We start from the raw sequence: 57,671 nt of genomic DNA on the forward strand, positions 1-57,671 counted from the left end.
CAATCCGTATTGGCGGTGCCCTTGTCGCAAACGTCGAGGACGGTTTTGGAGCTGAAGGTGGAAGTACAATTACACAGCAAGTTGTGAAAAACACTCTACTTAACAATCAAAAAACGTTAAAACGTAAAGTACAGGAAGTATGGCTCTCGATTCAGCTTGAGCAAAAGTACTCTAAAGATGAAATTTTAGAAATGTATTTAAACCGCATTTTCTTCTCACCTTATGCTTACGGTGTTGGGAAAGCGGCTGAACAATTTTTCGGCGTGACAGATTTAAATAAACTAACGGTTGCACAGGCTGCCACACTTGCAGGTATGCCGCAGAGTCCTTCTGCTTATAACCCAGTGAAAAATCCTGAGGCAGCGGAAAAACGCCGCAATATCGTGCTAGGGCTCATGAAAAAACAAGGCTACATTTCAGAGAAAGACTATGAAGTTGCAAAAGCAACCCCTGTCAGCAAAACTGTCATCCCTGCTGATAAATATAAGAACCAAAACTCAAGTAAGTATTCTGCTTACATTGAAGAAGTCATGGAAGAAGTACAGAAAAAAGCCAAAGTGGATGTATCAACAGATGGACTAAAAATCTATACTTCACTCGATCGAAAAGCACAGGATCACCTAGATGATATTATCAATGGAGATTCAGTTGGATTTACGAAAGGTATGCAGGCAGGTGTTACTCTGCTTGATACGAAAAATGGTGAAATTCGCGCTATTGGCGGTGGACGTGATGTACCAGCCGGCGGCTTTAACTATGCGACTGATGCAAAACGTCAGCCAGGTTCAACGATCAAACCAATTTTAGATTACGGTCCAGTCATTGAAAACAAAAAATGGTCAACGTACCAGCAAATTGATGATGCACCGTATACGTACTCAAACGGTACACCAATTAATAACTTTGACAGAAGACATTTAGGGAAAATGTCGATGAGAAGTGCTTTGGCACAATCACGAAACATCCCTGCCCTAAAAGCTTTCCAAGAAGCTGGGACAGACAATGCCGTTCAATTCGCCAATAATTTAGGTATGGACTTACCGTCTGACATTCCAGAATCTTACTCAATCGGTGGATTTGACGATGGCGTGTCCTCTCTAAAAATGGCTGGGGCCTTTAGTGCATTCGGTAATAATGGATATTATAACGAACCGCATGCTGTCAAGTCTGTTGAATTTAATGACGGTACAAAGCTTGACCTAACGCCAGATTCCAAAGCGGCTATGAGTGATTACACAGCCTTTATGGTCACAGATATGCTGAAAACTGCTGTCCAATCTGGAACTGGGACACTTGCACAAGTACCGAACGTTCAAGTGGCTGGTAAAACAGGTACAACGAACTTTACACAAGATGATATCAATAAATACAATATTCCTTCTGGCGGTGCGAAAGATTCGTGGTTTGTTGGTTATACGCCGCAATATACAGCAGCCGTTTGGACTGGGATCGGTAACTCAAAAGATGCGGACGGCAAAATGTGGCTCACAGATTATGAGCAGCGTGTTGCCAAACTCGTCTTCCAGCGATTAATTTCTCAAATTGATGATGGAAGCGGCTCATTTGAAAAACCAGACAGTGTCGTAGAAGCTACGGTTGAAAAAGGATCGGATCCAGCGAAATTGGCCGGACCAAATACACCTAGTGAGAAGAAGACAACAGAATACTTTGTAAAAGGTACGGTTCCGACAAAAGTGTCTGACACATATGAGAAAAAAGAAGCTGATAAACCTTCTGATCTAAAAGCAGTGTATGATGAAGAGAAAAAATCCATCACACTGACTTGGGGCTATGATAACGACGCAGATGCTACATTTAATGTAAAACAAGCGGTAGATAACGGCGGCTATAAAGAGATTCAAAACAGTTCTGCTAAAGAAGCGGTCATCTCTGATGTAAAGCCTGGCTCTACTTATAAATTCCAAGTGACAGCCACTGTAGAGGATGTCACAAGTAAAGCAGCTTCTACCTTCCTCACCATCAAAGATGATGAAGATAAGGAAGAAAAAGCAGATGATGAGAACAAAGAAGAAGAAGAACCGCAGCAGCCTGACGACGAGCAGACAGACCAGACTGACGATAACAAAAATCAACCCCCAGGCACTGATGAGCAAAAGCCAGATGATAAAAAAGATCCAGACAAAGATAAGGATCAGGATCAAGGCGGAAATACGGAAAACGGAAATAATGGTTCTTCCGATGATGGTTCAGACAGTACAAATGGGAACGGCAATTCACAAACTGACAATAAAGATAAAAAGAAAGATGATGCGAAAACGAACTCTCAAAACTCAAGTTCGCAATCAACTTCTCCTAATCGAAAAGAAAATGAATAATGAAAAAGCACTTGCCTATATGGCAAGTGCTTATATTGTTGACAAAGTGCTAAAATGATGTTTATTTTAGCACTTTGTCTTCTTTTCAGCGTGATAGAAAACCTTTGAAGTCTAGGAAGGGCGAGCACTGGCGCGGAGCGAATTGAACATTCGTGAGCACTAGCGCGCAGACCTGACAACGAATGCGAGGGTTTGTCTACACGCTGAGCACTTGCCTATATGGCAAGTGCTTTTTTTAACGGTTTTGTCTGATTTTTTTAAGTGCTTCATATTTTCCATACTGCTTTTTTAGTTCTGTGTATAGCTCGTCTAGTTGAATGAAGCAGTGATATTGAGTCGGTTTTACCAATATGAACTCTAAACGTTCTGTCCAATTAATAGGAGCAACAGGAAATGTCTCTTGCTTAATATGTTCCCAATCAAGCGTTTGCAGTCTCTCCCCTTTGATCCAGTAAAACATCGCAATCATACTGACAATCCCTTGAAGCATATCATCTTCTTCACACCGGGACTTTCTTGTTTGAAAACGAGGAAGCATTTTTTCTTTTAATTCATTCCACAGTTCGAACATCACAGGAACAAATTCTTCTGTTTTCTGCCATGGAAGTTCATCTCTTAAAGGTTCTGAAGATAGATCATATGCGAGTGGATGCTCTCTAAGGATGTCTACTCGATCGCCTTTCATCTCTACCTTTTTCCCTTTTAGTTTTTCGACATATGAGGAAAAAACAACTGCCCCGCTCATGCCAGCTTCACCAATCCTTTTTTCAGCCTCTTCTGCCCTTCTCTACACATATCAAGAAGCGGACAAGATTCGCACTGCGGACGTTGCGCCTTGCAGTGATATCTGCCAAAAAAGATCAGGCGGTGATGCGTCACAGACCAATCTTCTTCTGGCACTTTTTTCATTAAGGTTTGTTCTACTTCGAGAACAGAATCCTTCCAGCGGCAGATTCCAAGTCGCTTGCTGACACGTTCTACATGTGTATCCACTGCAATTGCCGGCACCCCAAAAGCGACCGAAACGACGACATTTGCTGTTTTCCGGCCCACCCCAGGAAGCTTCACAAGCTCGTCCCGATCCTTTGGCACTTCGCCGTCATATTCTTCAATCAGCATTTTGCTCAACTTTTGAATGTTTTTGGCTTTATTTCGATAAAGGCCAATCGAACGAATATCTTGCTGCAATTCTTCAAGCGGTACACTTAAATAGTCTTCTGGTGTTTTATATTTTTGAAATAACGTTTTGGTCACTTTGTTGACAAGCACGTCTGTACACTGCGCAGAGAGTGCTACAGCGATCACAAGTTCAAATGGATTCGAATGAACAAGCTCACACTCGGCCTCTGGAAACATATCTCCTATAATATCTAAACATTCATTGATTTGTTTTTTTGATAACATGACTTCTCCTTTATTGGTTATTGTTCCAGCCAATTATAAAAAGGAACTTGTCGCTTATATGTTGACGTCTCTTCTTTTGATGGTGGCGCTTTTTGCTGAGAACGGAAATGCTGGCTATGCTCTTTTGCTTCTTCCGCTGTTTTTAGCCCTTTCTTTTTCCACTCAAACAGAATTCGGTCGATATAACGGAAATTTAATTTTCCTGATAAAACCGCTTCTCTTAATGCTAGGCGAATCATTTCAGCATCATGATGGTCTTGATCCATCCAGATCGAGAGTGTTTCTCCTTCAAGAGGAGAGAGCGGTCTGCCAAATTCATCTTCAAATAAAGCATATAAAGACTTTTCAGCCTGTACGTGAAGTTTTTGACCTTCCTTCGCTTGTTTTGCCTCTAAAAAGTCATAGAGCACGCCCCATAAAGGCTCAACTGAGTAACGGTCATGCTGAATACCAGACCCGTCTTCAAACGGCTGAATCGAAATAAATCCTTTTTGAATTAAATGCTGAACCATATACGCACACTCTTCAGCTGAAATGGTCATGCCATTGGATAGCTCTTCAAATGTTTGAAAGAACACACCTTGTTCTTCATTCATTTTAATCTTAAGCATCACCATCATTTGTGATTCATTCAGTCCTAACTGCTCATAATGAGCAATCAGCAAATTAGGCAAACTGGTCGAACCCATTTGCTGCATATTAATAAATTGCTGCCTATTCATCGGATACACCTCTTCACTTTAAGTATATCACGTTTTATTTCACGTGCCCCTTCAAAAAACGTTTGAAAAAGCCTCCATATGTTGGAGGCTTTCACGTCTTAAGGATATAAACGGTTTAATAATCTTGGGAAAGGAATGGTTTCACGCACATGCGGCGCTCCACTAATCCAAGCAACAGTACGTTCAAGTCCAAGACCAAAACCTGAATGCGGTACAGAACCATATTGTCTTAATTCTGTGTACCATTTGTATGTTTCTTGATCTAGCCCATGTTCTTTCAATCTTGCTTCAAGCAGCTCTAGATCATGGACACGCTCAGAACCGCCAATGATCTCTCCGTAGCCTTCTGGTGCAATCAAGTCTGCACAAAGAACAACATCATCACGATCTGGTGCAGGCTGCATGTAAAATGGTTTTAATGATGTTGGATAATGAGTGATAAACACTGGTTTATCGTAGCTTTCAGCGATCGCTGTTTCGTGAGGTGCGCCGAAGTCATCTCCCCATTCAATATCGTCAAAGCCTTTTTCTTGCAAGAATTTAATTGCTTCATCGTAAGTGATGCGTGGGAATGGTGTTTTGATATTTTCTAATTTTGCTGTATCACGGCCAAGTGTATGCAGTTCCACTTTACAGTTTTCAAGTACACTTTGAACCACATGAGTCACATAATTTTCTTGGTACTCAAGGTTTTCATTAAATTCGACAAAAGCCATCTCAGGCTCGATCATCCAAAACTCAATTAAATGACGTTTAGTTTTAGATTTTTCAGCTCTAAATGTTGGACCGAATGAGAATACTTTTCCGAGTGCCATTGCCGCAGCTTCCATGTAAAGCTGTCCACTTTGAGAAAGGTACGCATCTTCATCAAAATATTTCGTCGCAAACAGCTCCGTTGTGCCCTCAGGTGCACTTCCAGTTAAAATTGGCGGATCTACTTTCACGAAGCCTTCTTGATGGAAGAACTCATATGTAGCACGAATGATTTCGTTACGAATTTTCATAATGGCATGCTGCTTTTTAGAACGAAGCCATAAATGACGGTGATCCATTAAGAATTCTGTTCCATGCTCTTTTGGTGTAATTGGGTAGTCAGTTGCTTCGTGAATCACTTCAATGGATTTCACTTGCAATTCAAAACCAAGAGGTGAACGCTCGTCTTTTGTTACTTGTCCTGTCACATAGACAGATGTTTCTTGAGTGACCGATTTCGCAAGCTTAAAGACTTCCTCTTCCACTTCTGCTTTTACTACGACTCCTTGAATAAAGCCTGTCCCGTCACGCAGCTGCAAGAATGCAATTTTACCGCTTGAACGTTTATTGGCAATCCATGCGCCGATGGTTACATCTTCATCGACATGTTTGAACACTTGATTAATCGTTGTTTTCAACATAATTCCCTCCAAAGCCAGAAAGAAGCTCACCTTTTCGATAGGTGTGATTCTTTTTTCATACATTTTATTATAACCGTTCTAAATCAGCATGGTCAACGCAAGACAGGAGAAACTATGGTGTTACATTTTTTTCCACATGTCCTGTTGAGAAGTCGACATAGCTAAAGCTGTATTGATTGTTTTCATTTAAGTACGTCACTTCCCAAAGGAGTACGTCACCTTCTCTTGCTAATTGAACGTCCTTTAGCTTAGAGACTGTGTTCTCCTTTTGAACAGCTTGTACTGCTTGATTTGAGGTCATACCGTCTTTTGCTTTTTTTGCAATCACTTTTTCTTTTTTGCTGGCAGGTACCCAAACATAGGTTGTTTCGTTTTGTTTGTTTTTCCCTTCAACAATAAATTGTTTTTCTTTTCCGACAAAGGTTTCTACTTGCTCCACTTGTACGATGTTTGCTTGTTTTTTTGCTCGTTCAATCGCCGCCTCATGACCTTGTTCCTTTTGCCCCATGGCAATCTGATAAATCCACGTAAAGCTGATGATGCCAATGAGCAAAACGAGAGCCACAACGGATGAAATGATCCAAACTATTTTTTCATGTCAAGCTTCCCCTATGTGCGATATATTGTAAATATCGCTTGATTTTGATCTTCTTGATCTAATGCCAATCCAAACATGAGATCTTCTCTTTTAAGCGTTCTGTTCAATAAGTCAACAATTTTATACAGGTCCTCTGAATGCTTAATGTGAACAGTTGAAAGTACCTCTATTTTACTTTCCACTTCTAATTCCTCCTCGGTACGTAAATATTGTTAGTCATACTTTTCGGCGCAGGAACCGATACTATTTTTACAACGGAACACAAAAAGCCGTTACGATAAATTAACTCCAAACCCACACCAGCTAAAGGCCGCTTATGACAGCGGCTTTTCGTTGTTGAGTTTCTCTATATACGCCTCAAGTGATTCTTTTGACATCTCGTGGACCGGCGCATGAGGGAGTGATTCTAAAAATAGTTTTCCATATGACGCGGTTTTCACACGGCGGTCTAAAATGAGCAATGTCCCTATGTCTTTTTCAGAGCGCAGCAAGCGTCCTGCACCTTGTTTAAAGGTTAACACAGCTTCTGGGAGAGCAACGGCTTTAAACGGGTTCTTTCCCTGTTTTTTAGCGGCATCACATTTTGCTTCAATGAGCGGTGAATCAGGCGGCCGAAACGGGAGGCGTGCCATAATGACTGTTGTCAGCTCTGATCCAGGAAAATCGACACCTTCCCAAAAACTACCCGTACCAAGTAAAATCGCATGTTTTGCTAATTTGAACATCTTCGTTAATTTAACAGGGCTACCGCCCGTCAGACCTTGAGCAAAAAGGGCGGCTTGCATCCCTTCTGTTTTCAGTTCATCATACACTGCTTTTAACATCTCATGTGAATTAAATAACACCAATATTTTCGCTTGATGCTGCTTTTCCATCATCTTAATGTACCGTACTGATTGCTTTACATAGTCGCGCTCATCACGGTTCGTAATCGGCGGCATATCAGCTGGTACGATAACCTTGAGCTGTTTTTCAAGTTCAAACGGTGACTCAATCTGTACAAGATGCGGATAAAAATCCTGCAGACCAAATCGTTCTAAGCAATAATCAAAGCGACCATTGATTGTGAGTGTCCCTGATGTGAGGACAACACTTTTTTTGTTCATAAAAAATCGATCCGCTAAAAGCTCTCCAGTATCTAGCGGCTGTGCATGCATAAAGACAGCATTTTTGGCACCTTTTGCATCAATCTCAATCCAAACCGTTTCATCGTTTTTCGGTTCAAAAATGAATCGGTACAGCGTACTGCAAAATGTGTGCATAAACGACATCACTTGATCGTATTCCTCTGCTTCAAACGCAAAGTGCTCTGTCAACTGATCACTTTTTTGAAGAAGCTCGCTTTTTTGCTGCTCATACAGCTTTTCACAAGCAATTAACAAAGAACAAAGCTTACTTGCCGTCTCTTTAATCCGTTTCCACTGCGCATGCTTCGAATGATGACGGACTCTATGAATGAGACGATTGATGTCTGCTTTTGGTTTTGTCCTTTTGACAAAAGAATGAACGGTACTAAAGAAGGCGTCACTTTCCATTTGAAGCTGATTGAGATACTCATCCATTTCGATAAAGGTGTCCGTCTGTAAGCCGGCACCGTGAAATCTCTTTTTGAGCTTCTTTAACAGACCGCCCTGCATGGAGCCAAGCTGCGTTAATTTCGCATGAAGCTGAATATACGACGCACTATCCCCTAGCGTTTCATTGGCTGTTTTCTCAAATTGGTGAGCCTCGTCAATCACATATACGTCAGCATGCTGAAAGATAGATGATGCTTCCGTTTGTGATAAGAGCAGGCGATGATTCGTTAAAATTAAATCAGCTGTTTTGGCCCTTCTTTTCGCACGCTCATAAAAGCAGTATTCCTTAAAGCGGCGCTTTTTCGATGTAAACGGCATGTGCACACACGAAATCCGGTCTTTTATATTGGCAGCTCCCGACGGTAAATTTAGTTCAGATAAATCACCCGTTTCTGTCACAAGGAGCCACATTAATATTTGCGCCTTCGTTAAGACCACATCATAATTATCATCTTCCTCATGCAGCACATGCTCAAACTTATCTAAGCAAATATAATGCGCCCGACCTTTGAATACACAGGCTGCTGGCTCAAATGGAAGCAATTGATTTAAAATCGGCACATCACGCTGAAGCATTTGCTGCTGCAAAAGAATGGAATATGTACTAATAATGACAGGTTTTCCTGATTTCTTTGCTTCTAATGCAGCTGGTATGAGGTATGCAAGCGTTTTTCCAATACCTGGTGCCGCTTCAATTAAAGCATAAGCTCTTTCATGAAACACATCTCTCACTTTATTCATCATCTTGAGCTGGCCTTCTCTTACTTCATAGCCTTCCACTGTGTGGGGAAGCTTCTTTTTGATCTCCTCAAATAGCTGTTCATCGTCTTCCCCTACTGAATCTGTCGTATCCTTTTCAGAATTGGTGACATCTTTAACAGCAAAAGAGCCGACTTCTACAAAAGATTCTTCGCGGCTAGCATCACTCGTTTCAAGCTGCTGGATTAAAAATCCAATATCACTTAAGAGATAAGAGGATAATCTGCGCAGCTGCTTAAGCACATTTGGCGGTGTATGTGTTAATTGATGGAGTAAGGTTAAAAATAACATGGCAGTAACTTCCGCATCACTATCCGCCCTGTGCGGGTGGTCATGTGGAAGCATGAGCTCTTCACTTAATTCAGTGAGCTTATAGCCTTCAAGCTCTGGATAAAGAATTCTAGAAATTTCAACTGTATCAATCGCTAGCACATCCAGCTCATTTTTCCCGCATGCTTTTAGTTCATCATTTAAAAAATTCAAGTCAAAATGAACATTGTGCGCAACAAAATAAGCGCCTTGAATGAGATCATACACCTCTTGGGCAATGTCCTCAAAAAACACTGCATCGTCTACCATATGCTGCTGAATGCCTGTCAGCTGTTCAATAAATCCAGGGATCGCTTTTCCCGGGTTCACATATTTTGAATACCGTTCGACAATTTGTCCATTTTCAATGACCACCGCAGCAATTTGAATGATTTTATCACCCTTTTTAGGTGAATTTCCGGTGGTTTCAATATCAACGACAACAAACCTTTGATCGGCCATAAAATGGACACCTCAATTCCTCGTTCCACTCGAAGTGAAACACGCTCTGGGCAAAAATAGCTGAAACAGAACAGCTCCTTTTCTTAAACTGTTCTGTTTCATTGCAGCATGCGTTATAAAATCGTTCTCGCAGGCTCTTGCCCAATCATTTGTTCAATTTGATTTTCTTTATTTAACACGACCACTTTTGGTGTATGTGTCTTTGCTTCTTCTTCTGAAAGCATCCCATAAGCGATAATGATCACTTCATCACCCGGCTGAACCAATCTTGCTGCTGCGCCATTTAGACAAATGACACCGCTCTTTCTTTCACCGGGAATAATATAAGTTTCAAGTCTCGCGCCATTATGATTATTGACAATCTGTACTTTCTCATTTGCCATCATACCTGCCGCATCAAGTAAATCTTCGTCAATGGTGATGCTTCCTACATAATGTAAGTTTGCTTCTGTTACTGTCGCTTTATGAAGTTTAGAAGTCATAAAGGTTCTATACATGCTTTTCACCGCTTTCAGGAACATGGAATATCACATTATCAATCAGTCTTGCCCGTGAGAATTTCACCGCAATCGCAATGATGACCTGACCTGCTAACTGCTGAAGCGGCTCAAGCTCTGGATAGGAGTAAATCTCAATATAATCAATTTCCCCGCTCGTTTGAAGAATTTCTTCTTCTACCAACTGATAAATGCGACTGACGTCACGTTCACCTTTTTCAACCGCTGACTGTCCTTTTTTCAATGCGCGGTACAAAGCAGGAGCTTCTTGTCTTTCTTTATCAGACAAGTACACATTTCTTGAACTTTTCGCTAAACCGTCTTCTTCCCTAACTGTCGGCACTGAGACAAGATGAAGATCAAAGAAGAAATCCTTGATCATCGCATCGATCACAGCGACTTGCTGCGCATCCTTTAGACCAAAGTATACATTTGTTGGTGCTACAAGATGAAATAGCTTTGTCAGCACAGTCACAACGCCGCCGAAATGTCCTGGGCGTTTTTTCCCGCATAAGACATCAGTCCGCTTTTGAACCGTCATCGTGATCGATGGTTCATTTGGATACATTTCTTTCACATCAGGTGTAAATAAAATATCTACCCCTGCTTCTTCTGCAAGGCGCTGATCTCTTTCCATATCCCTTGGATAGGATTCAAAGTCTTCGTTCGGTCCAAATTGCAAGGGATTGACAAAAATACTCATTACCACAATGTCATTTTGATCTCTTGCTTCTTTCGCAAGCGTCAGATGTCCTTCATGAAGAAAGCCCATCGTTGGGACAAAGCCGATGGAATGCTGTTTTTCTTGATGCAGCTTGATCAATTCCTTCAACTCGTGAATATGGGTGACAACGTTCATTTTTTGATCCCCCCATATAAACCATCAAGGACTTCTTCTTTGATATGAAATGTATGCTTGTCTTCTGGAAATGTGTGTGCTTTTACTTCTTTTGTATATTGAATAAGCGCTTCTTCTAATACAGTATCCATTTGCGCGTATTGTTTCACAAACTTAGGTGTCCTAGACACGCCGTATCCTACCACATCATGGTAAACGAGAACTTGTCCGTCTGCCTCAGCCCCTGCACCAATCCCGATCACAGGAATCTTCAGCATGTCGGTAATTCGTTTTGTCAGTTCACCAGGTACGCATTCAAGCACAAGTGCAATCGCACCAGCTTCCTCACATTTTAAGCTGTCTTCAATCAATTTCTGCGCACTTTCGTGGTCTTTTCCTTGCACTTTATACCCGCCAAGTACTCCAACTGACTGAGGTGTGAGGCCTAAATGACTGACGACAGGAATTCCGCCTCTTGTAAGGGCTTGAATGGATTCAAATACGCCATCTCCACCTTCTAGCTTTAAGGCATCCGCACCGCTTTCTTGCATGATGCGTGCTGCGTTTTTCAATGTTTCTGCTAATGAATAATGGTAAGACATAAATGGCATATCCGTCACAATAAATGTGTCTTTTGCGCCTCTTTTCACTGCTTTTGTATGATGAATCATGTCATCGATCGTGACTTGTACTGTCGAATCGAGTCCAAGTACAACCATCCCAAGTGAATCACCGACTAAGATCATGTCGACTTCCGCTTTTTCTGCTTGCTTTGCAGATGGATAGTCGTATGCTGTCAGCATTACAATTGGTTCATTTTGTTCTTTCATTTTGAAAAAATCTAGCTTTGTCTTCATTTGTTCCTCCTCATTCTGGAGAGGAGATGGCTTGCCTCACATCACATGTTTTGATCTCTCATGCGCGGCGAATCATCCCTCTGTCCAAGTCCCTTAGGATCAAGGCAGAAATTTATCAAATTTTTGTTTCTAACAGGTACAGCTCTTTTCAGATACTGCCCACACGAAGTATATCAAAAATGTGCCGGGTGTTCCACTTAAGTTGACTTGATCTCGATGTCTGCGGAGTAGATTTTTTGGATCCCTTCCTCCGTTTCAAGCAATAAAACACCTTCTTCATTGATTCCGAGCGCTTTTCCAGTGTATTGCCCATTGACGGTGCGGGCCACAATATGCTGCCCGATCGTCATCGCAAACGATTCCCATAATTGTTTAATGGGCGCAAATCCTTGCTTCATATAATCAGCATACCTTTTTTCAAAGGTGGACATGATCTGTTGGATGAGCGCAGCACGGTCCACTTTTTCATTCAATTCCATTCGCAGGCTCGTGGCGACATCCTTTAGTTCATCCGGAAAGTCATCAGCCGTTTGGTTCACATTAATTCCCGGGCCAATAATCACCGCATGAACCTGGTCCGCCTCTGCTTTTAATTCAGTCAGAATGCCAACGACTTTTTTCCCGTTTAACAAAATATCATTTGGCCATTTAATAGATGGACTGAGTCCTGTTTGCTCTGCAATGGCTTCTGCGATGGCTACAGATGCTAAAAGCGTCATCTGCGGCGCTTTGTGCAGCGGAATTTCAGGTCTTAGAATGAGACTCATCCAGATGCCTGTCCCATTTGGTGAATGCCACATTCTTTGAAGGCGGCCTTTCCCGTTTGTCTGATGATCACTGACAACGAGCGTGCCGTGGGGCGCACCTTCATTTACAAGATCATGGGCAATCAGCTGGGTGGAGGCGACTTCTTTCTGAAAATAAATGTGCCTGCCAAAGCTCTCTGTGTCGAGACCAAACAGAATTTCGTCCTCACTAATTTTGTCCGGTTTACGTAGCAGGCGATATCCCTTTCTTCTGACGGCTTCTACCTCATACCCCTCTTTTCTGAGGTCCTCTATATGCTTCCAGACAGCCGTTCGAGAACAGCCAAGCTCATCACATATTTGCTGACTTGAGACAAAATCCTGGCTAGATGCTGTAAATAGTTCGATTAATCGTTTTCTAATTGCTGATCGCATGCTGTAAGCCACTCCTCTATGGCTTCTTTTCGGTTTTCTAAATGATTGTGCAGAACGGCCTTTTTCACCAAATCAAGCTCTTCTGCGATCCATTTTCCTGATGTCTTTTGCCGAAAGGCCATTAAATCTTTTCCTGAAACAGCGAGGTCTTGAAGCGTTTTAATCGGCAGTGCATCATAAGAACGCTTCGCTGCCTCCAGCTCGTCAAAGAAAATGCGGCGCTCGTGTTTTAGCTGTGAGATCTTCAAGCTAGATAAGAGCACGTGTTCACCAGCCTCAAACATCTTCTCCGCATCCCAGTCACAATCGACGTATTGACTAATAGCCACAGCGTCTTTCAAAAGCTTTGTTGACAGCTTCCATTCTTTTAAGAAGAGCACAGCCTCCGCTTCATCTAAGCCAAGCAAATGGATAACAGCCCCCCATACCTCTTCCAGTCCATCCAGTAAGTAATACGGAAATGACTGAAAGGATTCTTGCAGACGATCCTTTTTGAGACCCGGCAATTCTTCATACAATTTGGTAGAAATGAGCACCTTGATCGCCCGCTCACAATAACGACCTTTTAAAAGCTTTTCCATTTCAATCTTTTTGCGTTCAACGGATATGTTGGCAAGGAGGCGCTTATCTTTTTCCATCGCTTCAGCCGTCTCAGGAGCGAGCTCAAAGCCAAGCTGGCTTAAAAAACGGACCGCTCTCATCATACGAAGCGCATCTTCCTGAAAGCGGCACGCAGGATCTCCTACGGTTTGAATTCGTTTCCGCTCAATATCCTTTTTTCCCTCTACATGGTCAATAATCTCCCCATCTATATCCATGGCCATCGCATTGATTGTTAAATCTCTTCTTAAAAGATCTTCCTTCAAGGATGTGATAAACGCCACTTCTTTCGGTCTGCGAAAATCTTCATATTCTGATTCAGTTCGAAACGTCGTCACCTCATAGCTGACCCCATCATGTAACACAATGACAGTGCCATGCTCCTTGCCAACATCAACTGTTTTTTCAAATAAAGACTCGACCGTATCAGGCGTTGCATCGGTTGCTATATCAATATCACCGATTTCCCTGCCTAACAGGACATCTCTCACTGCTCCGCCGACAAAGTAAGCCTGATGCCCATGTTCGTGCAGTGTATGTAAAATAGGGATCGCATGTGTGAATGGTTCATTCATCTTCATCATCACCTTCGATCAATTCTAGGTAAAGCTCTTCATATTCACTCACTATTTTTTCAGAAGAGAAATGGGCTTGAACGCTAGACTGGGCCGCCGCTGACACTTGCTCATGAAGCGCTTTGTTTTTGAGTATTGAGACTGCGTGTTTAGCTGCCGCTTCTATATCGCCGAGCGGGACAAGGAAACCTGTCTCTCCATGTCCAATGACCTCTGGTATTCCGCCAACATCTGTTGCAATACAAGGGACACCGCAGGCCATTGCTTCAAGAAGTACAAGCCCAAAGCTCTCCTTCTCAGAAAGCAGCAGCTTCAAATCACTAATTGAATAAAGCTCCTCTACCTTCTCTTGCTTTCCTAAAAACAACACACGATCAGTTAGTTCCAGCTTTTTCACAAGATCGCATACAACCGACTTTTCAGGACCATCACCAATCAGCAGCAGCTTTGCATGCACCTGGTCAGAAATCTTTTTAAAGACATGAATCACGTCATGCACGCGCTTTACCTTTCGGAAGTTCGATACATGGATGATGACCTTTTCGTCCTGCATGAGACCATAATGTTTCTTCAGCACTTCATGATCTTCACGCAAATACACACGCTCATCGACGAAATTATGGATCGTATCAATTTTTTTATCCGGTTTAATCAGATCATACGTCTGTGCAGCTAATGAATGCGACACAGCTGTTACCCGGTCTGATGATTCGATGGCAAACCGAATCACTTCCTTTAAAGATGGATCATAGCCTAAAACCGTAATATCCGTCCCGTGAAGCGTGGTAACGACTTTCACTGTGTGTCCCGTCATTTGCTTCGCTAAGTACGCACAGACGGCGTGAGGCACCGCATAATGTGCGTGAATAATATCAAGCTTCTCTCGTCTTGCGACTTCTGCCAATTTACTTGCTAATGCAAGGTCATAAGGCGGATATTGGAAAACAGCGTATTGATTGACATCCACCTCATGAAAATAAATATTCGGATACACTTTATTGAGCCTAAACGGAATACTTGAGGTAATGAAATGAACATCGTGCCCTTTTTCAGCTAAACGTTTTCCAAGTTCCGTCGCAATAATGCCCGATCCGCCGACACTTGGATAACAAGTGATTCCGACCTTCAGTTTTTTCATAATTCCCCCCCAATTAAGTCGTCATCGATCAAAAGTGGTTTCTTTGTGATAAACCCTTCTGCATAAGCTTTATTGACTTCTCTTCCATACATAGACTCTCTCATTTTCACAAAATCAATATACCCGTTCACAAGAGGTGTCTCAACTGAATGCGCCGATTTCACAAATTGGCTTTGATACGCATGCAAGCTATCAATCTTTTGGTGCATTTCCTCAGAAATATCAATCACAAAATCTGGACGATGATGGCCGTTAATCATGTAATAATACATCTGACTTATTTTATGCGCTGGCTGCTTGTATGAATCTTCAAATTTATGTATACCTGCCGAAAAAGCAGCCTCTTCTACAAGTGAACCCGCATGACCATGATCTGGATGCCGATCTTGGTGATGCGGAGCAAAAATTAGCTTCGGTTTGTATGTACGAATCACGCCCGCAATGTCCTTCATTGCTTCGTCATTTAAATAAAGACCTCTGTCTGGCAGCGTGAGCTGGATTCGCGTTGACACGCCTAAAATGGCGGCAGCCGCTTTCGCTTCCTCTTTACGGCTCACTACTGTTCCATTCGAGGATAATTCAGCCTGGGTCAAGTCGCAAATTCCGACACGCGCCCCTTTTTTTACGTATTTTGCAATCGTTCCGCCCATACCGATCTCTACATCATCGCTATGGGCTCCGAATGCAAGGATATCAAGTCGTTTCATTTGTTCCTCCGTTTTTTGCTACATCTCGAAAATCAAACGTACCTTTATTTAAATTCCTGACTAAAATCTCTGCGGTCCCCATATTGGTGGCAAGTGGAATGGTATACACATCGCATAGCCGAATAAGTGCAGATACATCCGGTTCATGCGGCTGCGCGGTAAGCGGATCTCTAAAAAAGAGCACAAGATCCATTGCATTATCAGCAATTAAAGCACCAATTTGCTGATCTCCTCCAAGTGGTCCTGACTGGAAACGATGAATGGGAAGCCCCGTCGCTTCTTTCACTCTCAAACCTGTTGTCCCTGTTGCGTAAAGTGTATGATTTGCCAATATATCATGGTACGCAATGGCAAATTGGATCATGTCACTTTTTTTCTTATCGTGAGCGATTAAAGCAATGTTCATCAGGAATCCACTCCTTATTAGTCGATGATATTTTCTAAACCATAGACGAGCTGATCAATGTGCATAACCTGTTCAACTGAAAGCTTTACACCTGACATAAATGAGGCACGATTATAAGAATCATGACGAATGGTGAGCGTCTGTCCGTCCATTCCAAACAGTACTTCTTGATGTGCGATCATACCCGGAAGTCTTACGCTGTGCAGACGGATACCGTCATAATCTGCGCCTCGTGCACCTTCGATTAATTCTTTTTCTTTTGGATGTCCTTGCTTTTTGCTTTCTCTGACTTCTGCAATCATTTCAGCTGTTTTAAGCCCAGTACCGCTCGGAGCATCTAGTTTTTTATCATGATGAAGCTCAATGATTTCAACGTCAGGAAAGTAATTCGCTGCCATTTTGGCAAACTTCATCATTAAGACCGCACCGACAGCAAAGTTTGGCGCAATAATACAGCCTATGCCCTTTTCTTCTGTTAATTGCTGTAGCTCTTTCAGGTCAGCTTCAGAAAAACCAGTGGTTCCGACAACTGGGCGCACGCCATGTTCAAGCGCCTTTTTTGTATGTACTTTCCCGATTTCTGGTGTCGTCAAATCAATTAATACATCAGGTGCTGTCTCTGAAAGACACACATCAATATCTGTATAAATCGGCGCCTCAGATGTCGTATGAATCACATCAGATAATTTTTTTCCTTCGTGCGCGTGATCAAGGGCTGCCACAAGCTCAAAATGGCTCGTTTCTTCTGCCAGCTTCACAGCTTCTATCCCCATTCTTCCTCTTGCTCCAGCGATTACTACTTTGATGGTTTGGTTCGTCATCGTCTCTACTTCCCTTCTTTTTTCGTCCAGCGGTCTTTGTCTCTTGTATTGAATTTATGCATCACACGATCATGTGCTTCCTCTAGTGATATATCTAGTGAATTAGCGAGACATGTTAACACAAACAAAACATCGCCAATTTCTTCTTCCATGCTTTTTTCTGTTTCCGTTGTTTTTTTCGGCTTTTCTCCATAGTAATGGTTAACCTCTCTTGCTAGCTCACCTAATTCTTCTGTCAGACGGGCCATCATGGCAAGCGGGCTGAAATAGCCTTCTTTAAATTGTCCTATGTAATCATCTACTTCTTGCTGCACGTGACGCAGCGTTTTTTCATTCGTCATGAAGCTCATCCTCCTATCCATCTCTTACATGTTAGCGAAATCATAAATATTTGACAAATGTTTAAAACTCAGTTTGCTTGTTTCTCTCCCATACCATATAATATTATCGCTGTCTAAGCAAAAAAAGGAGTGGTCTCTTGCTAAAAGAAATTCGTCTTAAAAATATCGTCTTTATTTTAATAGGATCTGCGATTTTTTCTTTCGGTCTTGTTCATTTTAATATGCAGAACAACTTGGCGGAAGGCGGATTTACAGGTATTACACTGCTTTTATATTTTCTATTCCACATTGATCCATCCATTTCAAACCTTGTCTTAAACATTCCGATCTTTTTTATCGGCTGGAAAATGCTCGGCAGAACGATGTTTACTTATACAATTGTAGGTACTGTCAGTCTTTCTGTCTTTCTTGCCATCTTCCAGCGCTTTCAAATACATATGCCTCTCCAGCACGATTTGGCCCTAGCCGCACTCTTTGCAGGTGTGTTTATCGGAACAGGCCTCGGGATCATCTTTAAGTTCGGCGGTACTACCGGCGGTGTGGACATCATCGCAAGACTCATCAACAAGCATTATCAAGTAGCTATGGGACGAACAATGTTCATCTTCGACGCTTGCGTCATTACGATTTCTCTTACTTATTTAAATTACAAAGAAGCCATGTATACACTCGTCGCAGTATTTGTTGCTGCGAAGGTCATTGACTTCATGCAAGAAGGCGCTTACGCAGCCAAAGGTGCCATGATCATATCTGAAAAAGATGACATCATTCAAAAGAAAATCACAGAGGAAATGGAGCGGGGTGTGACCATTTTAAAAGGGGTCGGTTCCTATACAAAACAGGAGCGCAACGTTCTTTATTGCGTCGTCCCAAAAAACGAGCTTGTCCATCTCAAAAGCGTCGTGACCTCAGTCGATCCTCATGCGTTTGTATCCGTCAGCGACGTGCATGATGTGCTTGGTGAAGGCTTCACATTAGATGAACACAAAAAGCCGCTCAATCCGCATTAAAAAAAGAAGCCCAAAAATGGTGCTTCTTTTTTATGATTTCGGATAATCAGCTTGTCGCTTTTGCTTCTTCTCTTTTTCAGCACGGTATTTCCGAAATCCAACATACGTTAACGTTAATAAAATGATGCTTCCCGTTGTTAAAATGACCCATAAAAGCGATGGGTCAGCCTCATCTTGATCAACGTGGGCAAATACACTCGATAAATCCTCTTCAAGCTTCGTGAGGCGCTCAAGCTTTGTCCCACTTGATGCTTTTAAAAATTCACCTTGCTCAATCACTTCCATATGCTGCTTAATCGTTTGCAGCTTTTCAGGCGAAACATCAATGGTTAAACTCGGATAGATCATATCGTATAAAGAAACCAGCTCATTCCAAGTTTCATAAAACGTCGTTGATTCCGGATCCTTCACTTCTTTTTTCAACGTAGGAAAAGACCCCATAATGGGCTTCTCCAGCGAACCCCAAAGTGGCTCAGAGTCTGACTGGATCGCATCGAGCAGCATTCTAAACTGAGAGGCATAACGAAGCTTTTCGCGCTCATTCAATTCTTCCTGCGGCAGCCCTTTTATGATATCTTGATAGCCAACTGTAATTTGCCGAATCTGCGTATTTGTCAGCGTTCCGCGCCAATCCTCAGCTTTAAATGTCTTTTCAACATACAATGCGACCTGTAACGCCTCATCATATTTAGCTTGTCTCGTTAATTGAAAGATTGAATCTGATAGTTCCGTTAATTCTTGCAGCACACTAGCGGCTGTTTCCTCGCCTTTGGCAACAGATGGCTGTAATACGAGAAAAAATAATAGAATCATCGCGATTGGCTTTCGTTTCATGCAAGTCCCTCCTAGCCCTTCTCCATACAGCGTATGAAGAAAAGGACAAGGTTAGACCAATATTGTTAAGGGAGTTCGAGCTTGACCGATTTTTTCGATAGGACGAAATAATACGAAACAAGAAGAACGGCAATGCTTAACCAAAACGTGACGTAGCCGATCTCGTTTGTATAGGCAGACAGCATAGAATAACGCGGCATCATACCAAATACATAATCAATCACATCATTATGTAAAATCCATATGCCAGCTACCACCAAATGACGCATTTTAAAACGATAATAAGGTGCAAACAATACGGCTTGAACCGCCATCGCAAAGTGGGACCCAATCAGCATGTACCCTTCCCACGGAAAATCATCCACAGATAAAAGGACAAAGATATTCATTCCTACAGCCCATAACCCGTACTTCATTAAGGTCACGAGGGCAAGTGCTTCAAAATAAGGAGCGTTTCGTTTCATCAAAAAAGCAAGTAGAACAAATAAAAAGAAAAAGCTTGCCGTTGGACTGTCTGGAACAAAAGCTAAAAAGATAGCCGGCGTCTCTACAAGCTGTGGAATATACCAATAGTAGCCGTACACAGTGCCAAGGAAATTGATTATCAAGACTAGCACAAGCATATAGCGCGTGGCTAGCAGATATTGAATCCATCTCATACGTCTCTTCACTCACGATCTATTAAAATCAGAAAAAAGCTGACAGCGCCAGCTTTTTCTCTTTTGAGTATATCCTTGTACTTGCATTTAAACAACTGAATTATTTAGATTTGACCTCAGATAAATATTTAGACAGCTTTTCAAGTTCTTCATCGCTGCCTTTAAAGATACCCTTAGGCATGTTGCCTTTACCTTCAACAGCGATTTTAGCAATCTCCTCAGGTGCAAGACCATTGTCAACAAGTGACGGTCCGGCTGCTCCGCCCTGCATGTTATCCCCGTGACAGGAGATACATGTCTGCTCCTGATAAATTTTATACTCTTCCGCTGAGGTATCAATCTCTGCTTCTTTCTTAATTTCACCTTGCTTTGCCGCTGCTTCCCAATCATGAGTAGCAACAGACTCCCACGTTAAATATGTTGCTGCGCCGACTGCAAGGATCATCATCCCCACTGCAACCGGTCTTCTATACGGTCTGCGTTCAGGACCAGAATCAAGAAATGGTGCCAGCAACAGTGCACCAAACGCAATCCCAGGCATAATCATCGCACCAACTACCGTATAGCCACCTGCAGCAAATTCATATTTTAATAACTGGTACAAGAATAAGAAATACCAGTCTGGCAGCGGAATATAGCCGGTATCTGTTGGATCAGCCATCCGCTCAAGCGGAGGTGCATGAACCACAGTTAGGACAAGAAATCCAATTAAAAAAACGGCACCTACAAGCCATTCCTTTAAAAGAAAGTTCGGCCAAAAGGCTTCTGTTTTTCCCGGATATTCGGAATAGTCTTTAGGTATGTTAGGTTTTCTTTCTGCCGGAATTCTAGAGTCTCCGACAAACTTCATCCCTTTTCCCCTATGCAAAGTCATCCCCTCCTCATTGAACATTCATCAAACGCAAATTTTTTATAGCGGTCCAGAAATTCCTTGCTTACGAATCATAATAAAGTGAGCAGCCATCAGCCCAAATAATGCCGCTGGCAAGAAAAAGACATGGATAGCGAAAAATCTCGTCAGCGTTTGTGCCCCTACAATGTCAGGATGACCTGCAAGCAGCGTTTTGATCTCTTTACCAATGAAAGGCGTCGCTTCTGCAATTTGAAGACCAACCTTCGTTGCAAATAGCGCCTTCATATCCCATGGCAAGAGATAACCTGTAAAACCAAGTCCAAGCATCACAAAGAAAATGAGCACACCAACAATCCAGTTGAGCTCTCTAGGCTTTTTATACGCCCCTTGGAAAAAGACCCTTAGCGTATGTAAAAACATCATGACAATAACTAAACTCGCACCCCAGTGGTGCATCCCTCTGACAATCTGACCAAATGCCACTTCATTTTGTAAATAATAGACAGATTCCCAGGCGTTTTTAATATCCGGCACGTAATACATCGTTAAAAACATGCCCGAAAGGACTTGAATGACTGTCACAAAAAACGTTAAACCGCCAAAACAGTACACAAAAGCGGAGAAATGATGTGCTGGATTGACATGCTCTGGCACCTCATGATCCGCAATATCTCTCCATATTGGTGTAATGTCTAGCCGCTCATCTACCCAATCATAAATCTTGTTAAGCATCGTTACCCTTCCCCTTTCGGCACAGCTTTTCCAAGATAGAGGTATCCGTCCTTCACTTGCTGCTTATAATGATCAAGCGGTGCAAGTGGCGGAGTTCCGGGTACGTTTGTACCATCCTTGTCGTACAGCCCATAGTGGCATGGACAGAAAAATTTGTTTGGATTTTTCGGATCACTGTTCCAGTTCACTGTACAGCCTAAATGTTTACAGATAGGCGATAAAGCGACAATTTCATCCCCTTCTTTGTACACCCATGCTGACCTAGATTCCTTTGACTCATACCATGCATCTACTTGATCAATTTTAAAGTCAAAGCGCTTCGGTTCCTTCGTCAGTTCATCTACACTGACAACTTGAACCATATCCTGATCCTCTGTTCCTTTTAGCACAGGGTCAAGCGCAAAGCGAACCATAGGCATGAGCATTCCAGCGGCCATAAATCCCCCCACGCCGGTCAACGTGTAATTCAAAAATTGACGCCTGGACACTCCATGTCTCTTCTCGCTCATTTTTTTCTCCCCCCCTCAGGTCGTCAGCTACTTTATAACTGAATTAGAAAAAATTTCATAAAACTAGGACACCCTCATAATATATCAATCTATTCACAAGGTCAACATCCTAAAAAGCTATGTACAATGCAAATGTAAGGGTTTTTATGAAGGGCTCCACTTTTGTAACAAAAAGTTCAAAATTTGTTCTACACTGTCTTGAACAATTTTTTGCTTTAATTCTACCTTTAAATGCTCGAGAGGAACCGGCTTTAACAAAAATAGTGATTCACTAACCGCCGCATGCTCTTTCCATTGGTGATCAGATGAGATCAACACAACATGCTGAAAATGATCTTCTAGCGACTGCTTCATCGTGAAGATGTCTTCTAGTTTTCGGTCATTGGCTTCTTCATATGTATGTGGTGGAAAAAGAAAGACCCGCCCTTTCAGCTGTCTTTCAAGTTCCTCTGTTACAAGAATGGTAAACTCCCCTAAAGATACGGTTTGTTTGATTTGATTCACATCTATTCCAACTAATGGAATGATAGCGGTATCAATGTAATCTCTAGATTGCAAAAAGCGATCTGCATCCTCCGCTTGAAACTTCATCAATTTCCCCTCTTTCATGACATAAGCCCTGCCTGGATAGGGCAAGGCTTATTCGTTCAGTTTATGACAATAGGCTTAATTCTCTTGCTAACTTATTAAATGTTTCTTGATCATGACGGTCAAGTGCTTCATCTATCTCTTTCATAAGCCGTTCTTTTTGGAAAGTTGCGATCGAGTGTTCAAGCACTTTCTCCGCAAGATCCTTATCTTTTTCATTCTCATAAAGATCCTTTGGAATATGAGGATTTGTTTCAAGCACAGCTGCATATTCCGGCGAACGATAAGCAGAACGGAAATTCAATTGAATAAACAAATCTTGCTGTTTATTCAAACGAATATCATGAAATGACTTTTCAGCATCTGTCGTCATGATATTCTCTTTATAAAATCTAAAGGGAACTTCATCCACACAGTGTGTTGACATAATGATTCCCCTTGGGCAAAATTCTGCTTGCTCTACAAAATGAACCTTTTCCATCAAAGAGTCGTGACTCATTAAATAATTTAATATCCAAACGCACTCTCTTCGCTTTAACTGATAATGGTTTAAAAACCACCGGATGAATTCCTTCTTTTCATTGACAGAAACAGGGGTCTGCATGTTATTCCCTCCTCTATCGTAAATTAAATTGCTATACATGAATTATTCAACAAACCAGTTCTTCATTCCTGCAAACTATAAGGAAATTTCGTCTTCAATTCTTAAAATCGTTTCTTCGATTTCTTCATTCGTGCCATCTTTCTGAAGAACTTTACGTAATAGCGGCAATGCTTCTTTTTGTCTGCCTTCTTCTAAAAGGAACGATGCGTATTCATATAAAAAGTCACGTTCCTCATCAAAATCAGGCAGAGCCAGCTTGAAGTACTCAGCTGCTTCTTTGTATTCTTCTCGTCCAACAGATGCAGATGCAGCATACCAATTCCATTTTGGATCATCTTCCCCAAAGCTTTTAACCTCTTTTATGACATCCAGAATTTCATCAAAAAGCTCTTCATTTAAATAGATCGCGAGCAATGTTTGGACCGCTTCAATATATCCCGGATCAAGAGCAAGTGCTTCTTGAAGCAGCTTTTTCGCATCTTCTGAATCCCCATTTTTCAAGTCAATCTTTGCACCATATAAATATAATTCTTTGTTATACTCATCAATTTTAATACCCTCTTTTACTACCTCTAAAGCCTCGTGATATAGTCCTTCTTCCTCATAACTTTTCGCTAAAGGCATATATAGAGACGAATAAGATGGATCAATATCTTTTAGTTCTGAAAGCTGCTGAATGGCTGTTTTCGTTCGTCCAGCCCTCATCGCTGTAAATCCGTAGCCAAAAAGTGTATTCGGATCTGTTTGATCTTTCACTGCCTTTTCGTACCATTCAAGCGCATCTTCGAATTCTCCAGCTGTGCTGAGTGATTCAGCGAGCCTCTGATAAACATTGACGCCGCCAACCTCATGTTGTTGATCTGCGACCTTGTAGAAATAGTCGGCCGCTTTCTTTGAAAGACCTTGCGAAAAATACAATTCACCTAACGCAAAATCAATAATGGCTTCATTTGGAAGCAGCTCTTTTGCTTTTAAGAGCTTTTGTTCACTGACTTCAAATAGTCCTTGCATTTGATACAAATCTGCCATTAACAGTAGGCTCTCTGGATAGGCATCATCATCTTCAGGAATCGTCTCTAATACCGAAATCGCCTTTTCTTCTTCATCAGAGTCAATCAGCAGTTCTGCATAAAAACATGTTAACCCCGTTTCCTCTGGATATAAATCATGTAAATCACTGATGAGATTTCTCGCTTTATCGATATCTCCCCAATCATAATATAACTGAGCTGCCTGCGCCTTTTCTTCATCATGCAAATGCTTTTCTGCCTGAGCAAGTGTTTGAAGTCCTTTTTCAGTCTCACCCGCCTCAACTAATTTTATGGCTTCTTGTAATGAACTATTCAAATCAAACCGTTCCTTTCTGTTTTCCAAAAACCTAAACTATTGTTACTTCATATCATAATCGACAGGTACTCATCCAGCAAATATGTTGCACTTTTAAAATGAACCCATTTTTGTGTTTTAAAGACTGGTTTTCATTTCATCCTTTACGAAACGGAAGTTTTGTAAACTGAAAACACCTGAAATTCATTTTTTGATCAGATAAAATGATTTTTTTCCAGGTTTCATCTTGAGACAAGCTATGCTATATTCCTTACAAATATGCATAAGGAAAGAAAAAGCCTGAGGACATCCTCAGACTGTTTTGGTTAAGTATTCAATGTGTTCAAAGAAATTCGGGTATGAGACGCGTACAGCATCTGTATCTTCAATCTCAACCGCTTGCTTTGTGATGCAAGCAGCAATCCCTAGCATCATACCAATTCGGTGATCTCCGTAGCTTGACACGGTTGCGCCGCCTTGAAGCGTGGTTTTACCATGAATCTTCATACCATCATCTGTTGCTTCAATATCAGCACCGAGTTTTTTAAGTTCTGACACGACTGTATCAATTCGATTGGTCTCTTTTACTTTTAACTCAGCAGCATCTTTAATGATCGTTGTTCCCTCTGCTTGTGTCGCTAGAAGCGCTATAATTGGAATCTCGTCGATAAGTCTTGAAATCATATCACCAGAAATTTCGATGCCTTTTAATGAAGAGGTAGAGATCGTTAAATCTCCATATGGCTCTCCGCCTTTTGCATCTACTTCATTGATCTCAAGATTCGCACCCATTTGTTTCAGAACATCAATAATACCCGTTCTTGTTTTGTTTAGCCCGACATTTTTTAAAACAATTCGGCTGTTAGGAACAATAGATCCAGCAACAAGGAAAAATGCAGCTGAGGAGATGTCTCCAGGAACAAATATATCTGTTGCTTTTAATGTTTGACCACCTTCAATAGAAACACTTTGTTCATCTTCGTCTAGTTTCACACCAAACATAGAGAGCATTCTTTCTGTATGATCTCTTGATTTATGCGGTTCAGTTAATGTTGTTGTTCCTTCTGCTTGAAGACCTGCTAAAAGGACAGCGGACTTAATTTGGGCGCTTGCCACCGGAGACTCATATGAGACACCTTTTAAATGGCCGCCACGAATAGAAAGCGGCGTATACTCGCCGTTTGCTCTGCCATCTATTTTCGCTCCTAGTTGTTTAAGTGGACCTGTTACTCGCTGCATTGGTCTTTTAGCAATACTCTCATCACCGATCAGTGTACTGTGAAACTCACAACCAGCTAATATTCCCATCATTAATCGAATGGTTGTACCAGAATTCCCGACATCGAGGACGTCAGACGGCTCCTTGAGCTCTTTCAGTCCCTTCCCACGGATCACAACATCTGTCCCTTTTTGTTCAATTTCAACGCCCATTTTTCTAAAACAATCAATCGTACTTAAACAATCGGCTCCAGGGAGAAAGTTTTTCACCACTGTCGTCCCATCAGCAATTGCACCAAACATCACTGATCTATGAGAAATGGATTTATCACCTGGAATATGAATGACTCCATTCATAGGAGCATGTTTATGAATTTTCATATTTGTCACCTCAGTCAGCATAAAATGTATCGTAATTCGCTCTATTTTTTATACAGATCTCTGCACGTTTACGGTCGTCTTCTGTTTGAAAACTAATGCGTAAAATCCCATTAATGTCTTCCCGCGTTTCAATAATACGGATATTCGTAATACTGATGCTCTCATTTGCTAAATGTCCTGTAATCTCCGAAATGACCCCAGGGTGATCTGGAACATCCACATAAAGGTCATAAAAAGCAGGAATGGCACCTTTTTTCCTCAGAGGAAGCCCATCACGATATTCCTTTGCCTCTTGAAAATAAGAGAACAAGCCTTCAGCGTCTTCTTGCAGTACAAAGGTCTCAATGCGATCGATCTCTTTTTTCCATTCATGGAACCGGTCTAAAATCTTGTTTTTGTTGTGCAGAAGGATATCTCGCCACATTGCAGGGTTGCTTGACGCAATACGTGTAATGTCACGAAAGCCTCCAGCAGCAAACCGTTTGACAAGTGGGAATTGTTCTTCAAAATGATGTGCTTGATGCACAAGACTGGCTGCAACAATATGAGGGAAATGACTAATCACACTTGTTACTCCATCATGTTCTTCTGGGGTCATCTCAATAAAATGAGCATTTGTACCTTTTAACAAGTCCTTCAAACGATCAACAGCCTCGCGGTTTGTTTCCTTTGCCGGCGTTAAAATGTAGAACGCATTTTCAAATAAAAAGTCTTTCGCTGCTATAACACCTGACTTGTGAGAGCCTGCCATTGGATGTCCACCAATAAATTGATAGTGCTTAGGAAGCGTTTTTTCAGCAAAATGGACAACCTTTTGCTTTGTGCTGCCAACATCGGTAATTGTGAGCTCTCTCTCAATTCCAGAGTTTGCAATATCACGAAGCATCTTGACTGTTTGCTGAACTGGTGTTGCCAAAATAATAGTCGCAGATTCAGCCAAACCTGCCGCAAATGAATCAGCTGCTAAATCAATGATACCCAGCTTTGTTGCTGCAACCATTTGTTCTTTGGACACATCGTATCCAACAATTTTTTTATGAGGATACTCTTTTTTAATCGACAGTGCGATGGAACCTCCAATTAAACCAAGTCCAGCAATTAATATTGTTTCATTTGCATCATTCATGTTCATCACCTGTTTTTTCGCGAAAATTAAAAAAGCCATTTCAACAGCTTATATGTATGAGGTTGGTACAATGAAAGCCATATCCTGTAAAAGGATATGACTTTATGGTTATGCTACGCTCGAATGCCTTGCATTAAATCAGCAAGTGTACTTAGAATTTCTGCATTTTGCTCCATTGTTCCGACCGTAATACGTAAAGACGTTGGAAAACCAAGTGCTTTACCAGAACGAACAATGTAGCCTTTTTTCAATAATGCATTGAATAATTCATCTGCATCTCTTTTAAAATCAATCAGCACGAAGTTTGTTTGAGACGGATAAATAAATAGTCCAAAACGGTCAGCAAATTCTTGATATTGCTTGAGACCTGCTTCATTTTTTTGTCTGCATGATTGAATGAAGTCCTGATCTTTTATCGCTGCACGAGCTGCTGCCTGAGCGATACGACTCGTATTAAACGGCTCTCTCGCTGGTTCAATCGCAGTAATCAACTCTTCTGATGCAATGCCATAGCCTACTCGAAGCGCGGCCAGTCCATACGCTTTAGAAAACGTACGGAGTACGATAACATTTTGATAGTTGTGTAATAAAGATAAGCTGTTCGGAAAGTCTTCCGCACGAACGTATTCGACATATGCTTCATCTAGTACTACAAGCACATGAGCTGGTACTTGATCTAAAAACGCCACAAGCTCAGATTCTGACAAATGATTTCCCGTCGGGTTATTCGGGTTGCATACCCAGACGACCTTCGTGTTCTCATCAATCGCATCCAGCATGCCCTTCAGATCGTGAGCTCCTCCGTCTAAAAGCGGCACCTCTCGAATCTCTGCCCGCTCAATGATCGCATTGTGACGATATTGCGGAAAAGACGGAGCTGGGATGACGGTATTTGTATGTTGGTCAAGGAATGCCCTAGCAATAATTTGCACAAGTTCATCTGAGCCATTCCCGAAAATTAATTGTTTTTCATTTACTTGAAGAAACTCAGCGAGCTCTGTTCTTAAACTTGCGCTGTATCCATCTGGATAGATCGCTAAATGTTCAAGCTCAGCTTGTATCGCCTCTCTTGCATGAGCGGAACATCCAAAAGGGTTTTCATTTGAAGCCAATTTCACAATTTTGTCTAATTGATATTCTTTTTTGACCTCTTCAATTGGTTTCCCAGGTTGATACGGTTTTAGTTGTTTTAATTGATCTTTGATTTGCAAAAGTTTCACCTCATTTGAATGAATAGAGGGGACTAAATGTTTTTGCATAGGTTTCAAACTCTCTTAAAGCGTCTTGACGAGTATCACTTGCTAACAATTGATCCTGAAGTTCTTCAATTTTTTTTACAAGTGCACTGCCTACAACGACGCCGTCACTCAGTTTATTCATTGCGTCTACCTGCTCTCTTGTTGAGATACCAAAACCGACCGCAACCGGTATGTGACTCAGCTGTTTCACTTGTTGAATAAAATCAGTAATCGATTCGTCAAAGGTTTGTCTGACACCTGTTACACCAAGAGATGAAACACAATACACAAAACCTTCTGCCTGCTCTACTATATTTACTAATCGTTCCTTACTGGTTGGTGCAACGAGCGAAATATATGAAATGTCATATGTTTGACAGTTCTTTTGCAGCTCACTGCTTTCTTCAAAAGGCAAGTCGGGTGTTAAGAGTCCCGAAATATGATTTTTGCGCAGTAAAGCGAAAAAGTATTCTGTGTCTAATTGTAACACAGGATTATAATACGTAAATAGAATTACAGGAATTTTTACACCGTTTTTTTTCATCTTCCCTGCTAATTCTATCGCTTTTACGATATTCATGCCATGATTTAGAGCTCTTTTGGAGGCTCTTTGAATGACAGGACCGTCTGCTAGCGGATCGGAATAAGGAACACCTAGCTCAATCGCATGTGCACCGGCTACTTGAAGGGACAAAGCTAAATCGATCGTGATTTCTTCTGACGGATCCCCTGCTGTAATAAATGGGATGAATAATTTCTCGTCTTGCTCTAATTGAAATGTGATCATTTGGTTTTGCCCTCACTTTCAAGCACATTCATTAATGTATGCACATCCTTATCTCCTCTTCCTGACAGGCAGACAAGGATGATTTCATCTTCACTCATCGTCCTGCTCATCTCAAACGCCTTGGCTAAAGCGTGTGCTGATTCAATCGCTGGCAGAATTCCTTCCTTTTCTGTCAGCAGTTTTAGTGCATCCAGTGCTTCTTGATCTGTAGCACTCACATATTGAACGCGTCCGCTCGCATGTAAATATGCGTGCTCTGGTCCGATCCCGGGATAATCTAGACCAGCTGAAATGGAATAGGGCTCAATAATCTGGCCAAATTCGTCTTGGATTAAATAGGTCAAAGATCCATGAATGACCCCTTTTGTCCCCTTCGTAATGGTTGCTGCATGAAGCGGCGTATCGATTCCTTTTCCAGCCGCTTCTACACCAATCAAATCAATCTCATCATCCAAAAACGCTCGGTACATTCCAATAGCATTACTTCCGCCGCCGACACAAGCAATGACTTTATGAGGGAGCCTGCCTTCTTTTTTCAGCATCTGCTCTTTTGCTTCATCACCAATCATCCGCTGGAACTCACTGACGATTTGGGGATATGGATGAGGTCCTACAACTGAACCAATCATATAGAAATGATCACTACAGTGCTGGACCCAGTAACGAATCGCTTCGTTCGTTGCATCTTTTAATGTGCCGTTTCCGCTTGTGACAGGTATGACTTCAGCGCCAAGGAGCTTCATTCGGAATACATTGAGAGATTGTCTCTCCACATCCTCTTTTCCCATAAATACCGTGCACGATAATCCAAACTTGGCGGCCACCGTTGCAGCTGCTACTCCGTGCTGTCCAGCGCCTGTTTCTGCGATGATGTTTGATTTCCCCATTTTTTTTGCAAGCAGTGCCTGACCAAGTGCATTGTTGATCTTATGAGCACCTGTATGGTTTAAATCTTCTCTTTTTAAATAGATTTTTGCGCCGCCGAGGTATGCAGATAATTGATCAGCATATGTCAGCGCAGTCGGTCTGCCTGAATAGTTTTGCAATAGAGAAAGATATTCTTGCTTAAAGGCTGGGTCTTCTTTTAATTCGTTAAATGCTTGTTCTATTTCTTTGAGTGGCTGCATGAGCGTCTCGGGAACAAATTTCCCTCCGAATTCTCCATATCTGCCAAGCTCATTTGGATATGCGTACATCGTTTAACATCCTTTCTTCGAGCGCTTTGATCTTAGCGCTGCTTTTCTTCCCGTTTTCTTCTATGCCGCTTGAAAGATCGATCGCTTTTGGGCTATAGGCAAGAAGCTCTGGCAGTGTTTCTGGTGTTATTCCGCCGGCAATGATGCATGCTTTCTTCAGTCGTTTTGCTTGCTGATTGTATACAGGTACCGCTTCCCATGTAAAAGCTGTGCCAGAACCGCCTCTCATCCCTTTTACTTTCGCATCAATGAGAAAACCATCGACAAACGGCGCAAATGCCGTCATTTGATCAAGTGTTTCTTTTATATCGGGATCGTGATGAAAGACTTTCCACACTACCGCCCCTGTTTGTTGTTTTATTTCTTTTGCATCCTTTCTTGTTTCATCTCCATGCAGCTGCACGATATCTAAAGGAATATGCTTTGTGATGTCACACACTTTTTGGATTTTTTCATTTACAAATACACCAGTAATCTTTTTCCTGCACTGCGAATCGGTGAGCCATTGTTTCACTTGATCTGGATCGACTTGCCTTTTACTTGGAGCAAAAATAAATCCGATCGCATCTGCTTGAGATTGCGCAATGCATTCTACATCTTCTAGTGAGACCGCCCCGCAATATTTTAAAAAAGGCTTCATCGTGGTCATTCTCCAAATAACGTCTGAACGGCTTTTTCTTGTGAGGGTTCTCTCATTAATGATTCACCTACAAGGACAGCACTCGCTCCATGTTTTTTGACAAAGGTCAGATCATCAAATGTCTGAATACCGCTTTCACTTACTAGCAAGACATCCTTTGGAACAAGTGGTGCAATCTCTTTAGTTTGCTCAACTGTTGTTTTAAATGTCTTTAAATTTCGGTTATTCACGCCAATGATTTCGGGGGTGAATAGGTTTAAGATATGTTCCAGTGTATCTGCTGCATGAACTTCGACAAGAATATCTAGTCCTTTTTCCTTCGCTTCAGCATAGAATTCATGAAGCTGTTGCGGTTCAAGTACTTCTCCAATTAATAAAATGGCATCTGCACCGATACGTCTTGACTCTTCTATTTGTATGGAATCGATGATAAAGTCTTTTCTTAAAATTGGACGTGCGACTTTTTCTTTAATTAAGGAAAGATACTCGTTCTTCCCTTGAAAAAATGGTTCATCTGTTAAGACTGATAAGCAATCAGCATTCGATTTTTCGTAGGCTTTTGCTGTTTGCAGAGGATCAAAATTTGGCTGAATGATTCCTTTGGAAGGAGAAGCCTTTTTCACCTCAGCAATCAGCCCAATCGAGCGGTGAGGGTTCATGAGTGCTTCTTTAAATGATCGTCTTTCAAAGTGTCCATCCGCAGGTAACTGCAACGTTTGGATATGTTCTTTTTTGCGTGCAATGATTTGATTAAGCATAGATCTCTTCCTCTTTCGTTTTTTGTTTTAAACGAGCCAATTGTTCTTTGGCTGCTCCGTTTTTAATCGTTTCTAATGCTTTTAATGTTCCTGCCATGAGGCTTTCTGACTTGCCCGCGACATATAAAGCCGCCCCGGCATTCAGAGCTGTAATATGAAGCGGCGCCCCTCCTGTTTGATGATTCAATATATTCTGAATCAATTTCGCGCTCTCTTCCGGTGATTGGACCTGAATATCTGATAAGTATCCTTTTTCCAGTCCAAAGTCTTCTGGGTTTAGTGTATATTCTGTCATGGCACCTTTTTTGAGTTCAATCACATATGAATTGGCTGTAATCGTTAGTTCATCCAGCCCGTCTTCCCCGCATACAAACAGGACATGCTCTGGCTCTAATGGGGCAAGGGCTTCCGCCATTAATTTTGCCTTTTCCTTTGCATACACACCGATGATTTGCTTTTTGGCTTGCATCGGGTGGCAAAGCGGTCCTAATAGATTAAATACCGTCCGGAAGCCAAGCTGCTTGCGGACTGCTGCTACTTGTTTCATAGATGAATGGTACAGTGGCGCAAATAAAAAGCCCATGTTTTTCTCTTGTATTTGTCTTCTTGTTTCTTCTGGAGTAGATTGAATGTGAATCCCAAGACACTCTAGCACATCGGCACTTCCGCTTTTTGAAGAGACTGAGCGATTTCCGTGTTTTGCGATTTTAGCACCAGCGGCGGAAGCTACAATAGCAGCTGCAGTTGATATATTAAATGTGGAGAGTCCATCGCCTCCTGTGCCGCATGTGTCAACGACATCAAGCGATCTTTCCGCTGGTTCTGCTTTTTGCCGCATGGCCCTCACGAAGCCTGTCATTTCTTCAGCGGTTTCTCCTCTATGCGCTAAAATCGATAGACTTGCAGCGACTTCAGCATCTGTTAAAGAGCCGCTCATCATATCATGCATTAGTCTATGTGCTTCATTTTCTGATAGGAAGCCTCCGTTAACAAGAGCTGATAGTCGCTGATTCATCCTGCACACTCTCCTTTTCTGAAAAAATATGTTCAGCAAGCTGAATGGCCCTCAGAAGCGCTCCTGCCTTGTTACATGTCTCTTCCCATTCATTTTCTGGCACAGAATCTGCGACAATGCCAGCGCCTGCTTGTATGGAAGCGATCTGATTTTTGACGCTCATGGTACGAATGGTAATACAAGAGTCGATATTGCCGTCGAACCCAATATAGGCAATACAGCCGCCATACGTTTCCCTTGGCTCAGGCTCCATTTCATTTAATAATTGCATCGCTCTTATTTTCGGTGCCCCTGTTAATGTGCCTGCTGGAAATGCGGACATGAGTGCATCAACTGGGTGTGTATCCTGCTTTAGCTTCCCTGTCACAATGGAGATGATGTGCATGACATGTGAAAAGTTCACAACTTTTGTAAAGGTCGGTACGGACACGCTGCCGTATTCTGCTACGCGGCCGACATCATTTCTGGCTAGATCTACTAACATGTAATGTTCTGCTTTTTCTTTCTCATCTTCTAGCAGCTCTCTTGCCAGTGCGGCATCCTCTTCTTTTGTTGCTCCTCTTTTTCTAGTGCCTGCAATAGGATGAATTTCTAGGTGCCTATTTTTGGCATGAATTAATCGTTCTGGTGAGCTTCCGACTAAATCACGGTCTTTTAATTTCATAAAATACATGTATGGAGATGGATTCACAATGCGAAGCACACGGTATAATTCAAATGAACTCACTGACACTGGGATATCAAAGCGCTGTGAGAGTACGCCTTGAAAAATATCACCCGCTCGAATGTATTCTTTGATTTTTTCTACGTCCTTTAGAAATTGTGTTTTTTCATAGGTTGATGTCACATGTTCAAAGGACGGTGATTCGTTCATATTCCCTGATAAAATCAGTTCTTTCATATCAATCTTTGTGTGGAGCTTGTGAATCATCTGTTCAAGCCGCTTTTGATTTTCTTTGTAAGCTCGTATTTTTTCGTCTTCTGTTTCATTTCCGGTTAGCTGGGTGTATTGGATAAAATGAACATGATTCGTTTCATGATCAAAGGCAATCATCGTTTGGCAGACAAATAGAGTACAATTGTCTGTCGTTGGTGCGCTTAGATGCGGCCTGACAGATGGTTCAATGCTTGGAATAAGATCGTAACTTAAGTACCCAACTGCCCCGCCTGTAAACGGGATGTCAACGTCTGGTGTCTTGATTTGATATTGCTCTTTCATCCAGTCTAATAAGTCTTTCAGTTCTTGTTTTTTCATGACCTCCTGCCCAGCAGCGTCACGTGCAATATATTCGTTTTGATCATCGTGTAAGGTTAAAAAAGGATGTAATCCGATGAAGGAATATCTCGACCAGCTAGAAGACTCATCTTTGCTTTCTAGTAGATACACAATATCTGCCTTGAGTTTTTCGACAATTTGAATCGGTGAGAGCGTATCAACTGTAATGGTTTCAACAATTGGAATCGTTTTGTGGGACTCGCTGTCCCTTAAAAATTGGGTCAAATTTGATTGGGAATTCATAAGCACACTCCTTAAATGGGATTAAGGAGAATGAGGGGACATATAGAGGGTTTGTATGAGTATACGAAATAAGCCTAAAAGAGGGGTACTCTTTTAGGCAGTATGATGAAATAGACGTATCGTATCTCTGCTCAACTCTACTCATCTCAACTACCCTAGTCTCATTCTCATCTTCTCTAAACTTGCAATGCCGTTTACACCTGTGTGTAAACTTCGGCTGTTCATATCGTATTATAATTCCTTGTTTTTTGTCAACTGTAAATCAGGGCGAAGCGTCACAGCTTCTTCCAAGTACACATGCTGCACATCTTCCTGCTTTGTGTCTGTTTGGACCGTCATTAACACACGAATACAATGCTTTAGACCGCCTTGAATGTCCAGCTCCTGCATACAAGTAACAGGCACATACGTCCACCCTTCAAACTGACGAAGGGCTTTTGCCGGAAAAACGGAGTGAATATCTTGTGTAGCTGAAATTAAGATCTGCACGACACGTTCTGGATCTACTTGATTTCTTGAAATAATCGCTTCTAGCAGCTGTTTCGTTTTATTTATTACTTCTGTTTCTGTATCTTCTTTCACTGTTGTAGCCCCACGTATCCCGCGAAACATCATAGACATCCCTCCTCCCGTTTCCATTCTTCGAGCCATTGATGCAGATCATCTTTTGTGAAAGACTGCAAGACAGCATCTCCAACCTGTTTTAATAAAACAAATTGAACGGTTCCACCTCTTGCCTTTTTATCACCAATCATCCGGTCAACAAATGTTTTCGTGGAAATATCTTTGGTGACTTGTACCGGAAATCCGAGTTTTTTCATCCACTCTTTTAGTTCCGTACGATTAAGGCTGAGCCCCAGCTTCTTTTCGCTCACATATAGCGCAAACTGCATTCCGATTGCAATAGCATCTCCGTGTGTAATAACGCCGTATCCATACTCTGCTTCAATGGCATGCCCAAGTGTATGACCTAAATTCAAAAATGCACGCACACCTTGTTCTCTTTCATCTTTTTGAACAATCGACGCTTTGACCTCAATGCCTTGATACAGCATATGTGCGAGCTCGCTTTTTGAGCATTCCGCCAAAGAACGAATAGACATCAGCTCTGTTAAAAAGTCTTCACTTGAGATGAGGGCATGTTTGATGACCTCAGCAAAGCCTGACCTCATTTCAGTTTGAGATAGTGTCTCAAGCATGCTCGTATCATAAATGACGGCTTTCGGCTGATGAAACGCACCGATTAAATTTTTACCGAGAGGATGGTTAATCCCCGTTTTCCCGCCAACTGCACTGTCATGTGCCAGTAGCGTCGTCGGAACTTGAATAAAATCAATACCTCTCATGTAACTAGCAGCAACAAAGCCAGCCAAATCGCCAATTACGCCGCCTCCAAGCGCAATGATGCACGAGGAGCGATCCAGCTGAAATTGTATGGCTTTCGTATGAATATGCTCAAACTCAGCAAAAGATTTCGACTGCTCTCCGCTTGGCACAACCACTTTATGCACAGACCATTTCTGCTTAAGTAATCGAACCATTTCATCACCGTAAATGGCATCAACCGCTGTATCTGTCACGATTAAGAGCTTCGTATAGGAATGCCCCGTGGAAGTCATCAAGTCGACGATATTGCGTTTAATCCCATCACCGATGTATACAGGATAAGTGGCTGAAGACGTCTTAACTTCCAGTGTTTTCATTAAAATTCCCTCTGAAGCTGGCGCATTTTTTCAACATTTTCTTTAATGCGGTCAATTTGATCAAGGCCAAACTGCTCCACTACAGCATTGGCGATTTCCCAAGCCACGACTGCTTCTGCGACAACACTTGCGGCAGGAACAGCACAGCTGTCAGAACGCTCAATGCTTGCGGAGAAAGGTTCTTTTGTTTCAATGTCAACGCTTTGAAGCGGTTTGTAAAGCGTTGGGATTGGTTTCATGACCCCTCTTACGACAATTGGCATACCAGTTGACATTCCGCCTTCAAGACCACCTAAGCGATTTGTTTTTCTCGTATAGCCCTTTTCTTCATCCCAGATGATTTCATCATGGACCTCACTACCATTTTTAGAAGCCGCCTCGAAGCCGATACCAAATTCGACCCCTTTAAAAGCATTGATACTCAGAACAGCACCTGCAAGCTTGCTGTCTAATTTGCGGTCATAGTGAACATAGCTTCCGACTCCAACCGGCATTCCTTCAACGATGACTTCCACAATTCCGCCAATTGAATCACCGTTTTTCTTCGCTTCATCAATGGCATCCATCATTTTTTGACCTGCTTCACTGTCGTAGCAGCGAACAGGTGACTCTTCCGTTACCTTTTGCAAATCTTCAATTGATTCATATGCCGTTTGAGCTGCTTTCACTCCGCCAATTTCAAGAACTTGGCCAGCTACCTTGATTCCTAAATGAGCCAAGATTTGTTTAGCGACTGCGCCTGCTGCTACGCGCACGGTTGTCTCACGGGCTGATGAACGCTCTAATACGTTTCGCATATCACGATGTCCATATTTAATCGCACCATTTAAATCCGCATGTCCTGGTCTAGGGCGTGAAATTTGACGCTTCATTTCACTCTCTTCTTCTTCTGTGATCGGCTCTGCCCCCATCACTTTTGTCCAATGCTTCCAGTCGTTGTTTTCAACGACAAGTGCAATAGGAGAACCTAATGTTTTCCCGTGACGAACACCACTTAACACTTTCGCTTGGTCTTTTTCAATCTGCATTCTTCTGCCGCGGCCGTGACCTTTTTGTCTTCTAGCCAATTCATAGTTGATGTCATCCTGCTCTATGTAAAGTCCCGCTGGAACGCCTTCAATAATTGTGGTCAATTGTGGACCATGTGATTCACCTGCTGTTAAGTATCTCATGACTCGATCTCCCTTCATCGCATTAACGCTTTTAAGTAAAACTATGATAACACACTTACTACTAAAAAGTCAGCTACAACCCCTTCTTTTGATAAAAGAAAGTATCAGCTGATGTGAGTCCAAACTTTTCTGGATGAAAAATTTGTTCAGTTGAACCAACAAATAATACGCCATTTGGTTTTAAACTGCTGCTCATTTTCCTGTAAATCTCTTCTTTTGCCTCTTCTGTAAAGTAGATAAGGACATTTCGGCACACGATAAGATCAAGCTGTTTTTCATAAGGATCTGCTAAAAGGTTGTGTTTTTTAAATTGAATGTGCTTTCGCACCTCATCCTTCACAGTGTAAAATGAAGAATCTTCTTTTGTGAAATATTTTTGCTTGATTTGATCTGGTACCTCTTGCAGTGATCGTTCATGATATTTTCCTTTTTGAGCTGATTGCAGCACTTTATCATCAATATCAGTTGCAATAATTTGGAAGTCTTTCACAAGCGGATGGCTTGATAGCAGCATTGAGAGTGTATACGGCTCCTCTCCTGTCGAACATGCTGCACTCCATATTTTTAGGGTCCCGCTGTTTTTCAAAAGCAGCGGAAGAATTTTTTGATCAAGCACTTCCCAGCGCTGATAGTTTCGGTAAAATTCTGACACATTGATCGTCATTCGATCCATCGTCTCATCTAATAGTGCTCTATCCTTTTCAAGGGCAGCCGCGAACGCTTCAAAATCTCTATATCCTTTTTTATCATAAAGTGACGTTAATCTTCGTTTCATTTGTGCTTCTTTATATAAATTCAGATCCACCCCGGTTAGTTTTTTCCATTTTCCGACAAATACTTGATATTGATCCATCAAAGTCCTCTCCTGTCTCATCTATCTTTGTCCTAGTATAGCTGTTTTTATCGAAAATTTGTATCTTCTCATGCGAAATTTCGTATAGAAATATTCATATAAAAAAGCCAAGGTGCTCATTTGATGAACACCTTGGCTTGAATTTTAATAAATCCAGCTTGAGATGGTTTGATCCCAGTTTGTGAGTTCTTCTTGTTTGAAGAATAAGTTGATTTCTCTTTCAGCACTTTCTGGTGAGTCTGAGCCATGGATAATGTTTTTTCCAACCGTCAATCCATAGTCTCCTCTTATTGTGCCCGGGAGCGCTTCCTTCGGGTTTGTTTTGCCGATAATCTGTCTTGTGACATCTACTACCTGCTCACCTTGCCATACCATTGCAAATACTGGTCCTGACGTAATAAAGTCAACCAATTCCCCGAAGAATGGTTTTTCTTTATGCTCTCCGTAATGTGTTTCTGCTACTTCTTTTGGAATGCTCATTAGCTTTGCACCAACAAGCTGAAGCCCTTTTTTTTCGAATCTTGACACAATTTCACCGATTAATTGTCTTTCCACACCATCAGGTTTGACCATAAGAAATGTTTTGTCCATATACGTTCTCCACCCCGTCGTTTATGTATGTATAGGCTTACATTGTTACAAAGTGATCGTATCATTTTTTTATATAATAATCAATTTTTGACAAAAAATTTCACAAAAAAACCAATCAACAATATGTTGATTAGAATTTTCGTTTTCCAATATATTTGGCAATGGAAGCGAGTGACGTTTTCGCTCGTCCTCGAGGAAGTTTGTCTAGCTGTTCGAATGCCTTTTTCAAATACATTTCACTCACTCGAATCGAGCGGTCGATCGCATCTGTTTGTTTGAGGTGTTCAATCACAGGTTTTAGCTGGGTTTCCGTTGTTTCACTATTAATCAGCTTTAATTGTCCTTCGAGTGTAGGATTCTTCAGTGCATATAAGACCGGGAGTGTGACATTTCCTTGTAAAAGGTCTCCTCCAACAGGCTTACCAAGCTCTTCTTCAGTTGATGTGAAATCAAGCACATCATCAATGATCTGATAGGACATCCCGACATAGTAGCCAAACCAGTAAAGGGCTTTATGTGTTTTCTCATCTGTACCTGCTGCTATCGCACCTAACTGACAGCTGCCTGCAATGAGCAAGGCTGTTTTTCGTTTGATTCTTCTTAAATATGTACGTAGGTTTTGATCCATATTGTATTTGTCTTTCACTTGCTCGATTTCACCAAGACAGAGCTCGACGACCATCTTTGACAAAATTTCATGCGCCATTGGGTGATTGATCTTTGTCATATACTCAAGAGATCTTGCAAACATATAATCTCCTGTGTACATGGCAATTCGATTGTCCCATTTTGCCTTAATCGTTGGCTTGCCTCTTCTCAGCTCTGCATCATCAATAACATCATCGTGAACGAGCGATGCCATATGAATGAGCTCAAGCGCAACGGCAACATATTTAATTTTATTAATGTCATAGTCGCCAAACATGCCTGAAAGGAGAACAAAAACGGGGCGGATTCGTTTTCCGCCCGCTTGCAGCAAATGAAGACCCGCTTCACTTAATAATGCATAATCAGAGCGAACTGTTTGTTCAAGCTCTTTTTCAATAATATCGATATCATGATTTAAAAAAGAGATCATTGCTTTTAGTTTCATTATTTTCACCCAAATATCGTTTATTCAAAGCTTCTTTCCGATATGTGTTGCTGCTACACCGCCTGTAAATGGATGATACGAGACATCAGACAGACCCGCCTCTTCGAAAAGAGCCGCCAGTTCTTTCATGCCAGGGAACGCTTTGGCTGATTCTTGAAGCCATGAATACTCCTGATAGCTTTTGGCAAACAGTTTACCAAAGAGCGGCATGATGTATTTGAAATAGACATAGTAGCCTTGTTTAAACCCAATCATTTCAGGTTGCGATGTCTCTAGACAGACAACCATTCCACCAGGCTTCACGACTCTTGTCATTTCTTTTAGCACTGTTAAGTAATCAGGGACGTTCCGTAGGCCAAAACCGATCGTGACATAATCAAATGTGTTGTCCTCAAAAGGAAGCTCCATCGCATTGCCGTGAAGCAATTCAATTTGATTATAGCCCCCAGTCTTCACCTTCGTTTCTCCAACACTCAGCATATTTTTACTAAAATCAAGGCCTTTGACTTCGCCTTTGTCTCCAACAGCATCAGCAAGCGCAATGGTCCAATCGGCTGTTCCGCAGCATACGTCTAATGCTTTGGCTCCTTTTTGAACATTCATCAGTTTCATTGTTTTATCGCGCCACTTTTTATGCTGCTTAAAGCTGATGACGGAGTTCATTTGATCATAGTTTTTATAAATTTTTTCAAATACACCGTGTACTCGCTGTTCTTTTGATTGCTGCATGACTTACCCTTCTTCCACTTTCTGATGATACGCAGGTTCATTTTTCATATGATCCAGGCGATTTAATAGCTCTTTTTGAACGACCGGAGATGAAACAAGATGCTCCTTGATGGATCGTTTGGCCTTTTCATAGCCTTCATTCTCAAAGTTGTCAAAACATGTATAGGCGTCCGTATAGCTATCGTTCAAAAAAAGTTTTAAATGCTTGTCATCTTCTGCTTGTTTCATGAAACGCTTATAAACAAGGAAACGACTTGCAATCTCATTCCAATGCGTTAATTGAAAATGCTCAGAAACCCTTTGGAATAACGCAGACTCAACCGTTGCTACACTTTTGTAAAAGTGCGCTGCATCTTGAATGGATCGATCATACAGTCTAATTTTATGTTCATTGATTTCTTTGATCGCCGTTGCGAGCGTGCGAATCATGTAGATGTCTTTCATGTCAGAGAGAAGAGAATAATAGAGACCGCTGAAATAGTCTCCTGCCAGGATCGTCAGCTGACGATTTTTGAATTCGTCTTGTTTGATCGCTGCAGCAGTTGTGACTTCGTCATGGGTATCAAGGGCAATTTGCACAAGCATCGCCGTTAAAATATAATTTTCTTTTTTCTCTGCATCAATTTGAGCTTCATCAAACATTGCATGAAAAAGAAGGAGCTTATCTTCATCGATGAGTGGTGCACGTAAATGTTTCGCCAAATAAGGATGAGAAAGCTTTTTATTTAATTTTATATTTAGATTAGATAAAATTCCGTAGATGTCTTGCAAAGATATCACCCTTGTCCCAAAAATTACAGTTTCATATGTAGCCCTGCACATTGTATAGAGATTTATTATACCATATCAGCTCTCACTTTTATGCTATCAAGTGCACTCAAGTATTTATTTCTTTGCTTCGCTTTGAATTTCCCCGAAGCTTGTTTGAATGACAGCATCGCCTCTTACTTTGATCGCTGACGTATGCTCAGTAAATTGTGCAATGATGACTTCACCTTTATCGAGCTTTTCGGAATGGTGAAATCTTGTATCAGAGCCTCTAGTTAAGCCGATGACATTTACACCATTTTCATTGGCTTTAATCACTACAAAATCAGATGCTTTATTTTCACTCAATCTGTTCACCTTCCATCTATCTATTGAATTAGTCGTTTTTAATAAAGGAAAGTACTTCTGCTCTTGCCGCTGCATCATTTGCAAATGTACCGCGTACTGCTGAAGTCACTGTTTTTGCGCCTGGCTTTTTCACTCCGCGCATCGTCATACACATATGCTCTGCTTCAACGACAATCATCACGCCATGCGGATTGAGTGTTTCCACCATACTATCTGCAATGGTTGATGTGATGCGTTCCTGAAGCTGCGGGCGTTTGGCAACAGCCTCTACAGCTCTTGCAAGTTTGCTAAGTCCTGTCACTTTTCCGCCGCGCGGAATATAAGCGACATGCGCTTTTCCGTAAAAAGGTACAAGGTGGTGTTCACACATTGAATGGAAAGCAATATCTTTTACAAGAACGAGTTCTTCGTGGTCTTCACCAAAAATGGTTTTAAAATGTTCTTTTGGATCTTCATTTAATCCCGAGAACACTTCTTCATACATTTTTGCTACTCGTTTAGGGGTATCAAGAAGTCCTTCACGATCTGGATCTTCTCCGATGGCTTTTAATATATCGCGTACTGCGTGTTCGATTAGTTCTTTATTTATTTCACTCATGTATTATATCCTCCAAAGGCGATTACATTTCAATCAGATTCTAGCACACTTCAGATCCTAAAAGCAAAGGAGAGCGTTCTAAACGACGCTTTTGAATCAAAAGGAAAAGCCCCTTATGAAAGGGGCTTTTCTAGACCAGTGTGAAACTGTATATGTATAACTCCTGCAATAGGATCATTACACATAACGATTATTTACCTGCCACCGCGTCTTTAAGTGCTTTACCTGGTTTGAAAGCAGGTACTTTGCTTGCAGGGATTTCGATCTCTGCACCAGTTTGTGGGTTACGTCCTTTACGAGCTGAACGCTCACGTACTTCAAAGTTACCAAAACCGATAAGTTGGATTTTGTCACCATTTTTAAGTGCATCTAAAATTGTATCAAAAACAGAATCAACTGCTTTTGTCGCGTCTTTTTTAGATAACTCGCTTGCTTCAGCAACCGCGTTAATAAGTTCTGTCTTGTTCATGCCTTTCACCTCCTCCCAAAAATATGCATTCAATAGATTGTTATCATTTCTTCACAATTCATCTTCTTTCTATACACTTTTTTTGAAAAAAAGAGCGTCTAGAAAGCGGTATACATGGCTTTTCATTAGAAAACAACTCTTTGAAGGAATGTTTGTCCAACAAAGTGAAGATTTTCTGTAAGTAGATTAACACATATGAAATACCATATCAAGCATTTTAAAGGGAAGAATCCTTATTCGTCAAGGATTAAGGGCACTTTTACGAACGAATATTCCTAATTTCAGCCTGAATCTGACTAATCTTTATACAATTGTCTTTTTATGACTCATTCCTTACGCAAAAAAAGACCCCTGTCAATGAGAGGTCTCACATGCTATAGAATAATCGCGATCAAACCGCCTGATCCTTCGTTGATGATTCTTTCAAGTGTTTCTTTCAGTTTATATCTTGCATTTTCTGGCATCAGTGACAGCTTTGCTTGAATGCCTTCTCTGACAAGGGAGCTGAGTGAGCGCCCAAATATATCTGAATTCCAAATCGAAAGCGGATCATCTTCAAAGTCTTGCATTAAGTAGCGGACGAGCTCTTCACTTTGTTTCTCTGTTCCGATAATCGGTGCAAATTCACTTTCTACATCTACCTTAATCATATGAATAGATGGCGCAACCGCCTTTAGTCTTACGCCAAATCTCGAGCCCTGCCTAATGATTTCTGGCTCATCTAAACTCATATCTGACAAGGCCGGGGCCGCAATTCCGTATCCCGTCTGCTTCACCATTTTTAAGGCATCTGATACTTGATCATATTCTGTCTTCGCATGCGCAAAATCTTGCATGAGCTCTAGAAGATGGTCTTTCCCTCTAATTTCTACACCAACCACTTCTTTTAGAATATGGTCATATAGATCATCTGGGGCGTACAGGTCAATCTCCGCAATCCCTTGACCCATTTCAATCCCTGCTAAGCCCGCTCTTTCAATAAAGTCAAATTCACTGAACTGGCCAACAACACGGTCAACATCTCTTAATCTTTTAATATCCTTTACGGTTTCCTTCACTGAGTCCTGATAGCTTTCTCTCAGCCAATGATCTTCTTTTAACACCATGACCCAGCTTGGCAGGTTCACATTCACCTCTAGGACTGGGAATTCATATAATGCTTCACGAAGCACACTAAGGACGTCTTGCTCTCTCATACTTTCTACACTCATGGAGAGTACTGGAATATCATATTTTTGGCTCAGTTCCTGCCGCAGCGCTTCTGTTTCAGGATGATAGGGTCTCACAGAGTTGATCACCATAATAAACGGCTTTCCAACCTCTTTGAGTTCATCAATCACACGTTCTTCAGATTCAATATAATCATGTCTTGGAATTTCTCCAATAGAACCATCCGTTGTAATCACAACACCGATGGTTGAATGCTCTTGAATGACCTTGCGTGTGCCAATTTCCGCTGCTTCATGGAACGGAATTGGCTCTTCATACCACGGCGTGTTGATCATTCTTGGACCATTTTCATCTTCATACCCGCGCGCACCAGGGACTGTGTATCCTACACAATCGACAAGCCTGATGTTGACATCAAGACCGTCACTCACATGAATCGATGCCGCTTGATTCGGAACAAATTTTGGCTCAGTGGTCATAATGGTTTTTCCTGCTGCGCTTTGCGGCAATTCATCCTGTGCTCTTGCACGATCTGCCTCATTATTGATATTCGGGAGCACCACGAGCTCCATAAACTTTTTAATAAACGTAGATTTCCCTGTACGAACAGCGCCAACGACTCCTAAATATATATCGCCTCCTGTTCGTTCAGCGATATCCTTGAAAATATCGACTTTTTCCAAGTGATCCCCTCCCGGACTTGCTATCCTCGTTTTCAAATAAAATACTCTATTCTTCAATCAAACTTGCTTGAAAGGTGTCTGGACAATATATGTGTATGACGTTGTCCTATTTGAATATGACACCTTTTTTTGTTTTGAGAGTATGTTTAGCCATAAAAAAACCTTTCTCCTCATTTATATGCAGAGGAAAAAGGTTCATTCTTGTTTATGACGTCTTTTTTTCTAAAAAGTCAGGCTCACCTTTTTTGTTGATGGTATATGGGACAGAAAACGCGGGTACAAACGGGGTTTCCTGCCAATAGACATCTTGAATGTTTTCACCTGGTTTCAGCTTTCGTTTCGTATTCTTCAAAATATGAGCAAAATCACTGCGGTAATCCACATAGATTTCGCCATTTGATGAAATCAGTAATGGGAGGGAATTCCCTGTCACCGGGCTCATGACCGTAGGCGGCGATTTTAAGCCTAGCTTTTTTTCATTTAACGTATATAAATTGTTTGATACTACTTTGCCGTATGGCGGATATGTATGTTCATCTTGATATATTTTGATTCTAAGCCGTAATTCACTGATGGTTTGCGTCATTTTGACATCAAGCAGTTTCACAGTTGGGTTTTTTTCGACGTCTGTGAGGACATACATATATTCCCCTCCGCCTTCAAAGGATGTAGACGGTACATCGTGTAAATATCTTGGTGACAAGCGCTTAAAGTCGATGACGTACTTTTGATAAACCGGCGTGTCTGCTTCTTTCGTTTCAATCGGCAAAAGACCATTTGTTGCTTTTTGAAATTCCTCAATCGCTGTCTGAACGCTTTGCAGTTGCTCTTCGTACGGCACACGGTTTTCAGTTTTGCGATTTTCTGGATACAGACATCCTGTTAGTAAAATAAGTGCTAACAACGTGACACTGACTTTTGCTTTGATCATCACATTCTTCCTTTTTCTTTATTCATTGACCGGCCCGCTAAATACAACTAAAAACACAATGATACCTGATATCAGCATCAAGCTGTATGCGACGGTCGAGGCTGTTATTTTAAGAACCCGGCTCTTCAGCTTAAATCGACTGAAATAAATGGTTACTACAGCTAAAAACATGAGCCCCATTGAACCAAGTGCAAACCACATCTTGATTAAAGCAAAACTCATCGTGCCTGTCCCCCTTTAAAACGAACAAATTGTAAGCGTTTATATTTCATTCTAAACCAAAAATAAGGTAAATATCAATCATTTTTCCAATCATTCAGAAAAAAGCGCATAAAAAAACTGAAGCAAAGAGGGGGACTCCGCTTCAGTCATTAGGTCGACTATTTTTCCTCATTCTGTAGAGGCAAAGCTCTATTCAAACTTCATTGCTATGTTATGCAAGTCTTCCCCTTCTTGCATCCTCTACATGCCTAAGTTCAGTCTTCCATTTATTTTGTTTGGTTTTCAAACATGTTCACAAGGTCTTCCATTTCATGTGTTTTCACACGTGCCATCAATGATTCGACCGCATCGTCGACCTTTTTCCCTTCAAACAGGACGTGGTAAAGCGCCTCTGTGATCGGCATGCTGACCTTGTATTCTTTGGAGAGCTGATAAGCGCCTTTTGTTGTACGGACGCCTTCGACGACCATCCCCATTTTTTCAAGCACTTCTTCAAGCTTATACCCTTTACCAAGCAGATTTCCGCAGCGCCAGTTACGTGAATGAACACTTGTACATGTCACGATCAAATCTCCAACGCCCGTTAAACCGGCAAATGTCAGAGGATTCCCTCCCATTTTTGTACCGAGACGTGCGATTTCAGCGAGTCCTCTAGTGATGAGCGCCGCTTTTGCATTGTCACCATATCCAAGCCCGTCTGTGATCCCTGCCGCAAGAGCAATGATATTTTTCAGTGCGCCGCCAATTTCTACACCAATCACATCAGGGTTTGTATAAACTCTAAAGTTGTTGTTCATGAACAAATCTTGAACAAATTGAGCCGCTTCAATATTTTCTGATGAGACAGTGACAGTTGTCGGGTGACGCAAGCCTACTTCCTCGGCGTGGCTCGGTCCTGATAAGACGACGACAGCTTCTCTTTTCTCATCCGGGACTTCTTGTTCAATCATTTGAGATATTCTCAGAAGTGTATCTGGTTCAATTCCTTTACTTACATGGACAAACGGCACTTTCGACGTAATCAGCTCATTTGCCTGCTTCAACACTTCACGAATGGCCTTTGTTGGCACAGCGACAATAATAGCGTCTGTCCCCTCTAACGCCTGCTTCATGTCTGTCGTCGCCTGAATGGACGCAGGCAGTGCGACATTTGGTAAGTAATCATGATTTTCATGTTTCTCATTGATTTGGTCAATGAGCTCTTGTCTATGTCCCCACATGTGTACATCATGATGATTATCAGCTAATACAAGAGCAAGGGCTGTTCCCCAGCTTCCTGCTCCAAGTACTGAAATTTTCTTCATTCTGCTCACCCTTTTTATTTTCTCGCTCTCGCAAATATTTTAATCGGTGTTCCTTCAAAACCAAACGCATCTCGAATGCGATTTTCTAGGAAACGTTCATAAGAAAAGTGCATAAGCTCTGGATCGTTTACAAACACAACAAAGGACGGAGGCTTAATCGCCACCTGTGTCGCATAGTAAATTTTCAGGCGCTGTCCATTATGAGTCGGCGTTGGATTCATTGCTACTGCATCCATGATGATATCGTTCAAAATATTCGTTTGAACGCGCATCGCATGATTTTCACTAGCTGTAATAATGGACGGCATTAACGTATGAATTCTCTTTTTCGTGAGAGCAGACATAAACAAGACAGGAGCATAATCTAGGAATTGAAAATGCTCACGAATGTTTTGCTCAAATTCCTTCATCGTACGCTCATCTTTTTCAACAGCGTCCCATTTGTTCACAACGATCACAACGGCTTTACCAGCTTCGTGTGCATAGCCCGCAATACGTTTATCCTGCTCAATAATGCCTTCTTCACCGTCTAGAACAACAGCGACAACATCAGAACGATCAATGGCTTTTAATGCACGAAGCACACTGTATTTCTCTGTTGTTTCGTATACTTTTCCTTTTTTTCTCATACCTGCTGTATCAACAATGACAAAATCACGCTGATTGTACGTAAACATCGTATCGACAGCATCTCTTGTTGTACCAGCGATGTTGCTGACAATGACGCGGTCTTCTCCGAGCATCGCATTCACTAAAGAAGATTTCCCTACATTCGGGCGACCGATTAAGCAGAACTGGACAACTTGTTCGTCATACTGCGTATCTGGTAAGTTCTTAAAGTGTTCTGCAACAGCATCAAGTAGATCACCAAGACCTAATCCGTGCGTTCCAGAAATCGGATATGGCTCGCCAAACCCTAGTGCATAAAAGTCATACACGTCACTTCTCATTTCAGGGTTGTCCAGTTTATTGACAGCAAGTACAACTGGCTTTTTCGTGCGATATAAAATTTTTGCGACTTCTTCATCCGCTGATGTCACACCATCTCGGCCATTCACCATAAAGATAATGACATCCGCTTCATCCATTGCAATTTCTGCTTGATGGCGAATTTGCGCTAAAAATGGCTCATCTCCAATATCAATTCCACCAGTATCTATTAAGTTAAAGTCATAATTTAACCATTCAGCAGAGCTATAAATACGATCTCTTGTTACACCAGGTGTGTCTTCTACAATCGATATTCTTTCGCCTGCGATTCGATTAAAAATTGTAGATTTTCCAACGTTGGGCCTTCCAACAATGGCTACGACAGGTTTACCCATAGTACCCTTCCTTTCAATCCAGCCGCGATTCAATATGTTCATCATCATGTTTCAACCGGGATTTAAAATTTTCATTCAGTTTTATGAAATAAACCCTTCAAACATGAAGGGTTCAACTTATATATTATATCAATTTTTAATCAGACCACAATGAATAACTTAAAAATGTTTGACAATCAAGTAAAGATCTTCTCCAATTCCGTGTGCAATTCCATCTAAAATGGCCTCTAAATTCATGGCGTACATGTCGAGTTCTTCTTTATTTTCACAGAAAAAAACGGCTGTTCCGCCCATGACCCGCTCTTTATTTGTTGTAGCCACAGCGAGTATAAATTGTTCAATGGTGTTCGCCATGCCCTATTACCTCACTTTCTTTTTTATGAACTCTGTCGGCATTCTGATGGCATTTTCTAAAATGGGTACTTCTTCTAATACACGGACAGCGAGATCTTCACGATACCATTGCGGTAAAATGAACACGCCAAGTGTGCCGTTATTCAAATCACGCTTTGCGAGCGGACAGAGTGATGGTTCACCAGAGTCGCGATACACACCAAGTACATTGGATAAATCAAATAAAATGGCTTGCCGCTGCCCAAGGTTGGCAATCGTTGTGGCTGCGTTGAAATTTTTCGGTGTCAAAATAAAGCCCATCCCATGCTCTAATATGAGCTTTTGCTTTTCGGGCAGTCCGATATTCATGATGTAAATATCGTTCACATAAAGCCCTGCCCCATCAAAGCGAAGCTCTCCTTTTTGTATGTTGACAATATCCTTTAATTGGCTGCCAGACATTAATAGCTTTGCCAAGAAAAAACAAAGAATACCGACCACTGTCCCTATAACGAGCGAGAAGAAAATACAGGCTGTGGTCGTAATCAGTGCCGTGAGAATCGCAATATAATTTCGGCTTTCAAAGGCAATGGCAATGCCTTCTATATATGTACTGCCTCTTGAGACTAGCTCATATGAATCCATTTGAGTTAACGTATTTCTTTCCATATTGCGGACATCTCTGAATTGCGTGGCCGCCAGCGTGAGAAAGGTAATCGCCGTAAATTCCTCCTGAATGAGTGCAGGCATAATGATCGCACCAAGTCCTGAAGCGATAAAACCAAGCGCAATGTGAATCACTTGTCCATGAATATACGTAGGGTATTGCCGGTAATCTGTTCTTAACATATAAAGCCTGGCCGCCATCCCAAAGATGACACCAATAATCACAGGAAACGTATAATCCGTCATGTTGATTTTGCAGCCCCTTTTACTGGTTTTCTTGATGAACGGGCGTTCAAGAGCTTTTCAAGCTGATCGACACCTAATAGGAAGATGGACCCTTGAACAACAAGGGACAGAAAAGAGAGATCTCCAATGACAATCGATGATGTCAGGCGGTGAATTGTGAGCGCATAAAGGGCTTCGCCAAGACATACAGCCATCATCCATAGGGTGACTCGTTCTGTAAAATGATGTCCATATGTCAAAGACATCAAGATCAGCAAGGCAAATACGACCCAATCCACTTTTATTAGCGTGAACCAAACCGGATCATATAATGCAAAAATCATAAAAAAGGCATATGCGCTCACCATAGAACCTAATTGTATGATTCTCATTATTTGATGCCCAGACCGGAATATAACGAAACCCGCACATGCATATAAAAAGGTCATCAAGTACCCCGCATTCAGGCTCATATCAAATATGGATATCATGAAATGACTACATATAATATGGACAAGGACAAAGACGCCTAGCACATTGCGCCATGAGCTTTTTTCCATAATAAATGTCACGATAATCCAAACGAACCATATGGACCAATAATAGTACAAATCCTCCAACGTCTCATCACCTCAATTACATTATGGGAAAATCCCCAATTTTTAAACGTAAGGGATCGCTTTGGGCATTGTATGAAATAAACAAGAGGTGACACCCTAATGGTTGAGGAGGGATGTATGATGGGAAAAGATAGACAGGAAAAACGCTTAAAGGCATCAAAAAGAGTGGAATCTGACCGTGATCAATCCATTCATTATAAAGGGGCAACAGCATTAGAAGGTCCAGATAGTGCGCGAAAAAGAAATCAATAAAAAAAGGCATGTGATGACCACATGCCTTAGATGTTTAAGGGCTAAACTTGCTTAGTCCTTTTTCTTATTTGATCTTAAACTATAGTGCGTTGTGTCGATGCCTCTTTCTTTGAGCCAATGACTCGTTTCACCTGAAATGACAACTTGGGTTTGTCTCAGCTCTTCAATGGTCTTCACGCCAAGGACTGTCATCATCATCTTCACATCTTCTTGAAGATCTATGATATTCGCGATGAGACCGCTCTCCCCTCCGTCAGTCAGTGATTTTAAGAAAAAGCCAGCTAGACCAGCAGCGGATGCGCCAAGTGCGATTGATTTTGTTACATCAAGGGCGTCTTGTATACCTCCCGAGGCTAAAATCGTTTGATCTGGAAAACTTGTATGTACTTCAGCAAGACTCGCTGCAGTTGGAATCCCCCATTGATCAAAATAATGAAGTGCTTTTTGGCGGCGAAGATTTTCGATCTTAGAAAAGTTCGTACCACCAAATCCGCCTACATCAACGGCCGCAACCCCAGCATGAAATAACTTTTTGGCCGTTTCCTTGCTCATGCCAAATCCAACTTCTTTTACGACAACAGGCACACCAACTGATTCATTGATGGCTGCGATGCGCTCAAGTGCCCCCCTGAAATCACGGTCTCCTTCAGGCATGACAATCTCTTGAATCACATTTAAATGAATCTGGAGCATATTGGCCTCCAGCATCTCAACGGCTTCCTTCGCTTGCTTCATCGTTGCCTCACTGCCTAGGTTCGCAAAGACAATTCCATCTGGATTCACTTTACGAACAACTTCATACGTACGTCTTTCTTCTTTATCTTTCAGTGCAGCCATTTGCGATCCAACTGCCACCGGAATATTGGTTTCCTTCGCTGCGATCGATAAAGAGCGATTAATCTCATAGGTCGATTTTCCGCCTCCGCCAGTCATTGCATTGATAAAAATTGGCGAACCGAAAGTCAGTCCGCCAATTGTTGAATGTGTATCAATTTGTGATGTTGCAAGATCTGGTAAACTGGCGTGAACGAAGGAAACATCTTTTAAACCTGTTGCTGCATGCTGTCCAGTGGACAAGGCATGTTCAATATGCTGCTTCTTTCTTTCTGCTCGCGTCAATTTTGATCACCAAATTATTTTAATTTATTAAGCTTATCTCCGATCAGGTCACCAAGCTGGAATCCACTTGTGTTTTCTTCTTTCGCCTGATATTGACGATAATTCTCTTCGATTTGTTTTTCAGGATTTTCTTCTAAATCACGGATGCTTAGTGAAATGCGTTCTTCATCTTCATTCACATCAAGCACTTTTACTTTCACAGTCTGCCCTTCTTCAAGGACTTCATGCGGCGTACCGATATGTTTATGAGAGATTTGAGAAATATGCACAAGTCCTTCGACGCCTGGCAGAATTTCAACAAATGCACCAAAGCTTACTAGACGTTGAACAGTTCCTTCAAGCACATCACCTTGTTTTACCTTTTCACCAATCTGGCTCCAAGGTCCTGGTAATGTTTCTTTAATAGATAGTGAGATACGTTCGTTATCACGATCAACAGCAAGTACTTTGACCTGGACTTCCTGGCCTTCTTCCACTACGTCAGATGGCTTTTCAACATGCGCATGGGATAGTTGAGAAATGTGAACCAATCCATCAATGCCGCCAATGTCTACAAATGCACCAAAATCAGTAAGGCGTTGCACTTTACCATCAATCACACTGCCTACTTCAAGTTTTTGCAAGAAGTCTTGCTTTTTGTCTAATTGCTCTTGCTCCACTACTGCACGGTGCGAGAGAATCACACGATTTTTTTCGCGGTCAAGTTCGACCACGACAAGTGAGAGTGTTTTACCTTTGTAGTCTGAAAAGTCCTCAACATAGTGCGCTTCTACAAGAGATGCAGGAATAAATCCACGCACACCAATGTCTACGACAAGACCACCTTTTACAACGTCTTTTACTTCAGCTTCAAATACTTCTTTTGTTTCAAACTTTTTCTCTAGGTCTTCCCAAGCGCGGTCTGCATCAACAGCACGTTTCGATAAAATCAAAGCATCGTCTTCGACTTTTGTTACTTTAAGCTCTAATTCGTCGCCATCTTTCACGACATCTGATGCTTTTTCAACGTGAAGACTTGATAATTCACTGATTGGGATGATCCCAGGTTGTTTCACATTGACGATATCTACATTGACATGCTTGTCCTCAACTTTAGAAACAATCCCTTTCACTACATCTCCAACCTCTGGTACCTGAACATCGATTTGATTCATTTCCTCTGTCATTTCGATAACCTCCTTGGTCCAAACCTACACAGCTTAGTTAAAACGACTGGGTGAATATGTGTCTTAAGCATGATGATTGCCAGCCGAGTATGTATTATAGAAACATTCAAATCAACAGAATTGCTTGAATGATCAATAAAAATAGTATTAGTATAAACTTCTAATAAAAGACCTTGTTTGTCAAGAGATAAACCTCTAACTTATAAAAGTTTTCTAAAATTTCTTACAGTTTCTCCACACGGTCTGCTGCATCTAAAATTTTACCTGCTACCTCTTGAATGGTAAGAGAAGTTGTGTCAATCTCAATGGCGTCATCCGCTTTCTTAAGCGGTGAAACTTCGCGCTCAGAGTCAAGCTTGTCACGTCTTGCAATCTCTTCGATCAGCTGATCGTAATTGACATCGTAGCCTTTTTTCTGATTCTCTTCAAAGCGGCGTTTTGCTCTTTCTTCTACAGATGCAAGCAAGAAAATTTTCACTTCGGCATCTGGAAGAACGTGAGTACCTATGTCTCTTCCGTCCATCACGACACCGCCTTTTTTACCAAGCTCTTGCTGCCTGCGGACCATTTCTTCCCGAACAGCTCTGTGCTTTGCGACAACCGATACTTGGTTGCTCACGCGGTCTGTGCGAATCTCTTCTGTCACATCGGTATTGTCTAGATGCACTTTTTGACCCTCGCCTGTAGAGACAAGTTCAATCACCGTTTTCTTTAGTAGTGCATCAAGCGCCTGCTCGTCTTCAAGATCTACACCATGGTGAAGTGCCGCAAGCGTAATCGCGCGGTACATGGCACCTGTATCGATATAAATATATGATTTTTTTGCTGCGACAATTTTTGCCACAGTGCTTTTTCCTGCTGCTGCAGGACCGTCAATTGCGATAGATAATTTCTTTTTCATAATACCTCTCCTTGATTGAATCTCCCTTATGAATTGTAACACGATCACCGGTCAAACGGGGGAATTTTCTATCAATCCTTCTGCTTAAACGTCTCGATCCAATCTTCAATGCTCATGTTATTTACACCCTCGTATTGCACGACTTTTGACAAAAATAGTTCTCCTTTTGTCAAATGAAGTGTGATCTGAACGGCTAATAATAAGACAAGCTGAATGAGCACCGCTTTAAATAACCATCTTTCCATTGTTTTCATACAAAAAGCCTCCACGCTAGATTCTATTACCTCTAGTATGGAAGCTTTTAACATCCTTTATTCTTATGCTTTTTTCACACGTGTTAAAAGCTGCTGCTGGAAGCAGTACTTCATAATGTGCTGCTGCTGATCATTTGTGATCTCAGAAAACTCCATGATCGCTCTTGTTTTGCCAGTCTGCTCATCTTGATAAACTCGGCTCATCTCTGCAACCGCTTTAATTTTAACAGGCTCTTTCAGCGGAAGTTCAAACTCTGTGATCACTTCTCCGTATTCTTTCAATGAGACACCTTCAGGAACAGCAATTGCTAAGCCGCCAGCACTCATATTGACAATAAACGTGTCAAAGGATTCTTCACCCGTTTGCGTGATCGCGGTTTTGACCATTGTATCGACTCTCAGGTATTCTCTACGCTGAAGCCGAATCATTTCTTCTTTTGGCGGAATGGAAATGACGATCATCGGAATATCTTCTTTCCTCTTGCCGATGACTTCGCTTGTGCATTTGTATGGAATTTGATTTTCATCGAAAAAGAAAACGGTGATTTCTGTTTGCTGGTTTAAATAGATCGTGCGTCCCGTTTCTTTATCAGCTGGATAATTAATGAAAATATCATCGTTATTATTTTCCAAAACTTTCGATTTTGCAGTTTTCACTTCTTTGTTCTCATTGACATATTCAATTGTGATTGCATCCCCTATTTGTAACATTCCTCATCACTCTTTTCATCTGTGAAATCATATCCTCTCCTATATTAAACCATGTATAAAACAAAAGGAAAAGGCTTATTCGCCTTTTCCTCGTTTCCTTTTTTATAGGTCTTTATATATAGGTTCTGCGTTTTTTAGTTTATCTACTCGTTCTTCTTTTCCAGTATCCGCATTAATGAACATTCGGTACGTATCATTTTTTATCGTTCCTAGGAACTCATAGCATAAAACTTCCTCTGACATATCGTTTTGAACAATCGCTACATGAGTATCTTCGATTTTCACATGCTGATTGAGCGTTTTCTTCGCTTCTTTTTGCGAGATTTTAGGTGCTTTGATGTCTCTTGTTTTATGATTCGTTAAATAGTCTTTCGCTGAAAATCCAACCACTTCACCATCGTCTAATGCGACCTTCATACGTATACTATCTGGATACAGCAGTACATTTTTTTGAAGAGGTACATAGGTAAATACACCGATATTATCAAATTGCGCACTTTCATCTAAATGGAATGACTCTGCATCAAATCCTTGCTTCTTTAAGAAGCTGAGTGCTTTTTCTGATGCTTGGTTTAAACTGATTTTCTGTTTTTTCACGTCTCGATTTTGAAGAAGGTAGACTGGATGTCCTCCTTTTTCAGTCAAGTCTAAATAGAAATTCGCTTTACTATCAGGATCTGACATCGATAAGCTGTACACATCTCGATTGGTTTTGCTTCCGCTTTTTCTCACCTTAAAATGTTGATTATGATCAGGTGCGAATTGCTGGGCAATGCGTATCGCTTCTTTCTTTGAAATCTTTTTACCCTTTAAATGATTGTAGCCGCGTGTTTCTGCTTCTGTGGACACATTTGTCGGTCCGAGATCGACATCTGCAAATGCATCTGCATTTCTCTCGACTGTTTTCAACCCGTCAATGATGGTGTTATCATTCTTTCGGTCACCATCAGCAAGTGCCATTTCAACATCCATCCATTTTAAATTTTTGTTGAGGACGAGGTGCTGCACTTGTCTCAGTTCGTTTTGGATATCAGATGCTTGCTGATATAAGGACGTAATGGTTTTGTGCGTATTTTTGTTTAATGGTTCATCTGATAAGGATTTAACTGATGATTTGTAGCTAAAGTCTCCGACATTCGCCAAAAATTCTTCCGTTTTGTTAAAAGGCATTAATGTGAGCGGAAGCTGACTCACATTGTTATGTGCTTCTGATGACATTCTCCATACATCTGCAAGTGCCGGTGAAATCGACGATTGGCTGTTCATCGCAAGCGTTGCCCCAAGTTTGTCATGCAGCTGATCCACTTGGTACGTTAAATCGTGGAAGGCCCTCTGATAGTTGTTCTCTGCGTGCAGCAGCACTGCGTCTTTTTCTTGATGCTCTTTATAGCCCCAATAACCTGTTGAGATGACAGCAATTCCTAAAATGGCAATCAATATTCCTCTGATCATTTATTTACACCTCTTTCTATTCGCAGAAAATATGTTTCCCAATTCGTTTAATTTGTGGTCTTCCCCAAATCCATGGACTTGTTGCTGTATCAGGGTTAAAGTAATAGACGGCGCTCTCAGACGGGTCCCAGCCGTTAATGGCATCAAACACAGCCTTTTTTGCAGTGTCATTTGGTGACATATAAAATTGACCATCCGCCACAGCTGTAAACGCAAGCGGTTCAAAAATAACTCCTGCGATTGTATTTGGAAAAGTCGGGTTGTTCAAACGGTTTAAGATGACGGCAGCGATCGCCACCTGTCCTTCATACGGCTCGCCCCTTGCTTCACTATAAACCGCTTGTGATAAGAGCTGAATATCATTACTAGAAAAACCACCTGGCATGTTGGCTGCCGTTTGTTTCGGTGTTTGATTTGCTTGCTGATTGCCTGACTGTTTCGCAGACTTTCCAGGTGCTCCGCTTTGATTTTTTTGATTCTCTTTCGCACCTTGAGCAGTCTTTTTTTGTGAGCTTCTTTTCGCAGGAGCTTTTGTTTGCTGATCAAGAGGTTTCCCGCCATAATGGGTAAACTCATTCCCCTTTTGCAGCTGCTGCTGAACAAAGTCTTTATAGTATTTTGTCTTTTGAACTAATAGGCTTTTTGTTTGTTTACCTACAAGTCCGTCGACCTTCTTTACACCATATTGGCTTTGAAAGTTGCGAACGGCCCAGTACGTCCCCCAGCCATATACACCATCAATTTTGCCATTGTAAAAGCCATTGTATTGGAGCCGTGCTTGCAGCTCGACTACATCTTCTCCTGTCGCACCTCGCTGGATGACTTGACTGGTGAAGGCTTCACTTTTTTCAGTTGTCATCAGTGAGATTGCGAGTAGAACGATTGAGAAGATAAGGACGATTTGTTTCATGAAACGAGCTTTGTCCATATTTGATCCTCCTGTACTTTTGATGTTTGAATATATATTTCTTCCAATCCCTATTTTTATACATTCATCACAGGAGAGAAATGGATGAAAAGACAAAAAAACGCCCTATCAACTGATAAGACGTTTTCTACATTAAATTTTGCACCATTTTCACTGAACGAGCTTTTTTTGCTTTTCGCAGGCCAAACCACCATAAAAAAATCATGAATGGCAGCATGATATATCCCCAATTTTTCATTCCTAACAATATGAAATCATATAGGCCGTGAAAAAGCACAGGAAGCGTTAGAGAAAGGATCAGCCATTTGCGCTGCTCCTTTTTATCAGAGAAGCGGGCTTTGCCGATATAAAATCCCATCACAACACCGAATAAAGCATGACTTGAGACGGGTAATAAAGCACGGGTGAATGCATATTCAACCCCGTGACCGACCAAATAAAGAATATTTTCAAGTGTTGCAAAACCAAGTGAGACACTCGTTCCATATACAATTCCATCATAGTGTTCGTCAAATTGGGCATGCGCATAGACGCTGACCATTAAAATAAACCATTTTAAAGATTCCTCTA

At 41.5% G+C, this 57,671-nt stretch carries 64 protein-coding genes (2 of these 64 only partly in view); 3 read left to right on the top strand and 61 right to left on the bottom strand.

The window, feature by feature from the left end; genetic code table 11:
* Nucleotides 1-2,336, top strand: partial view of a PBP1A family penicillin-binding protein gene (locus CKW02_RS10175; RefSeq protein WP_003216026.1) — the 3' portion only. 379 nt of this gene lie to the left of the window's left edge; 2,336 of the gene's 2,715 nt are visible here — the last part of the coding sequence; its start codon lies beyond the left edge, outside the window; its stop codon occupies nucleotides 2,334-2,336.
* 235 nt (nucleotides 2,337-2,571) lie between these two features.
* On the opposite strand, the gene CKW02_RS10185 is transcribed toward CKW02_RS10175, so the two are convergent.
* From CKW02_RS10185 to CKW02_RS10265, 17 genes are all read right to left on the bottom strand, one after another.
* The gene (locus tag CKW02_RS10185; RefSeq protein ID WP_003215857.1) at nucleotides 2,572-3,081 is read right to left on the bottom strand and encodes a YpoC family protein; all 510 of its coding nucleotides are present in this window, start codon (nucleotides 3,079-3,081) and stop codon (nucleotides 2,572-2,574) included.
* Nucleotides 3,078-3,740, bottom strand: a complete 663-nt coding sequence (gene nth, locus CKW02_RS10190; RefSeq protein ID WP_003215968.1) for an endonuclease III — start codon at nucleotides 3,738-3,740, stop codon at nucleotides 3,078-3,080. The genes CKW02_RS10185 and nth overlap by 4 nt, the downstream gene beginning before the upstream one ends.
* A 17-nt stretch (nucleotides 3,741-3,757) precedes the next feature.
* On the bottom strand, nucleotides 3,758-4,462 hold the full coding sequence (locus CKW02_RS10195; RefSeq protein WP_003215839.1) for a DnaD domain-containing protein: 705 nt from the start codon (nucleotides 4,460-4,462) through the stop codon (nucleotides 3,758-3,760).
* A 98-nt stretch (nucleotides 4,463-4,560) separates the two neighbouring features.
* The gene (asnS, locus tag CKW02_RS10200) at nucleotides 4,561-5,853 is read right to left on the bottom strand and encodes an asparagine--tRNA ligase (protein WP_095117942.1); all 1,293 of its coding nucleotides are present in this window, start codon (nucleotides 5,851-5,853) and stop codon (nucleotides 4,561-4,563) included.
* Between the two features lie 115 nt (nucleotides 5,854-5,968).
* Nucleotides 5,969-6,445: a cell wall elongation/penicillin-binding protein regulator TseB gene (gene tseB / locus CKW02_RS10205; protein WP_095117831.1), complete on the bottom strand. Its 477-nt coding sequence runs from the start codon at nucleotides 6,443-6,445 to the stop codon at nucleotides 5,969-5,971.
* Between the two features lie 20 nt (nucleotides 6,446-6,465).
* Nucleotides 6,466-6,636 carry a YpmA family protein gene (locus CKW02_RS10210; RefSeq protein WP_003215469.1) on the bottom strand — a complete coding sequence of 57 codons (171 nt, stop codon included), beginning with the start codon at nucleotides 6,634-6,636 and terminating at the stop codon, nucleotides 6,466-6,468.
* Nucleotides 6,637-6,768: 132 nt separating this feature from the next.
* Complete coding sequence (gene dinG / locus CKW02_RS10215; RefSeq protein WP_003216142.1) at nucleotides 6,769-9,561, bottom strand: ATP-dependent DNA helicase DinG; 2,793 nt, start codon at nucleotides 9,559-9,561, stop codon at nucleotides 6,769-6,771.
* A gap of 113 nt (nucleotides 9,562-9,674) precedes the next feature.
* Complete coding sequence (gene panD, locus CKW02_RS10220; protein ID WP_034620444.1) at nucleotides 9,675-10,058, bottom strand: aspartate 1-decarboxylase; 384 nt, start codon at nucleotides 10,056-10,058, stop codon at nucleotides 9,675-9,677.
* A complete protein-coding gene (gene panC / locus CKW02_RS10225; RefSeq protein WP_003215637.1) occupies nucleotides 10,051-10,917 on the bottom strand; it encodes a pantoate--beta-alanine ligase in 867 nt (288 codons plus the stop codon). The genes panD and panC overlap by 8 nt, the downstream gene beginning before the upstream one ends.
* Nucleotides 10,914-11,753 carry a 3-methyl-2-oxobutanoate hydroxymethyltransferase gene (gene panB / locus CKW02_RS10230; RefSeq protein ID WP_003215996.1) on the bottom strand — a complete coding sequence of 280 codons (840 nt, stop codon included), beginning with the start codon at nucleotides 11,751-11,753 and terminating at the stop codon, nucleotides 10,914-10,916. The genes panC and panB overlap by 4 nt, the downstream gene beginning before the upstream one ends.
* A 197-nt stretch (nucleotides 11,754-11,950) precedes the next feature.
* On the bottom strand, nucleotides 11,951-12,934 hold the full coding sequence (locus CKW02_RS10235) for a bifunctional biotin--[acetyl-CoA-carboxylase] synthetase/biotin operon repressor (protein WP_003215865.1): 984 nt from the start codon (nucleotides 12,932-12,934) through the stop codon (nucleotides 11,951-11,953).
* Nucleotides 12,907-14,109, bottom strand: a complete 1,203-nt coding sequence (locus tag CKW02_RS10240) for a CCA tRNA nucleotidyltransferase (RefSeq protein ID WP_003215685.1) — start codon at nucleotides 14,107-14,109, stop codon at nucleotides 12,907-12,909. Before CKW02_RS10240 ends, CKW02_RS10235 begins: the two co-directional genes overlap by 28 nt.
* The gene (bshA, locus tag CKW02_RS10245; RefSeq protein ID WP_003215477.1) at nucleotides 14,102-15,247 is read right to left on the bottom strand and encodes an N-acetyl-alpha-D-glucosaminyl L-malate synthase BshA; all 1,146 of its coding nucleotides are present in this window, start codon (nucleotides 15,245-15,247) and stop codon (nucleotides 14,102-14,104) included. Before bshA ends, CKW02_RS10240 begins: the two co-directional genes overlap by 8 nt.
* Nucleotides 15,244-15,954, bottom strand: coding sequence for a bacillithiol biosynthesis deacetylase BshB1 (gene bshB1 / locus CKW02_RS10250; protein ID WP_003215484.1), 711 nt, complete (start codon nucleotides 15,952-15,954; stop codon nucleotides 15,244-15,246). Before bshB1 ends, bshA begins: the two co-directional genes overlap by 4 nt.
* The gene (mgsA, locus tag CKW02_RS10255) at nucleotides 15,941-16,360 is read right to left on the bottom strand and encodes a methylglyoxal synthase (protein ID WP_003215895.1); all 420 of its coding nucleotides are present in this window, start codon (nucleotides 16,358-16,360) and stop codon (nucleotides 15,941-15,943) included. The genes bshB1 and mgsA overlap by 14 nt, the downstream gene beginning before the upstream one ends.
* A gap of 17 nt (nucleotides 16,361-16,377) precedes the next feature.
* A complete protein-coding gene (dapB, locus tag CKW02_RS10260; RefSeq protein ID WP_003215980.1) occupies nucleotides 16,378-17,181 on the bottom strand; it encodes a 4-hydroxy-tetrahydrodipicolinate reductase in 804 nt (267 codons plus the stop codon).
* A 5-nt stretch (nucleotides 17,182-17,186) separates the two neighbouring features.
* Nucleotides 17,187-17,522 carry a nucleotide pyrophosphohydrolase gene (locus CKW02_RS10265; RefSeq protein ID WP_003215805.1) on the bottom strand — a complete coding sequence of 112 codons (336 nt, stop codon included), beginning with the start codon at nucleotides 17,520-17,522 and terminating at the stop codon, nucleotides 17,187-17,189.
* Nucleotides 17,523-17,659: 137 nt separating this feature from the next.
* Between CKW02_RS10265 and CKW02_RS10270 the strand changes: the two genes are divergently transcribed.
* A complete protein-coding gene (locus tag CKW02_RS10270) occupies nucleotides 17,660-18,532 on the top strand; it encodes a YitT family protein (protein ID WP_003215598.1) in 873 nt (290 codons plus the stop codon).
* Between the two features lie 30 nt (nucleotides 18,533-18,562).
* On the opposite strand, the gene ypjB is transcribed toward CKW02_RS10270, so the two are convergent.
* The 36 genes from ypjB to CKW02_RS20800 all read right to left on the bottom strand — a co-directional run bounded on the left by ypjB (nucleotide 18,563) and on the right by CKW02_RS20800 (nucleotide 50,318).
* The gene (ypjB, locus tag CKW02_RS10275) at nucleotides 18,563-19,366 is read right to left on the bottom strand and encodes a sporulation protein YpjB (RefSeq protein ID WP_003215475.1); all 804 of its coding nucleotides are present in this window, start codon (nucleotides 19,364-19,366) and stop codon (nucleotides 18,563-18,565) included.
* Nucleotides 19,367-19,431: 65 nt separating this feature from the next.
* Nucleotides 19,432-20,025 carry a lipoprotein heptaprenylglyceryl N-acetyltransferase LhaT gene (gene lhaT, locus CKW02_RS10280; protein WP_003215758.1) on the bottom strand — a complete coding sequence of 198 codons (594 nt, stop codon included), beginning with the start codon at nucleotides 20,023-20,025 and terminating at the stop codon, nucleotides 19,432-19,434.
* A gap of 100 nt (nucleotides 20,026-20,125) precedes the next feature.
* On the bottom strand, nucleotides 20,126-20,893 hold the full coding sequence (locus tag CKW02_RS10285) for a menaquinol-cytochrome c reductase cytochrome b/c subunit (protein ID WP_003215888.1): 768 nt from the start codon (nucleotides 20,891-20,893) through the stop codon (nucleotides 20,126-20,128).
* Nucleotides 20,894-20,935: 42 nt separating this feature from the next.
* Entirely contained in the window at nucleotides 20,936-21,610 is a 675-nt protein-coding gene (gene qcrB / locus CKW02_RS10290) for a menaquinol-cytochrome c reductase cytochrome b subunit (RefSeq protein ID WP_003215804.1), read from the bottom strand.
* Between the two features lie 2 nt (nucleotides 21,611-21,612).
* Complete coding sequence (locus CKW02_RS10295) at nucleotides 21,613-22,119, bottom strand: ubiquinol-cytochrome c reductase iron-sulfur subunit (RefSeq protein WP_007500911.1); 507 nt, start codon at nucleotides 22,117-22,119, stop codon at nucleotides 21,613-21,615.
* 144 nt (nucleotides 22,120-22,263) lie between these two features.
* The gene (locus CKW02_RS10300; protein ID WP_034620430.1) at nucleotides 22,264-22,710 is read right to left on the bottom strand and encodes a YpiF family protein; all 447 of its coding nucleotides are present in this window, start codon (nucleotides 22,708-22,710) and stop codon (nucleotides 22,264-22,266) included.
* Nucleotides 22,711-22,771: 61 nt separating this feature from the next.
* A complete protein-coding gene (locus CKW02_RS10305) occupies nucleotides 22,772-23,311 on the bottom strand; it encodes a ReoY family proteolytic degradation factor (protein WP_003215573.1) in 540 nt (179 codons plus the stop codon).
* 75 nt (nucleotides 23,312-23,386) lie between these two features.
* The gene (locus tag CKW02_RS10310; RefSeq protein ID WP_034620428.1) at nucleotides 23,387-24,658 is read right to left on the bottom strand and encodes a tetratricopeptide repeat protein; all 1,272 of its coding nucleotides are present in this window, start codon (nucleotides 24,656-24,658) and stop codon (nucleotides 23,387-23,389) included.
* 291 nt (nucleotides 24,659-24,949) lie between these two features.
* Complete coding sequence (gene aroA, locus CKW02_RS10315; protein ID WP_003215462.1) at nucleotides 24,950-26,236, bottom strand: 3-phosphoshikimate 1-carboxyvinyltransferase; 1,287 nt, start codon at nucleotides 26,234-26,236, stop codon at nucleotides 24,950-24,952.
* 10 nt (nucleotides 26,237-26,246) lie between these two features.
* Nucleotides 26,247-27,362, bottom strand: a complete 1,116-nt coding sequence (locus CKW02_RS10320) for a prephenate dehydrogenase (protein WP_034620426.1) — start codon at nucleotides 27,360-27,362, stop codon at nucleotides 26,247-26,249.
* A gap of 113 nt (nucleotides 27,363-27,475) precedes the next feature.
* Nucleotides 27,476-28,573 carry a histidinol-phosphate transaminase gene (gene hisC, locus CKW02_RS10325; RefSeq protein ID WP_003215818.1) on the bottom strand — a complete coding sequence of 366 codons (1,098 nt, stop codon included), beginning with the start codon at nucleotides 28,571-28,573 and terminating at the stop codon, nucleotides 27,476-27,478.
* 10 nt (nucleotides 28,574-28,583) lie between these two features.
* Entirely contained in the window at nucleotides 28,584-29,387 is an 804-nt protein-coding gene (trpA, locus tag CKW02_RS10330; RefSeq protein ID WP_003215706.1) for a tryptophan synthase subunit alpha, read from the bottom strand.
* On the bottom strand, nucleotides 29,384-30,583 hold the full coding sequence (gene trpB / locus CKW02_RS10335; RefSeq protein ID WP_095117833.1) for a tryptophan synthase subunit beta: 1,200 nt from the start codon (nucleotides 30,581-30,583) through the stop codon (nucleotides 29,384-29,386). The genes trpA and trpB overlap by 4 nt, the downstream gene beginning before the upstream one ends.
* Nucleotides 30,564-31,223: a phosphoribosylanthranilate isomerase gene (locus CKW02_RS10340; protein WP_003216129.1), complete on the bottom strand. Its 660-nt coding sequence runs from the start codon at nucleotides 31,221-31,223 to the stop codon at nucleotides 30,564-30,566. The genes trpB and CKW02_RS10340 overlap by 20 nt, the downstream gene beginning before the upstream one ends.
* A gap of 5 nt (nucleotides 31,224-31,228) precedes the next feature.
* The gene (gene trpC, locus CKW02_RS10345) at nucleotides 31,229-31,981 is read right to left on the bottom strand and encodes an indole-3-glycerol phosphate synthase TrpC (protein WP_003215458.1); all 753 of its coding nucleotides are present in this window, start codon (nucleotides 31,979-31,981) and stop codon (nucleotides 31,229-31,231) included.
* Entirely contained in the window at nucleotides 31,974-32,996 is a 1,023-nt protein-coding gene (gene trpD / locus CKW02_RS10350; RefSeq protein ID WP_003215742.1) for an anthranilate phosphoribosyltransferase, read from the bottom strand. Before trpD ends, trpC begins: the two co-directional genes overlap by 8 nt.
* Nucleotides 32,968-34,515 carry an anthranilate synthase component I gene (gene trpE, locus CKW02_RS10355; protein WP_003215597.1) on the bottom strand — a complete coding sequence of 516 codons (1,548 nt, stop codon included), beginning with the start codon at nucleotides 34,513-34,515 and terminating at the stop codon, nucleotides 32,968-32,970. Before trpE ends, trpD begins: the two co-directional genes overlap by 29 nt.
* Nucleotides 34,516-34,746: 231 nt before the next feature.
* The gene (gene aroH, locus CKW02_RS10360; protein ID WP_003215970.1) at nucleotides 34,747-35,130 is read right to left on the bottom strand and encodes a chorismate mutase; all 384 of its coding nucleotides are present in this window, start codon (nucleotides 35,128-35,130) and stop codon (nucleotides 34,747-34,749) included.
* Nucleotides 35,127-36,218, bottom strand: a complete 1,092-nt coding sequence (gene aroB, locus CKW02_RS10365; RefSeq protein ID WP_003215928.1) for a 3-dehydroquinate synthase — start codon at nucleotides 36,216-36,218, stop codon at nucleotides 35,127-35,129. The genes aroH and aroB overlap by 4 nt, the downstream gene beginning before the upstream one ends.
* Entirely contained in the window at nucleotides 36,218-37,390 is a 1,173-nt protein-coding gene (gene aroC / locus CKW02_RS10370; RefSeq protein ID WP_003215774.1) for a chorismate synthase, read from the bottom strand. Before aroC ends, aroB begins: the two co-directional genes overlap by 1 nt.
* 73 nt (nucleotides 37,391-37,463) lie before the next feature.
* Nucleotides 37,464-38,243 (bottom strand): CheR family methyltransferase, encoded by a 780-nt coding sequence (locus tag CKW02_RS10375; protein ID WP_003215521.1) that lies wholly within the window; start codon nucleotides 38,241-38,243, stop codon nucleotides 37,464-37,466.
* 144 nt (nucleotides 38,244-38,387) lie between these two features.
* A complete protein-coding gene (gene ndk / locus CKW02_RS10380) occupies nucleotides 38,388-38,834 on the bottom strand; it encodes a nucleoside-diphosphate kinase (RefSeq protein WP_003216015.1) in 447 nt (148 codons plus the stop codon).
* 130 nt (nucleotides 38,835-38,964) lie between these two features.
* A complete protein-coding gene (gene hepT, locus CKW02_RS10385) occupies nucleotides 38,965-39,927 on the bottom strand; it encodes a heptaprenyl diphosphate synthase component II (RefSeq protein ID WP_003215649.1) in 963 nt (320 codons plus the stop codon).
* A 24-nt stretch (nucleotides 39,928-39,951) separates the two neighbouring features.
* The gene (locus CKW02_RS10390) at nucleotides 39,952-40,656 is read right to left on the bottom strand and encodes a demethylmenaquinone methyltransferase (RefSeq protein WP_003215527.1); all 705 of its coding nucleotides are present in this window, start codon (nucleotides 40,654-40,656) and stop codon (nucleotides 39,952-39,954) included.
* A 3-nt stretch (nucleotides 40,657-40,659) separates the two neighbouring features.
* Entirely contained in the window at nucleotides 40,660-41,427 is a 768-nt protein-coding gene (locus CKW02_RS10395) for a heptaprenyl diphosphate synthase component 1 (RefSeq protein ID WP_003215666.1), read from the bottom strand.
* Between the two features lie 114 nt (nucleotides 41,428-41,541).
* Nucleotides 41,542-41,772 carry a trp RNA-binding attenuation protein MtrB gene (mtrB, locus tag CKW02_RS10400; protein WP_003216082.1) on the bottom strand — a complete coding sequence of 77 codons (231 nt, stop codon included), beginning with the start codon at nucleotides 41,770-41,772 and terminating at the stop codon, nucleotides 41,542-41,544.
* A gap of 28 nt (nucleotides 41,773-41,800) precedes the next feature.
* Nucleotides 41,801-42,370: a GTP cyclohydrolase I FolE gene (gene folE / locus CKW02_RS10405; RefSeq protein WP_003215789.1), complete on the bottom strand. Its 570-nt coding sequence runs from the start codon at nucleotides 42,368-42,370 to the stop codon at nucleotides 41,801-41,803.
* Nucleotides 42,371-42,560: 190 nt separating this feature from the next.
* The gene (hbs, locus tag CKW02_RS10410) at nucleotides 42,561-42,839 is read right to left on the bottom strand and encodes a non-specific DNA-binding protein Hbs (protein WP_003215863.1); all 279 of its coding nucleotides are present in this window, start codon (nucleotides 42,837-42,839) and stop codon (nucleotides 42,561-42,563) included.
* A 374-nt stretch (nucleotides 42,840-43,213) separates the two neighbouring features.
* The gene (gene spoIVA / locus CKW02_RS10420) at nucleotides 43,214-44,692 is read right to left on the bottom strand and encodes a stage IV sporulation protein A (protein ID WP_003215616.1); all 1,479 of its coding nucleotides are present in this window, start codon (nucleotides 44,690-44,692) and stop codon (nucleotides 43,214-43,216) included.
* 205 nt (nucleotides 44,693-44,897) lie between these two features.
* Nucleotides 44,898-45,623 (bottom strand): YphF family lipoprotein, encoded by a 726-nt coding sequence (locus CKW02_RS10425; protein ID WP_003215852.1) that lies wholly within the window; start codon nucleotides 45,621-45,623, stop codon nucleotides 44,898-44,900.
* An 18-nt stretch (nucleotides 45,624-45,641) separates the two neighbouring features.
* Complete coding sequence (locus CKW02_RS10430) at nucleotides 45,642-45,845, bottom strand: DUF2768 domain-containing protein (protein WP_003215900.1); 204 nt, start codon at nucleotides 45,843-45,845, stop codon at nucleotides 45,642-45,644.
* Nucleotides 45,846-46,111: 266 nt separating this feature from the next.
* Complete coding sequence (locus CKW02_RS10435) at nucleotides 46,112-47,149, bottom strand: NAD(P)H-dependent glycerol-3-phosphate dehydrogenase (RefSeq protein WP_003216041.1); 1,038 nt, start codon at nucleotides 47,147-47,149, stop codon at nucleotides 46,112-46,114.
* A 14-nt stretch (nucleotides 47,150-47,163) separates the two neighbouring features.
* Nucleotides 47,164-48,474, bottom strand: coding sequence for a ribosome biogenesis GTPase Der (gene der, locus CKW02_RS10440; RefSeq protein WP_003215663.1), 1,311 nt, complete (start codon nucleotides 48,472-48,474; stop codon nucleotides 47,164-47,166).
* A gap of 159 nt (nucleotides 48,475-48,633) precedes the next feature.
* On the bottom strand, nucleotides 48,634-48,828 hold the full coding sequence (locus tag CKW02_RS10445) for a capping complex subunit for YIEGIA (RefSeq protein ID WP_003215794.1): 195 nt from the start codon (nucleotides 48,826-48,828) through the stop codon (nucleotides 48,634-48,636).
* Nucleotides 48,829-48,834: 6 nt separating this feature from the next.
* On the bottom strand, nucleotides 48,835-49,719 hold the full coding sequence (locus CKW02_RS10450; RefSeq protein ID WP_003215905.1) for a YIEGIA family protein: 885 nt from the start codon (nucleotides 49,717-49,719) through the stop codon (nucleotides 48,835-48,837).
* Entirely contained in the window at nucleotides 49,716-50,318 is a 603-nt protein-coding gene (locus CKW02_RS20800; RefSeq protein WP_223251158.1) for a YphA family membrane protein, read from the bottom strand. The genes CKW02_RS10450 and CKW02_RS20800 overlap by 4 nt, the downstream gene beginning before the upstream one ends.
* A 120-nt stretch (nucleotides 50,319-50,438) precedes the next feature.
* Between CKW02_RS20800 and CKW02_RS10460 the strand changes: the two genes are divergently transcribed.
* A complete protein-coding gene (locus CKW02_RS10460) occupies nucleotides 50,439-50,570 on the top strand; it encodes a YpzI family protein (protein ID WP_003215762.1) in 132 nt (43 codons plus the stop codon).
* Nucleotides 50,571-50,621: 51 nt separating this feature from the next.
* Here CKW02_RS10460 and fni read toward each other — a convergent pair whose 3' ends face one another.
* From fni to prsW, 8 genes are all read right to left on the bottom strand, one after another.
* A complete protein-coding gene (gene fni, locus CKW02_RS10465; protein WP_003215660.1) occupies nucleotides 50,622-51,689 on the bottom strand; it encodes a type 2 isopentenyl-diphosphate Delta-isomerase in 1,068 nt (355 codons plus the stop codon).
* A gap of 14 nt (nucleotides 51,690-51,703) precedes the next feature.
* Nucleotides 51,704-52,855 (bottom strand): 30S ribosomal protein S1, encoded by a 1,152-nt coding sequence (gene rpsA, locus CKW02_RS10470; RefSeq protein WP_003215529.1) that lies wholly within the window; start codon nucleotides 52,853-52,855, stop codon nucleotides 51,704-51,706.
* 223 nt (nucleotides 52,856-53,078) lie between these two features.
* A complete protein-coding gene (gene cmk, locus CKW02_RS10475) occupies nucleotides 53,079-53,756 on the bottom strand; it encodes a (d)CMP kinase (protein ID WP_003216003.1) in 678 nt (225 codons plus the stop codon).
* A 71-nt stretch (nucleotides 53,757-53,827) separates the two neighbouring features.
* A complete protein-coding gene (locus CKW02_RS10480; RefSeq protein WP_003215744.1) occupies nucleotides 53,828-54,010 on the bottom strand; it encodes a DUF5359 family protein in 183 nt (60 codons plus the stop codon).
* Between the two features lie 63 nt (nucleotides 54,011-54,073).
* On the bottom strand, nucleotides 54,074-54,721 hold the full coding sequence (locus CKW02_RS10485) for a flagellar brake protein (RefSeq protein WP_003215715.1): 648 nt from the start codon (nucleotides 54,719-54,721) through the stop codon (nucleotides 54,074-54,076).
* 102 nt (nucleotides 54,722-54,823) lie between these two features.
* On the bottom strand, nucleotides 54,824-56,173 hold the full coding sequence (ypeB, locus tag CKW02_RS10490; protein ID WP_003215550.1) for a germination protein YpeB: 1,350 nt from the start codon (nucleotides 56,171-56,173) through the stop codon (nucleotides 54,824-54,826).
* A gap of 16 nt (nucleotides 56,174-56,189) precedes the next feature.
* Nucleotides 56,190-57,101, bottom strand: a complete 912-nt coding sequence (gene sleB, locus CKW02_RS10495; RefSeq protein WP_003215974.1) for a spore cortex-lytic enzyme — start codon at nucleotides 57,099-57,101, stop codon at nucleotides 56,190-56,192.
* A 127-nt stretch (nucleotides 57,102-57,228) separates the two neighbouring features.
* On the bottom strand, nucleotides 57,229-57,671 hold the 3' portion of the coding sequence (prsW, locus tag CKW02_RS10500; RefSeq protein ID WP_003215795.1) for a glutamic-type intramembrane protease PrsW. The gene runs 220 nt beyond the window's last position; the window shows 443 of its 663 coding nt (coding positions 221-663); the start codon falls outside the window, past its right edge; it ends in the stop codon at nucleotides 57,229-57,231.

This window comes from Bacillus pumilus, assembly GCF_900186955.1.
GTDB lineage: Bacteria > Bacillota > Bacilli > Bacillales > Bacillaceae > Bacillus > Bacillus pumilus.

Coding starts and splice junctions, on each gene's coding strand:
- CKW02_RS10185 (WP_003215857.1), bottom strand. CDS start 3,081: ATGAGCGGGGCAGTTGTTTTTTCCTCATATGTCGAAAAACTAAAAGGG.
- nth (WP_003215968.1), bottom strand. CDS start 3,740: ATGTTATCAAAAAAACAAATCAATGAATGTTTAGATATTATAGGAGAT.
- CKW02_RS10195 (WP_003215839.1), bottom strand. CDS start 4,462: ATGAATAGGCAGCAATTTATTAATATGCAGCAAATGGGTTCGACCAGT.
- dinG (WP_003216142.1), bottom strand. CDS start 9,561: ATGGCCGATCAAAGGTTTGTTGTCGTTGATATTGAAACCACCGGAAAT.
- panD (WP_034620444.1), bottom strand. CDS start 10,058: ATGTATAGAACCTTTATGACTTCTAAACTTCATAAAGCGACAGTAACA.
- panC (WP_003215637.1), bottom strand. CDS start 10,917: ATGAACGTTGTCACCCATATTCACGAGTTGAAGGAATTGATCAAGCTG.
- panB (WP_003215996.1), bottom strand. CDS start 11,753: ATGAAGACAAAGCTAGATTTTTTCAAAATGAAAGAACAAAATGAACCA.
- CKW02_RS10235 (WP_003215865.1), bottom strand. CDS start 12,934: ATGCGATCAGCAATTAGAAAACGATTAATCGAACTATTTACAGCATCT.
- CKW02_RS10240 (WP_003215685.1), bottom strand. CDS start 14,109: ATGAATGAACCATTCACACATGCGATCCCTATTTTACATACACTGCAC.
- bshA (WP_003215477.1), bottom strand. CDS start 15,247: ATGAAAAAACTGAAGGTCGGAATCACTTGTTATCCAAGTGTCGGCGGA.
- bshB1 (WP_003215484.1), bottom strand. CDS start 15,954: ATGAAACGACTTGATATCCTTGCATTCGGAGCCCATAGCGATGATGTA.
- mgsA (WP_003215895.1), bottom strand. CDS start 16,360: ATGAACATTGCTTTAATCGCTCACGATAAGAAAAAAAGTGACATGATC.
- dapB (WP_003215980.1), bottom strand. CDS start 17,181: ATGACGAACCAAACCATCAAAGTAGTAATCGCTGGAGCAAGAGGAAGA.
- CKW02_RS10265 (WP_003215805.1), bottom strand. CDS start 17,522: ATGACGAATGAAAAAACGCTGCGTCACGTGCAGCAAGAAGTAGATGAT.
- ypjB (WP_003215475.1), bottom strand. CDS start 19,366: ATGAAACGAAAGCCAATCGCGATGATTCTATTATTTTTTCTCGTATTA.
- lhaT (WP_003215758.1), bottom strand. CDS start 20,025: ATGAGATGGATTCAATATCTGCTAGCCACGCGCTATATGCTTGTGCTA.
- qcrB (WP_003215804.1), bottom strand. CDS start 21,610: ATGCTTAACAAGATTTATGATTGGGTAGATGAGCGGCTAGACATTACA.
- CKW02_RS10295 (WP_007500911.1), bottom strand. CDS start 22,119: ATGAGCGAGAAGAGACATGGAGTGTCCAGGCGTCAATTTTTGAATTAC.
- CKW02_RS10300 (WP_034620430.1), bottom strand. CDS start 22,710: ATGAAGTTTCAAGCGGAGGATGCAGATCGCTTTTTGCAATCTAGAGAT.
- CKW02_RS10305 (WP_003215573.1), bottom strand. CDS start 23,311: ATGCAGACCCCTGTTTCTGTCAATGAAAAGAAGGAATTCATCCGGTGG.
- aroA (WP_003215462.1), bottom strand. CDS start 26,236: ATGAAAATTCATAAACATGCTCCTATGAATGGAGTCATTCATATTCCA.
- CKW02_RS10320 (WP_034620426.1), bottom strand. CDS start 27,362: ATGAATGATGCAAATGAAACAATATTAATTGCTGGACTTGGTTTAATT.
- trpA (WP_003215706.1), bottom strand. CDS start 29,387: ATGATCACATTTCAATTAGAGCAAGACGAGAAATTATTCATCCCATTT.
- trpB (WP_095117833.1), bottom strand. CDS start 30,583: ATGTACGCATATCCAAATGAGCTTGGCAGATATGGAGAATTCGGAGGG.
- CKW02_RS10340 (WP_003216129.1), bottom strand. CDS start 31,223: ATGAAGCCTTTTTTAAAATATTGCGGGGCGGTCTCACTAGAAGATGTA.
- trpC (WP_003215458.1), bottom strand. CDS start 31,981: ATGCTTAATCAAATCATTGCACGCAAAAAAGAACATATCCAAACGTTG.
- trpD (WP_003215742.1), bottom strand. CDS start 32,996: ATGAATCAGCGACTATCAGCTCTTGTTAACGGAGGCTTCCTATCAGAA.
- trpE (WP_003215597.1), bottom strand. CDS start 34,515: ATGAATTCCCAATCAAATTTGACCCAATTTTTAAGGGACAGCGAGTCC.
- aroH (WP_003215970.1), bottom strand. CDS start 35,130: ATGATGTTTCGCGGGATACGTGGGGCTACAACAGTGAAAGAAGATACA.
- aroB (WP_003215928.1), bottom strand. CDS start 36,218: ATGAAAACACTGGAAGTTAAGACGTCTTCAGCCACTTATCCTGTATAC.
- aroC (WP_003215774.1), bottom strand. CDS start 37,390: ATGAGATACTTAACAGCAGGTGAATCACATGGTCCACAATTGACCACA.
- CKW02_RS10375 (WP_003215521.1), bottom strand. CDS start 38,243: ATGGATCAATATCAAGTATTTGTCGGAAAATGGAAAAAACTAACCGGG.
- ndk (WP_003216015.1), bottom strand. CDS start 38,834: ATGGACAAAACATTTCTTATGGTCAAACCTGATGGTGTGGAAAGACAA.
- hepT (WP_003215649.1), bottom strand. CDS start 39,927: ATGAAACTAAAAGCAATGATCTCTTTTTTAAATCATGATATCGATATT.
- CKW02_RS10390 (WP_003215527.1), bottom strand. CDS start 40,656: ATGCAGCAATCAAAAGAACAGCGAGTACACGGTGTATTTGAAAAAATT.
- folE (WP_003215789.1), bottom strand. CDS start 42,370: ATGAGTGAAATAAATAAAGAACTAATCGAACACGCAGTACGCGATATA.
- hbs (WP_003215863.1), bottom strand. CDS start 42,839: ATGAACAAGACAGAACTTATTAACGCGGTTGCTGAAGCAAGCGAGTTA.
- CKW02_RS10425 (WP_003215852.1), bottom strand. CDS start 45,623: ATGATCAAAGCAAAAGTCAGTGTCACGTTGTTAGCACTTATTTTACTA.
- CKW02_RS10430 (WP_003215900.1), bottom strand. CDS start 45,845: ATGAGTTTTGCTTTAATCAAGATGTGGTTTGCACTTGGTTCAATGGGG.
- CKW02_RS10435 (WP_003216041.1), bottom strand. CDS start 47,149: ATGAAGAAAATTTCAGTACTTGGAGCAGGAAGCTGGGGAACAGCCCTT.
- der (WP_003215663.1), bottom strand. CDS start 48,474: ATGGGTAAACCTGTCGTAGCCATTGTTGGAAGGCCCAACGTTGGAAAA.
- CKW02_RS10445 (WP_003215794.1), bottom strand. CDS start 48,828: ATGGCGAACACCATTGAACAATTTATACTCGCTGTGGCTACAACAAAT.
- CKW02_RS10450 (WP_003215905.1), bottom strand. CDS start 49,719: ATGACGGATTATACGTTTCCTGTGATTATTGGTGTCATCTTTGGGATG.
- CKW02_RS10460 (WP_003215762.1), top strand. CDS start 50,439: ATGGGAAAAGATAGACAGGAAAAACGCTTAAAGGCATCAAAAAGAGTG.
- rpsA (WP_003215529.1), bottom strand. CDS start 52,855: ATGACAGAGGAAATGAATCAAATCGATGTTCAGGTACCAGAGGTTGGA.
- cmk (WP_003216003.1), bottom strand. CDS start 53,756: ATGAAAAAGAAATTATCTATCGCAATTGACGGTCCTGCAGCAGCAGGA.
- CKW02_RS10480 (WP_003215744.1), bottom strand. CDS start 54,010: ATGAAAACAATGGAAAGATGGTTATTTAAAGCGGTGCTCATTCAGCTT.
- CKW02_RS10485 (WP_003215715.1), bottom strand. CDS start 54,721: ATGTTACAAATAGGGGATGCAATCACAATTGAATATGTCAATGAGAAC.
- ypeB (WP_003215550.1), bottom strand. CDS start 56,173: ATGATCAGAGGAATATTGATTGCCATTTTAGGAATTGCTGTCATCTCA.
- sleB (WP_003215974.1), bottom strand. CDS start 57,101: ATGGACAAAGCTCGTTTCATGAAACAAATCGTCCTTATCTTCTCAATC.